The following is a 56596-nucleotide window of genomic DNA, read 5'->3' as shown; positions in this document are numbered from 1 at the left end:
GATCTACCTATACTCCCCGAAAGTGGGTTGAAAGAGTGGGATCAATCGATTGAAACTGCACAAAAAAAGCAGGACCCTTTATTCGGTTCCTGCTTCTTCTTTTTGAATAAGTTTCTGTCTGGACGGCCTAATGTGGATAATAGAGTGCCAGATACCGTATAGGTCAGCACTCTTACTCCGTAAACACCCTTCTTCTTTATACAAAGCGAATCATTTATGAATTTACCTGTACATCCGTGTTTTTTCCTCTGCTATTTAATGAAACTTTTAATCTAATAGCAGAAATACAGAAATAAACAATCGATAATATCAATACATAGAACCATACCTGTGCAACGAAATCGATTTTCCACACGCCTGTTAGAGATAGGAGTGCTGGAATGGTGAGAGTGACCCATGATTGTACAAAGGCCACTTTTCCAATATAAGCATCCATTTTCTTATTAAGAGCCATAGATAAAAAGAATAAAAACCATAAATAAGCCCACATTACCCATGTTAAGGCATTGATCATATCATGAAAATGTATGACAGATACAACTGCATATACGATCGCTATGATGGACACCCAGAGAGAGTACCATCCCAATCCGTTGCCTTCAAGACCTTTTAGCGTAGTAACACCTACATATAAATAGGTAAAACCAAATAAAAAGATACAAGCCAGATTAAAAATGGTCCAATGGTTTTGATCAGAAACAACAATTAAATAAAATGGTATAATGACTTGAAGAGCCCCTATAAATAAATTGAAGACTCCCACGCTTTTTTCATTCGCTTTTCCAAACAACATTAAACTGTTTAAAAATAATGTAGCTCCTGAAAGAAGTAAACCGACATCACCCATAAAAATTGCCGTGAAAAACTCATCTAGTTTCTCACAGCCATATCCTCCTCACTTTTTTATTTTAAAAAAAGCAGTTCCTTTCCACTATTAATAACCGGAAAAGGAAATACCTTTTCTGATAAAACTTACAATGCTAGCTGATCATATATGTAAAAATTTTAAGATAAATCGCGCTACTACATTTCCTTACTTCTTGTTAAGCCCTTTTACTGCTCCCTTAATCATCCTTAGTGAATGACACATACAAATGAATATTCTTTTGCTTCCTCAGCCAATTTATGAGTTTCAGCCTTTGTAACATCAAACTTTAATGTCAAAAATGTTTGTTACCTTCATGATTTCTTTCTCTTTTGTAGAAGTTTTTGTTCTTTTGAAAAAATGTGCGTTCTCCCTTTTTTCTTTACTAAAAATGGAAACGCTTTTCGTTCGTATAAAAATAACATTTGCCTTTCTACCGAAGAAATGATAGCTAAAGCTTTACACGACTACTATACCAATCCAAAGAACAAATGTAAATATAATGTTGAACAAATGTAAAAACACTTTTTTCCACTTATCCAAAAAAGACATAAAAACAACAGAATTAGCTGAGTATTATTTTCTATGTCAAATATAATTGTGCCACACTCCATATATGTTGAGTGAACAGTACATAGAGGAGTGGCATTAGTTCTATGAATAAATGATTCATTACTTGAACGTTACTCGAGTTTGCCATAAAAAATAGTATGTGTAAGTTCTAATAAACGACATATGGAAATTTTGTTTGAAACCAGTTTTCCAAAAATGCGTATAAAGATATGTAATATGAAAAGATGAGGTGTTTACATAATGTCTAGCAATGATTTGGGAGTAATTATTTTCTTAGGGATTATGGGATTAATTTCCCTATTTTTAGCATTAAAGTATAATAAAAGTTTTCATTCGAATTTTGCTGAGCAAAATTTTGGTGTAGGTGACCAAAATGGAGATCTTTTTATTCTAAATGTACTAAGACTTCTCTTACCTTATTGGGTTTATAGAGTCATTTTAACTTTAACAGGAATTAGTTTATTGTTTGGAGATTTTATCCTTATTATGAAGTTGAAAAGTTAAATCCGACAACATGGGGTCTGACCCCCACTACGTTAAAACATTAAAGTGATGAGGGACAGACACCTTAATAAAGCCTCTACGGCTGGAATATCAGCGGGTGCCCATTCAAGAGAGTGTAATGCTTGAAGCGGCATCCATTTTAATTCCGCATGCTCTTTCACTTTCGTCTCTCCTTCAACGATTTTGGCTTTGTATGTAAGCAAATTCACAATCACACTCGGATATTCATGATGTATTTCTTCAATTTTTTCATACACTCTAATCATTTTAACAAACAATTGAATGATGTAAAAAAGGAGCCAAAACAAAAGCCTGTCAACACACCCGAATGTTTTTATAAAGATTCGCTAAAAATCGGGTAGTGGACAGACACATATCTTTAGGGGTTACATAGTAGGTATTAAGAAGGCAAGGGGACAAAGTTCTGGATTCAATTGTTATAAAACTCATCCGTATTCCGCATCTATAATAAGTGCTTGAGCTCATTGATACATAGACATTTTTTAGTGAATAAATAGGAAAATGTCGTTCTATATTTCCCTCGTTACACACTTTCTAATTGATGTAACATATTATTCTTTTTTAGTCTTTTTTCAAAATACATGTTTTTATCCGCCTCAGTAAATAGGTCCTCCATTTTTCCTATAGAATGATGACTGAAAGCGTAACCTATTGACATTTTTATTTTAATATCTGTGCTATTTTCATTATACCTTATAATATCTTTTGAAATATGATCTACCATACTTTCTACATATTCACTGTCGGTATCTGTTACAAGAATAGCAAATTCATCTCCACCAATTCTGGAAACGATGGTATTCTCTGAGGAATATCGGCTTAATATTTTGGCGAACTCTTTTATTAAAGCATCCCCTTTTTTATGTCCGTGATTATCATTTACATATTTAAGTTCATCTAAATCACACAAAATAATAGCTACAGGTACATTTACATGTTGATCGTATATTTCCATATTTTGCTCAAAGAATTGTCGATTGTGAATATCAGTTAAAGCATCATGAGTAATACGATATTCTAAATCCTTTTGTAGATTTACCTTGTCATTGATATTTCTAATAATCCCCTGAACTGCAACAAGCTCTCCATTTTTAAATATCGGGGTAGTATATTCTTCAAACCATATATAGTTTCCTTGCTCATCCCTCCAGCGTTGAACAATTGGTTGATCGTAATCAATATTCCCATTAATTTTTTTTGCTAATATTTCATAATCATCTGGATGAATGAGTTCAAAGTGAGTATATGGATTTTGATAACTTCTCTCTACTAATCCAGAACCTAAAACTTTTTCTATAGAAGGGCTAAGATATATATACTTTGGCTCAGGCTTAATTTGGTAATAATAAATAATATCTTTGGCGCTTTCTACTAATTTAAAAATTCTTTTTTCACTATCCTCAAATCTTTTAGTATCGCTTTTCGATTTTTTCCTAAAATAATTATGCAAACATGAAAATAGAATTCCTACCAGTAACCCATACAAGAACTGAATAATCATCATTTGCTTTTCCCCTCTTGAGCAACCAAAAATATTTACTTTTCCGAAATATTTTATTATATCTCTTTCAATTCATTGCTTTCCTCTTATGATTACCTGAATAATAAGAATTAACATTGTCCGCTGTTCATTATTTTAATACCTACTGTGACAAGAAGTCGCGGAAGCTCCCTGTCTTTTTTAAATCAAACCTTTATTCGATTTTTGCAAAAGTTTTTTATACTCTACACTTAAACTTTTTCACAAAACAATTTCTTTTGCGACTTTCTTCCATTATTATCCTTATAATTTGAATATTACAGCAGAAGAATGTGACACACAAGTGTTTATGATAAGCAGGAAACAAAAAACACAAGGAATTTTTTTGGGTAGTTCAGTTTTCATTCGTGTCAGGGAGCAAATTATTTAACCGAGGGAGTAGTTATTTTCTTTAGAAATTATGATGGCTATGAAGTATTGGAGTATATTCTGAATGAGGAGATAAGTTGAGTTTTTCAAATATATTCAATTACCAAACATCAAGAAACTGTTTGGGTAAGGCAATTGGATTTAGACCGACTCGTATTATATATCTTTTTAATGCCCATCTTTTTATGAAGTGACCCCTGTCAAGTAGACAGGAATAAAAAAGCACATTTATGCAGCCTGAGTCCTATATTCATAAGGACTCAGGTTGTTTAATTTCTTTTGGAAACGTTGGTGGTTATAAAAACGAATATATTTGTGTACGGCATCCTTCACCTCTTCGGCTGTGCGAAAAGAGTACAGATGGAAACACTCTGCCTTGAAATGGCTGAAGAAGTTTTCCATGCAGGCATTGTCCAAACAGTTTCCTTTTCTGGACATACTAGCCTTTATATTGTATCTTTTTAGTAGGTTGTTGTATTGACGGGATGTATATTGGAACCCTTGATCACTATGTAGGAGGAGTCCATTTACATTCCGTTTTTTTATGGCCTTTTTTAGCGTGTCGATCACCAGTTTGATGTCATTTCTTTGGCTGATATGGTAGGCCACGATTTCATTATTGTATAGGTCTTTAATGGCGGACAAATAGAGCTTTTGCCCATTAAATATTAAATAGGTAATATCTGTAACCCCTTTCTCGTTTGGTTTTGACGCGTGGAAATCTCTGTTTAGATGATTATCCGAAATCACATAAGGCTCTTTCTTTCCGTAATAAGGCCGTTTCTTCCGAATCACCGCACGGATGCCCATCTCCCTCATCAGCCTTTGTACTCGTTTATGGTTGATACTCAGTTTGTATTTCCGTTTAAGCCAGACTTTGACTCTCCGATACCCATAGATGCCTTTCAGTTCTTCATGACACTCCTCGATTTTTTCCTTTAGATGCTCGTCTTCCAATTGCTTCTGAGAAGGGCGTTCCTGTCGTTTTACCCACTTGTAGTATCCACTTCGAGACACTCCTGCTATCTCACATAATTGTTGAATCGAACCATGACACCCAGCCATTTCTTGAATGATGGCGAATTTCTTGTGAGCTGGTACTGCTTCCATTCCCCCTTTCACATCTTTAAGAGCTTTTTTAGCATCTCTACTTCCACCTCAAGACGCTTGATTTTCGTTTCAGGATCTTCTGGATAACCCCGGTTAGGGCAATACAATCCGCCGTACCCATGTTTTCCGAAGAGTGTGGGTACCGATTTCTGAGATGCCGATTTTCTTTGCTGCACGGTTTAGTATCTTGTACTCTTTTAATCGGGAAAGGAGAGCGCAGCAATTTAAACAAATATTCTTCATCATCCATGTTGGCTGTGTAAGAAAGAATGTGTTGCTGCAGCTCCTGGTTAATTTTAAATTCGCTTATATTTACCTGTTTTTTGTTCATAAATCATCAAATGGCTTTTGCATTTGACATCTTTGACTTTAAGCTTTAAAACGTCGCTGACCCTCAACCCAGTGTTAATTCCAAATACGAAGATAACGACCTTGTCTTTGCTCGAGAAACTGGAAAACCGATTTTTCCTCGTACGTCAACAGATATTTCTAATCGTGTTATAAAAGCTGCTGGGGTAAAGAAAATCCGCTTCCACGACTTAAGACATACCCCATACCACATTAATGCCACATTAGCAGGCGCGGACTTAAAAAAGTACAGGCTCGTTTAGGACATGTCTCTATCAAAACGATCGGTGAGGTGTATGCTTGCGTAACAAGAAAGATGGTGAAAAAAAACGCACGGCTATTTGGGGATTTTATACGAAAAAACGGCTAGGCAACACAAATGTGGTCAAATGTCGCCTAGCCTTCTTTAAAATCCTTTTATTTCAAGGTTAGTTTCGCTACACACTCCACATGAGCAGTATGCGGAAACATATCCACAGGCTGAATGTAATCAACTTTATAAAATTTTGATAGTACGTCAACGTCTCTTGCTAGGCTAGATGGATTGCAAGAGACATACACGATTTTTTGCGGTTTTACCTTAAGAATGGTTTTTAGCAGTTGTTCGTCACAGCCTGTCCGCGGAGGGTCAACTACGACGATATCCGGTTTCCATCCTTCTTTTACCCATTTTGGAAGCAATACTTCCGCTTTGCCCACTTCATATAACGTATTTGTAAAACCATGTTTCACCGCGTTTTTCTTTGCATCTTCAATCGCTTCAGGAATAATATCCATACCACGTACTTCCCCGGCTTCTTTTGCCAGCCAAAGTCCAATGGTTCCCACACCACAATAAGCGTCCACTACTTTTTCGCTGCCTGTTAATGCAGCTGCTTTTTTAACTTCATCATATAATTTTACCGTTTGCACAGGGTTCAACTGGAAGAACGCCCGGGCTGACAATTCAAAAGAAAGGTCTCCTAATACTTCTTGAATATACTCTTCTCCTTCAAGCAAAAACGTTTCTTCACCGAAAATAAGAGATGTTTTCCGGCCGTTTACATTTTGTACAATCGACTTTACTTCAGGAAGACGGCGCTTAATTTCAGCCACTAGCAGTTCTTTGCGGGGAATTTCTTTCTCAGCCGTAATTAATACAAGCTGGACATCTCCCGTGTGAAAACCTACCCTTGCAACAATGGTTCTTACAAGTCCCGTCCGTTTTCGCTCATCATAAATCGGAATTTGCAAGTCTTGCAAAATCATTTTTACGATTTTCGTTACTTTATTTGTTGCTTGATGCTGAATAGAACACTCAGAAATATCGATTAATTGATGAGAATTAAGCCCATAAAGCCCCGCAATGACTTTTCCTTTTTGCTTTCCGACTTGAAACTGGCTTTTGTTGCGGTAATTCCACGGGGTGTCCATACCGATGGTTGGTTTTATATGCAACTGGCCAACTGGAATGTGACAATGACGTTCAAACGCCTGGATAACAATGTCGCGCTTTTCGTTCAATTGCGCTTCATAATCTAGATGCTGAAGCTGACATCCACCGCATTGCTCGTAAACAGGACAAAGTGGTTGAACGCGGTAAGGGGATTTCTTACGAATTTTTTTGATTTTCGCTTCCGCGTATCTCGGTTCAATTTTTGTTGCCTCAACGACAACTTCCTCGCCTGGAAGCGCCCCTGGTACAAAAACGACCTGTTTTTTGAAATATCCTACCCCTTCTCCATTGATGCCAAGCCGCTTAATGGTAAGAGGAAACTGTTGTCCCTTTTTGATTTTGATTGCTGTTTTTTCCATTTTCCTAACTCCTATTCAATACTTCTCCATAAATATAAGGAAGCATAGCTTAAATACGGCTCCCAATTTTTGCTTAACTCTTCCATTTGCTCATAGGAAGGTTTTTGCTCGAGATGAAGAAGCTGCTTGATCGCATTTTGAATACCAATATCGGCTTTCGGAAAAAGATTCGAGCGGCCAAGGCCGAATAAAAGAAAATTTTGGACTGTCCATGGCCCAATACCGCGAATTGGAAGCAATGCTTTCATCACCTCTTCATCCGACACTTCTCTCAACTTCTCTAAATTCAGCTTTCCCTCTGCAATGAGCCTTGATGTATCAATGATATATTCCGCTTTGCGCCCGCTAAACTGTAATTGCCGCAAATCTTCATAACTTAATGCAGCAATATCTTCCGGACGCGGGTAAAACCATATACCATCCATTTCTTTTCCGAACGTTTTTACAAATCGTTCGGTGAGGTGATAAGCGAATTTCATATTTAATTGCTGATGAATGAGACATTTCATTAGACAAAAATAAAGGTCAAAATCTAAAATAAGCGGCGTACCTTCATGCTGAATAAAAATTTCTTTTAGCTCTGTATTTAAAAAGTGGTTATGTATGGCTGCCAATGGCGTTTCCCATTGAAAAAGATGAAAAATGCGTTCAAGTATTTCTTCTTTTAACTCTTGATATTTTGCCGTCACAAGAAAATGCGGTCTTTCTTTTGTTCCGATACTTTGTACAGAAACAGCTACAGGAATCTCGTGAATATAAAGTGGGACGATAATTTCTTGTTTTTTTAAATGGATGTTGGACAATGGATCACGCGCCAAACGCTCCAAAACTCGGGAAAAATCATAAGGAGCCTGTACTTCAACTCGTTCTTGCCACATCGACGTTCATTCCTTTTTCTTTTCATTATAGCATAACAGAAACTTGAGCAATTCCATGAGTGTTGATGATCCATTATTTATAACTACTTTCTCAGTGATTCGAGCTTTTCTGCCGTGATACCCGAACGAGAACGCCTGCGGACAAATCCATTTGTCCGCAAAGCGTTCTCCGTTCGGGTTAGGCATGCAGGCCCATGCCCAGTCAGCTAAGCGAAACGCTTAGCTGACTTCGGCAGAAAAGCTACTTAAATAAATCCGCTTTATCTGGATTTTGTTGGTTAATCAACACACTTGTGCGCAAGTCCGCTTCATTCGTCTAAAAAACCCTTTGAACAACATGCTCAAAGGGTAAACAGCCATGGGTGAAGCATCGTTTTTTCTAACATCAAATCATCAAGACTCTTAAATGTATAACCTTGTTTTCGCAAATCGTCAATCACTTTTGCTAAAGCTTCAGCGTTATCTTTCGAAACGGTATGAAGTAAAAGAATCGCTCCCGGGTGAATTTGCTTCATAATATTATTGTAAGCGTATTGCCACCCTTTTTGTTGATCGGTGTTCCAATCGACAAAGGCAAGCGACCAAAAAACGTGGTAATATCCCAGTTCTCTTGCGACGGCAATCGTGCGTTCACTAAAAATGCCGCGCGGTGGGCGCAGATAATTCATCGTTTTTTGCCCTGTCAGCTCTGCTGTTTTTTTGCGAACTGATTCCAATTCTTCGCGCAGTTTCTCATCGCTTACTTGTGTTAAGTCCGGATGATGCCAAGAGTGATTTCCGACAATATGACCTTCTTTTACCATTCGCTTGACCAAATCCGGGGCAGATTTTAGGTAATGCCCTGTTACAAAAAACGTAGCCGGGACGTTTTTTTCTTTTAGAACATCAAGTATTTTCGCAGTATAACCATTTTCATAGCCGTTATCAAATGTTAAATAAATTTCTTTTTTGTTAGGATTTCCTAAATAAAAGGCATCATATTTTGCAAGCAGGTTGTCTAATTCTTTTCCAGCAGATGGTGGCTTATGATTCTCACTTTTTTTAAATCCCCAATGAATTGCTTGATTGGAGACAGCACCTGCATCATAAGGAATCGCAAAAATAATAATAAGCAAGGACAATATTACAATCAACTTCTTCATCGCCTGATCCTCCTTAGAAGTATCGCTAAAAATAGGTTTTTCTTCTGTGCAAACTTTAGTCAATCCATTTTTTTACACAAAAAACCGCTAGCCTTAAATGCTAGCGGTCTTCAGCCTATTTTTATTTAAACACCGGTTCTTTAAATTGCGCTAATTTTTCCAATGATGATTTTTCCACATCTTCATGTAAGCTATTTCCGTGCGAGTCCATTGTGACAACAGCGGTAAAGTTTTCTACTCTTAAATGCCACATCGCTTCTGGAATACCGAACTCTAAGAAGTCGACACCTTCGACAGACTTAATACAGTCAGCATAATATTGCGCTGCTCCACCGATGGCATTTAAATAGACACCACCATGCTCTTTCAACGCCGCGAGCGTTTTTGCACCCATACCGCCTTTACCGATGACAGCACGAATACCAAACTTTTTCATAATTTCTCCTTGATAAGGTTCCTCGCGAATGCTTGTTGTCGGTCCTGCTGCTTTTACATGCCATTTGCCGTCTTCATCTTTCAACATTACCGGTCCGCAGTGGTAAATAATTTGTCCATTTAAATCAACTGGAGAATCATGGTCCATTAAATGTTTATGGATGGCATCGCGGCCTGTATAAATCATGCCGTTAATGCGGACAACATCACCGACTTTAAGCTGACGAATTTGTTCTTCCGTAATTGGTGCTTCTAGAACAAATTCGCGAGTCTCTCCGATGTTTACAGAAGCCTTTTCTTCTGTCTTTTCTAACTCTTTCGCAAAATCAACATCTTCGCCTTCTTGATATAACCATTCAATAATGTCGCCTGTTGTCGGATCAACTTTAACACCTAAACGACGAAACGCCCAGCAGTTATAAGCCACGGAAACGAAGAAGCTTGCCGGGATGCGGTGCATCACACCGATTTTACAGCCAAGAAGCGTCGTTTCACCGCCAAAGCCCATCGTACCGATACCAAGCTTGTTTGCATTTTCCATAATATATTCTTCCAATTGACGAAGCTCTTCATTTGGATTGACATCGTCAACGGAACGGAATAACTGTTCCTTTGCTAAATCATAGCCAGAAGAACGATCGCCGCCGATACCAACACCGATAAAGCCAGCACTGCATCCTTGTCCTTGCGCTTGATAAACGGCATGCAAAATACATTTGCGAATGCCATCTAAATCGCGTCCAGCTCGTCCCAATCCTTCCAATTCGCAAGGAAGGCTGTATTGAATGTTTTTATTTTCACAGCCACCGCCTTTTAAAATAAGACGCACATCAATATAATCGTTCTCCCACTGTTCAAATTTAATAACAGGGACACCGTCACCAAGATTATCGCCGCTGTTTTCTCCTGTTAATGAATCAACAGAGTTTGGGCGAAGCTTTCCATCTTTTGTCGCTTGAGCGATTGCGTTTCGAATCGCTTCTTTCATTTTTATTTGGTTAACACCGACAGGAACTTTAATTTTAAATGTCGGAAGTCCTGTGTCTTGGCAAATTGGTGATACATTTTCATCTGCCATTTTAATGTTTCCAGCGATTGTTGTTAATGCCATTGCTGCGCGTGTTCCAGCATTCTCTTTCGCCTTTGCACGAGCGATGGCGCGGCGAACATCTTTCGGTAATTTTGTAGACGTTTCCACTATTAGCTTGTACATACTTTCTTGAAACTTCTCCACAGTTTAACGCCCCTTCCCCTTTGTTCAAAATATGTACTAATATTTAGAATACTGTCTTTGTTTATTATACTCCTTTTTCTCTGAGTATGAAAAGCAATTCAAAATGAACCCCCATAACAAAAAACTCATTTAAAAAGAAAAAGCCTGCTTGTCATAGCGGCTTTTACCAATTTTCTTAAATGATTCATATTTCACTCCTAAACTTGAATGAGACGCCCAATAATCCGCTAAATCCGCTGATTTAGAACCGATGGAGTTAATAACTCTCCAACATATTCATCCTGTCTTTTAAATATTTTAGTTGTAGGTCTTTTTCATATACGGCATTGCCCAAAAATATCCTTTCTTGCCATCTTCATTTATCGGCAAGGAATTTGACAACTTTCTACATTGTTTTACATAATTAACGTTAGTTTATCAATTCATGAAAGAAGAGGAGAATACGATGAATAGCCTTACACTCCAACCAATTACTCCAAACTACGATCCGTGGGAAGCGTATTTAGATATTGAGCAGTATGGTAAATTGCAATTAACGAATATTGAATTCACAACAACTACTTTATGTAATATGCGTTGTGAGCATTGCGCAGTTGGGTATACATTGCAAACAAAGGACCCAGAGGCATTGCCGCTAGATTTGCTTATTCAACGTCTTGAAGAAATACCGCACCTTCGTTCATTAAGCATTACTGGCGGCGAACCGATGCTTTCACTTAAATCGGTAAACGAATATGTTGTTCCTCTTTTAAAATATGCTCATGAGCGAGGCGTGCGCACACAAATCAATTCAAATTTAACACTTGAACTTGAACGCTATGAAAAAATCGTTCCTTATTTAGATGTGTTGCATATTTCTCATAACTGGGGTACGATGGAAGATTTCGTTGAAGGCGGATTTGCCATGATGGAACGCAAGCCGACGATTGCCCAGAGAGAAAAGTATTTTGAACGGATGATTGAAAATGCTAAAGCGCTTGCGAAAATGGGGGTTATCGTATCGGCGGAAACAATGCTGAATAAACGTACATTACCGCATTTAGAAAAGATTCACCGCCAAATTGTCGATGAGATGCATTGCAAACGCCACGAAGTGCACCCAATGTATCCGAGCGACTTTGCTAGCGCTCTTGAAACGTTAAGTCTTGATGAATTACGTGAAGCGATTCATCATTTGCTCGACATCCGTGATGAAAATGTATGGATGCTTTTTGGCACGCTTCCTTTTTATCCATGTAGCGATAAAGAAGAAGATTTAGCGCTGTTGAAACGATTGTATTCAAGCAAAAATGTTACTGTTCGCAACGATCCAGACGGACGTTCACGCTTAAATGTCAATATCTTTACAGGGGATATTATCGTTACAGATTTTGGCGATGAACCAACCCTTGGCAATATTCAGCATAACACTCTTCTGGAAGCATATGAAAAATGGATGAATTCATCTCTTGCCAAACAATTAAACTGCCATTGTCCAGCTGTTCAATGCTTAGGTCCAAACGTGCTTGTCAAAAACAGTTATTATCGTGATGTTGATTTTACAGTAAGAAAAGCGAATATTACAAAATAAGGGTCTGACCCCCACTACGTTAACGCGGTGAAGCGATGGGGGTCAGACCCCCTTTTATCTTGGAGAGCCGCTGATGACATAGGAAAATGATACGCGGTCTTGAACTGGAATCCATGCCCCAATTCCTTGAGTTGTAATATTTTTCACAACAATGCGTTTTTTGTTTCCTTTTAAGACCACATATACTTCCCCGTATGTTACTTTTCCTTTTTCATTGACAGCAGGAGCATAAGCATATAGATAGCCAAGTTTTTGCACAGGGACATTGTAAGCGCGGTCTTTTTTCGTTCCTATGCCAATAACCGTACCAAACGCTAGCGGCAAATTTGTCTTCTTCATTGCTGTTAATAACATCATCTTTTTCACAGCTTCTTCGTTCGGAATTTTTGCGGTTAAGCCACCACGAATATGTTTTTGCGTCTCTTGCCGATAAGAAATTTTTTGTGGAGCATTTCCGCTGCGATTATCATAAAAATTCGTATTAATTTTTTGATACTCCCAATTGATTGCCGTTTCTGTTGATTGGTAATTAAGCGGCCATTGTCCTAAGTAAATATTGGCTCGATAGCCAATCGCAAGCGGTGTCGTTGTAGCAGAAGACTCGTTTAATAAACGAATTAATTCAGGGTTGTCAATTTTTACGTTGGCTGACTTAATTAATTCCTTCGCAAATTTACTCGGCTGTAAGTATGGTAAATCTTGCGTTGGATTTGGGTACGTATTCTCTTTTGATATATCCATTACTGAATTTGGAATGGTATATTTTTGTACAGGCTCTGCAGCTATAACAGATGATTGGAAAAAAAAGAAACTAATAAAACAAATAAAACTCCATTTTTTCATCGCTCTCACTCCTTTCAAAATGCTGTTTACACCGTTATTTTTTTCAAAGATAAGCAGTTTATCCATCAAATAATGAAAAAGCCACTAGAAAATTTCTAGTGGCTTTTGCTGATTTGTTTGAATAAATACTCAAATTTAGGAAAGAAAAATTGAATGAACGGACCAATAAGAAGCGTAATCACAATGGTGCCTACCCCTATTGGACCATTAAATACCAGCGCTAAAATAAGTGCCAACACTTCTCCTAGCGTTTTTGCCGTCATCAATGTAATTTTCAAATTCTCCTTTAGAACCATCATAAATTGATCAATTGGATTGAGGGGAAATTTTGCCTGTAAATAAATAGATACCCCTATAGAAATAATGATTAAACCAAGCAAAAATAACAACAACCGCAACAACAAACTAGATGGTTCCCAATTGGACAAAATGAATTTCAGCCAAAAATCAATAAAAACACCGATGATGATAATGGTAGCAATAGCCAATATTTCTGGGAATCTTCTCAAGAGAATCGCATTAATGATAATTAATATAGTGCCAACAATCATGACCCATGTTCCAACCGTAAAGCCGATTGTTTCTGCTAAACCGACATTTAACGCATCCCATGCTCCTGCGCCTAAATCAGCTTTAATTGTTAATACAACACCAAATGAAATAATAAACAAACCAACGATGTAAAATAAAAAACGATAAACCATTTTATCCCCCTAAAAAATATTCATAATATTTAATAATTTCTAATAATAATATATAATAACAATTAAGTTATTTTAATTATGTTTTGTTTTTCCTCCTATTGATATATGTTTTGTCCAAACAGAAAATGAGGCTGCCCCTGAAGCAAAGTGTCAGGCCCCGCAACCATCATGTATAGTGCATAACACTGGATAAGAACACTATATATGATGGATTGTGCGTGAGGTGAGACACTCAACTCATGGGTCAGCCCCCTTTTTTATAAAACGCTTATAATAAATAAAAACCTATTCCCATAATAATGTAAGCTGCTAACATCGTTGCCCCTTCAAACCAGTTTGTGTCTCCATCATTTGAAAGAACAATGGTAAGGAGAACAGCTGTTGCCATCGCAATTAATTCAGGCAAAGAAAAAACTAACGGCATTTGCACAGGGAAAAGCAACGAAACAAGCACAAGGACAGGTGCTACAAACATCGCAATTTGCAATGTCGAGCCAATCGCAATTTCAACAGCAACATTCATTTTATTTTTATAGGCCATGATAATTGCTGAAGCATGTTCTGCGGCATTACCGACAATTGCAACAATGATAACCCCGATAAACAGTTCGCTCCAGCCAAATGACTCAGCGACCGCCTCAAATGTATGTACCAAATTTTCAGATACATAAGCAACCGCAGCAGTGGCAAGCGCCAAAATCGCAATGGACTTCCCTTTTGACCACTCTGGTTCCTCATGTTCTTCTACTTCATCTGATTTATGCTGATAAACTCCACGATGTGTAACAAGCTTAAAATATAACGCTGCTAAGTAAAGGGTAATCATAATAACAGAAATGCCGACGCTGAGCGATAATGTTTTCGTTTCAGACATGGTCACTGAGAAAACTTCCGGTATGACAAATGCGACTAAGATGGCAAATGTTAATAAACCGGCGTTGTGGCGAGCATCATATACATTGAATTCTTGACGTTTATATTTCAGACCACCGACAAAAAAGGACAACCCTGCGACTAACAGTAAATTCCCTAGCACTGAACCTGTTAATGAAGCTAACACAACTTCGACTAATCCCGCTTTTAAGGCAAAAATCGAAATAATCAATTCAACCGCGTTTCCAAACGTTGCATTTAGCAAACCTCCAATTCGCGGTCCCGCTACAATCGCTAAGCTCTCGGTCGCTCTTCCCATATAACTTGCTAACGCAATAATCGTTAAGCAATAAATCACAAACATAAGAATGGAAGGCCAGTGCAAAACACTACCGGCAATGGACAGCGGCACACCGGCGAACACCATTAAAGCAAACAGCTTATTAAGCATACATTCCCAGCCTTTCATATGTAATGTTATTTTCTTACTCTATCATGAACATTTTCTCTCTTTTTATGTCTAATATCAATATAAAATAGACAAATATTCCCTCAAGGACAGAAGAACGAAGGGGAGTTAAATGAGTTCAAATGATTCTGTCACTTCAATACTTCCTTCTACAGAACGGACCATCGAACAATTTTTCCGCGTGACTTCAAGCGATTTAGCAACTTTTTCTCGATCTAGATTTTTTCCTTTAATGATAAAATGGAGATGAATTTTCTCGATACGGTTAGCCTCTTTTTCGTTTCTTGTAACATCTGCCTTTACCGTTATATCTTCGATTTCTAAACGTTTTTTCTCTAAAATTTTGCGCAACACTCCACCACTGCAGACGGCAACGGCTGACACAAGCAATTGATACGGCCGGAAACCGTATGTTTCATCTCCTGCAACATGCAATTCTCCATATTCCAATTGCGTTTTAAAGCCCACTTCCTTCATTTTAAATTCCATTTTGTATCACCTCATTTTTCTTGTCATTAACAAAAAATATATTGTACTATTTTATTCAGTATGACTTTTTTCAGATGGGGTTATTTTTATGAAAATGAACAACATGCGCTTTTGGATTTTAGTAAGTATCGTTGCCATCTCCGGTTTATCGCAAGGTTTGCTGTTACCGCTTATTTCAATTATCCTTGAGAAAAACGGGTTTTCTTCGTCACTAAATGGAATTCATGCGACTGCTTTATACATTGGCGTGCTGCTTATTTCTCCGTTTATGGAAAAACCGCTTAGAAAATATGGATACAAACCCATTATTATGTTCGGTGGCTTTATTGTACTACTCTCATTAGCTTCATTTCCACTTTGGCACTCGTTTATGTTCTGGTTTTTCTTGCGGCTTTTGATTGGCATTGGCGATCATATGCTGCATTTTGCAACACAAACGTGGATTACAGACTTTTCACCACCTCATCGGCGTGGCCGTAATCTGTCGTTGTATGGTTTATTTTTCGGCATCGGTTTCGCGATTGGGCCACTGTTGACGCCGCTTGTTGAAGTGCACCAGTCACTTCCGTTTATCGTTTCATCTTTTCTCAGCTTACTTGGTTGGCTGACATTATTTTTGTTAAAAAATGAATATCCAAATACCACTGATGAACACGAAAGTTTTTTTGCTACGTTCAAACGATTTGCGCAAGCCTGGAAATACGCTTGGGTTGCTCTTTTATTACCGTTTGCCTATGGCTTTTTAGAAGCAGCCGTCAACGGAAGCTTCCCGATTTTCGCCCTTCGTGAGAATATTCCTGTACAACAGGTTTCTGTTATTTTGCCTGCCTTTGCCATCGGCGGCATTGTCTTTCAGCTGCCTCTTGGTTTATTAAGCGACCGTTGGGGACGAAAAATCGTTCTTCTGTTTGCGCTATTAATCGGTTGTATTAGCTTTATAACAGCCAGCATGCTTTCTCAATCGTTTATCGGTCTTTTTGTTTGCTTTTTTGTTGCCGGCATGTTTGTTGGTTCTTTATTTTCATTAGGCATGTCATACACAGCTGACCTTCTCCCTAAACATTTGCTTCCTGCTGGAAATTTACTGTGCGGAATTCTTTATAGTGTCGGAAGCATTGCTGGCCCCTTCATCAGCGGTTGGGTCATTCAATATTGGCAAGGGGAAAGCTTTTTTATTGTCATGAGTTTTATGCTCTTAACGATTGCAACATCCTTGTTCATATGTACAAAGCCTGAGATCGCTTTAAAGTGATGAACAGGCTTTTTATTTTTTACCTAATTTTCAGAAAATACATTGACCGTTTTTTTGAACTGTTATATAATACTAATAAATAAAAAATACTGTTTTAAAACAGATTAAAGGAGCGATGATGGATGAGCAGAGCGGAACGGAAAAATATGATTGATTTTATCGAGAAAATGAAAGGAATTAACAAAAACGAACTTCTTTATATGACAGACGCAGAAATTGAACACATTTACAACCAAACATATTACCATTATGAAGAAATCGTTGAATAATAAATGGTTGTCAATCTTATAATCATAAAGATAGGACTTGGAGAGTTTCCCAAGTCCTATTTCTTTCTTTTTAGTTTTAGTGATAACCGTTTTGTCCGTTAGCACTTCCGCTTGTTTTATGTTTCGGTTTATTCTTTCCTTTTTGTTTAGTCCCGCCATCTTTTTTTGTTTGCTTAGTCATGTAGAATCCCCCTCATGATTGAATGAAGGCAACCGCCTTACAGCATTTAATATCTCTTGTTTCTTTTTATTCATGAGAGGAAGTTTGTGGGTTTAACGTTCGTACATTTTTCCCTCGCGGCGACAATCAAAAATCGCGTTCATTTCCCCACCTAACACAATAATCATCCCTGATAAATAAAACCAAACCATCAATACAATAATGCCGCCAAGACTTCCATACATCACTGTGTAATTAGCCAGATTCTCCACATAATAAGAAAAAGCAAGTGAAACAACCATCCAACCAATCGTTGCAAACAACGCGCCACTTGTTACATGCCTTATACGCAAATGCTTATTGGGAGCAAAATAATATAAAGCGGTAAAAACAAGAAACAAAATAACGGAACTGACTACCCATCTGAATGTATTCCAAACGGCCAAAAACTCATTGGAAAAGCCAAATGCCGAAAACAAAAAACTGCCAATCGCTCGTCCGAAAACTGGAAGTACAATCGCAACAACAATGACGGACATCATCGCAAACGTTAATAAAACCGACATTCCTCTTGCCACAATAAAGGAACGATCTTCCTTCACATTATAAGCACGGTTAAAAGCACGGACAATCGCATTAATTCCATTGGAGGCCGACCAAATCGTTGCGATAATACCAAATGACAATAGTTTTCCATTTTGATGCTCCATCATGGTATGTACGTTTGTTTCAATTAAGTGAAACACCTCTTTGGGCGCATATTCACGCATAAGCAACAATACATCTTCATGCGGAATGGGTAAATAGGCAAGCAACGTAAATAAGAAAATTAAAAATGGAAAAAGGGACAGAAGAAAAAAATACGCCAATTCTGCCGATAAACGAGAAATCTCATCTTTTTGAAAACGATTCACCAGTTCCCGAACAAAAGAGAGATCGATTGTCATACTTCTCCCTCCAATTACAGTTGAGAATCATCATCCTTTCGCCGCATAAATGTTTCTTTAACAAATCCGATCACTTCAGGCGTTTTTTCGTTTATTTCTTTTATTTTTTCCGCGATGAAAGAAATATCCTCAGACAACTGCTCCAGCGATTGTCGGCATTTGTGTACGTGTTGGTTAACATTTTCAGCCATATTGACTAGATCTTTTAAGAAATACTCCAACTTGTTTTTAGCACGTAACATTTTTCTTGTTTCTTGATCAAGAAGAGACATAGCCGCTCCAATGGCTGCGCCAATCATTATTCCTTTCCATAACTTATTACTTTTCCCAGCCATTTATTCCCCCTCTTTTCACTATGTTGTTTATAAATGATGCTCTTTTTTAATCGTTTCCAGCAAGTTTTTACACCCTTTTTGAATCAGCTCATACACTTCGTCAAAATTACCTGTATAGTAAGGGTCAGGCACATCCGCAACATCACTATCCGGCACAAAATCAAGAAGCCGACCGATAAAGCCGACTTTATTGTATCCGGCCAAACGCCGTAAATTTCCTAAATTCTCAACATCCATAGCAATAATATAATCAAACGATTCCAAGTCCTCTTTAACAACTTTCCGAGCACGAATCCCCTCAAAACTAATATTATTTTTCATTAAAATTTGTTGTGTTCCATAATGCGGCGGCTTGCCAATATGCCAATCCCCTGTACCTGCTGAATCAATTATAATTTTATCTTCGAGCCCTTCCTTCTTCACTAAATCGCGAAAAATCGCTTCCGCCATTGGTGAACGACAAATATTCCCTAAGCAAACGAACAACACTTTCACCATTTTCCTGACAACTCCTTCCTCTACTTACTAACACATTATAAACAAAATTCGATAATGGAAAAAGTTAAGAAAAATATACGTCATATATGCTACAATGTGAATAATTACATACGAAAGGAATGAATACATTGGATTTAACAAAAAAATCAATGGAAAATGTTGAATACATGATCGAAAAAATAAAAGAAAAACTCAAAGTATTAAACTTCGATGCCATCAAACCGTCTCATTTTGATGAAAATTTGTATGATGACTTAAAGGACATTTACGATATGGTCATGAAAAAAACATCGTTCAGCCCGAGTGAAATGCAAGCAATTGCCGAAGAATTAGGAAATTTGCGCAAAAAATAAAGTTCAACTTCATCAGCGGGGGTTTTCTTCATCCCCCACTGATGTTAGTTGAACTTATCGGGTTCTTAGCGTCCGTTATCTCCCACCTGTAGAGGTGGGAGTCTTACGGACGATTAGAACGGGATAAAAATAGGCTGACCTCTAAGTGTCTGTCCCCACGCACCATCCACAGATATATAGTATGGTTATGGGGACTGACACTTTGCTTTAAGGTCAGCCTCATTCTTTATTCTTATCATGAATAACGCTAATAATAAGCAAATTCGGTTTCTCTGTCAGTGAAATTTCCTCATTCGTTGATAAGTAGCGAATGTATGGCCGCTGCATATGGTTCATAATTTTCGTTACGATGGCTTCCCTGCCATCGCTCATTTTCACTTTTGTACCCGGCGGATAAGAAGGAATTGTATTAATGAAAAGGTGGACTAATTCCTGCGCAAAATCAATATTGCTTTTTGCCATCAATGCTTCCATCGCTTCGTGCGGCGGAACACCTTCTTCAGAAATGAGATTTTCAAACCGGTTCGCAATTCCGCAAATTTGCGCATATTGGTGAATCTCTTTATGCCGAATTTTTCTCGGAGCCCCTTCCCCGTTAAATGTTTCGTGATGCTGGTATGCAACGTGAGCAGACAACAGACTGATTTCCCTGTTTCTCCGCAAATATTCGAAACCTTTTAGCGCATGGTGTTCGTCCCCTTTCACTGCCTTTCCAATATCATGTAATAATGCTCCCATTGCTAAGTCGCGCATTTGTAAACTATTGAGTCGTAGTTTTTTTCCTATCTGCAACGACAAAAGCGCGACATTCACGGCATGAGCATAAGGCCGAAGCTCAACAGACAAAGAAGTGGACGGAATAATGATAAGTATTTTGCGTCTGCTTACTTCATCTACTAATCTCACAACAAGTTTTTGCATCTCTCGAATATTTAGCGGCTTGTTTGCTTTTACGTCTTCAAACGCTTTTTGGACAATTTCGGTAGCGTCCATCCATGATGGCATATCCATTAATTCTTCCATCGTAATTCCTTCTGAAATTAAATCGTCAACAAACAAATATTTAATATCCATTTGTCGCAAACGTTCTAAATATTTTGGATGAATCGTCCGGCCTGCCGCTAACAAAACGCGGCGATGACGATCATAAATGGGTCTTGCCAGTTGCATCGTTTTATCGTTGTACTCATCGATCATGATTAACCTCATCTATAGATGCTCCTTTGCTTTGTATACTTCTAGATACTTAACTACATCGAATTTTTAAGGATAACTTTTACACTCTTTAAAGCAATTATATAAAGTAGAAAAATATATAAAATCCTTTGTTTTCCTAGTTTTAAACGAGAACATTTTAACATTTTTTTCTGCTTCACATATGATGAAAAACATAAAATGATGTAGGGAAGGAGAAACGCATGGCATACGAAATTACAAGGGACTATATCAGCTTTGGAAATGCTCGTTCTGGTGAAAAGCTGAAAGAGGTAAAATTTATTGTTAGCCATTCAACGGGAAATCCTGGCTCTACTGCCTACGCAAACCGCAACTATTTTAATAATCATCAGCCTTACGCGTCCGCACATACGTTTATTGATGATCGTTACATTCTTGAGATTATTCCTTTAGATGAAAAAGCTTGGCATGTCTTATATAGCAAACCAACTGATAATCGAATGTTTGGGGCAGATGCAAATGATGCTGCTATCGGAGTTGAACTTTGTTACGGAGGGAATATTAACTTTACGGAAGCATATAATCGTTACGTTTGGTATCATGCTTACCTCTGTCAAAAGTTTAATCTCGACCCTTCAAAACATATCGTTTCTCACAGGACACTCGATCCAGAACGACGGACGGACCCACTTGATGCTTTTCGCTTGTACGGTATTACATGGGATGGTTTTATTTCTGATGTAAGTAGAATGCTTGAGTCTTCACAATCTCTGAAAAATCGAGCTTCTCAAGTGCCAAGCACCTTCTTGCGTCTACCTTTAAAAATAGGAGACAGAGGACCTTTCGTCAAAGAAGTACAAGAAGATTTAATTCGCGCCGGGTTTCCACTTCCGAAATATGGAGCGGACGGAATTTTTGGGGAAGAAACGGAAAGAGCGGTCATGGCATTTCAAAAACAATATGGATTGCACATCGACGGATTAGTAGGAAGAGAAACATTAACGAAACTAACAGAAGTAGTGAAAAGTAAACTGTACAATGAAGAATTTCCACTTCCAAACAAAGTTTTAAAAAGAGGAGACACAGGAGAAGATGTGAAAATGGTGCAGCGCGCTTTAAAACACCTAAACTTCGACCCGAAAGATATTGATGGCATTTACGGTAAAAAGACAGAAAATGCTGTTAGAAGGTTTCAATCGATGTATGCTGCTTTAAAAGACGATGGGATTTACGGTCCGAATACGCGTAAATTTATGAAAATGGAACTTCAGCAAAAATAGGAGGCTGACCGAAAAGCAAAGTGTCAGACCCCACAACTATAATATATATCGTGGATTTTGCGTGAGGTCAGACGCTTGAGTCAGCCTCTTTCTTTATGTTTCATTTGAAAAAGCTTGTGCCATATACAATTTCTCCAATTCGTTTTGGAATAATAAGTCCTAATTCCTCGGCAATCGGAATAAAATCTGTCGGAGAGACAGACCCTAGCTCTTTATTGTCCCAACGAATTAATGCTTCAACGCCAACTAAACGATTTGTACCCAATTCAATTTTTCAAACGTTCTGTTACTTTTTCCAATAATATGTCTCCAAACATGTGGCCTTGTGTATCATTAATCACTTTAAAGCGATCTAAATCAATAAATAAAATCGCTATCCGCTGCTTGACATGGTTTTCAACTAAACTAGCTAAATACTTTTTTAAGTAGTAGCGTTTCCATTCATCAAATATAAAAAATTCGAAACAAGCAAAAATAAGCTCCAGTAATAGCACAGCAAAAATGAGTTGATTTAATTGTTTTATTTTCAATAGTCACCACTACAAATCTCCAAAAATCAACAAAATTTTCTAAGTTCAGTATAACACTAAAGATGGTTATAAAAGTTTAAATATATGTAAAATGTAACTTAATATTTCCAATAAAAATTATTCCTATCGAAAAACTAGGATTGACATTTGTTAGAATTATGGTAAAATTTTAGACAATTATACTTATCAAGAGCGGCGGAGGGACTTGGCCCTGTGAACCCCGGCAACCTGCTTGTAAGGAGTAAGGTGCTAAATCCAGCAAAATGTGAACCATTTTGGGAGATAAGGTAAAATACGTTACCTCTTCAGTCTTTCCGAAATGGAAAGTTTTTATTTGAATTCATAAAAGGGGGGACTGTTGTGGGAAACGGCGAACAGCAGCTTGAAGGAGTCTTTACAAAAATTAAAGAAATGCTCGATTCTATGAAATTTGGCTCGATTACACTTGTTGTTCAAGATGGAAAAGTGATTCAGTTGGAGAAAAACGAGAAATTAAGATTAAAATAAGCACGCTGACTAGACAAACTAGAGGCGGAGGCTGACCCAAAAGCAAAGTGTCAGGCCCCACAACACAATATATAGGACATCATATTGATAATGAACTATATATTGTGAAATGCACGTGAGGTCGGACGCTTATGGATTAGCCCCTGCCTTTTTCTTTGTTCGAAAACAAGGAGGGGGAAAACATTTGCTTACTTATGCCAACTGGGAGCAAGAAAAACCGTCTTTTTCAAATAATAACGAAACAAAAGGTGCCCTTGATGTGCTGAAATGGGCATATGATCATTATAAAAATGATATCGTCTATGCCTGTAGTTTCGGGGTGGAAGGAATTGTTTTAATCGACTTAATTTCTAAAGTAAAGCCGGATGCAGAAATTATCTTTCTCGATACCGATCTGCATTTTCAGGAAACATATGAAACCATTGAAAAAGTAAAAGAAAGGTATCCTTCGCTGCGTATCATCATGAAATCTCCGGCTCTCTCACTTCAGGAACAAGCAGCGCTTTTTGGCGATGAATTATGGAAAATACATCCGAATAAATGTTGTGAACTACGTAAAATTATCCCGCTTCGTGAAGTGCTGACCGGCATATCAGCCTGGATTTCCGGTCTGCGCCGGGAACAATCACCAACGCGGGCAAATACAGAATATATCAATCAAGATCATAAATTTCAATCCATTAAAATTTGCCCGCTGATTTATTGGACATGGCAAGATATTTGGCGATATGTTCATCAGCATAACCTGCCATACAACAAACTTCACGATATGGGATATCCAAGTATCGGTTGCGAACCATGCACTGCTCCTGCTTATGACTTGAATAATTTACGTTCTGGGCGATGGTCAGGACATGCGAAAACGGAATGCGGCCTTCATGAATCATAAAAGGAGTGGCGTTCATGCTAGTGACAACCGCTTTTATCATTTCCCTATTTTTTGCGATGAACATTGGCGGAAGCGGTGCAGCAGCAACAATGGGCGTCGCTTATGGATCCGGTGCGATTAAAAAGAAGCCTATCGCCTTATTACTCTGTGCGATTGGTATCTTCTTAGGCAGCCTTGCTGGTGGCGAAGTCGTAAAAACCATCAGCTCAGGAATTATCCCTTCATCGATTTTAACAGTAAAAATGGTCATCATTATTTTAGCTGCAGCAGCTATTTCTCTATTTGCTGCGAATATCATGGGAATTCCGCTTTCAACAAGCGAAATAACCGTGGGGGCTGTTGTCGGTGTAGGCGTCGCCTATCAAACTTTATATATTCAAAAACTACTTTTCATCGTATCCATTTGGATTATCATTCCAATCATTGCATTTACATGTACTTATTTTATTGGCAAATGGTTTTTGCTTATGAAAGAAAAATACCCTTACATCGAACAAGGAGTATGGCAAAAAACATTTATGATTGCTCTTATTGTCGCTGGATTTTTTGAAGCCTTCTCCGCCGGAATGAATAACGTAGCTAACGCTGTCGGCCCTCTTGTCGGCGCCGGGCTCATTTCCGTGACAAAAGGAACGATCATTGGTGGCCTGTTTGTCGCCTTCGGAGCATTATTGTTAGGACATCGAGTGCTTGAAACAAACGGAAAAAAGATTACACGATTTTCTCCGTTTGAAGGATGTGCCATTTCGGGCACTGGAGCACTTCTTGTCATTCTCTCGTCGATTTTCGGTCTTCCTGTACCATTAACACAAATTACCACTTCAGCCATTATCGGTATTGGCACAGCGAAAAGCGGCTTTTACGTTTGGCAAAAACGAATTGTCATTCAGCTTTTAAAAGTTTGGCTTGTCTCACCTGTTTTTTCTCTTGTCATTTCTTACAGTCTAGTGAAATGGCTGCTAGATAGCGATATTTATACCGTCATTGCCATTATTAGCGTCTGTCTGGCTACAATCGGTACCTTAAGCCTCAAAAAAACAATTACGGAAGATAAACGCTCTTTGCATGAAAACGGCGGCGGTATTTAGCTATAAAACACAGTTAAACAATATGAATTACATACTTATACAAGGAGGTTTTATTGATGAGCTTAAGCATACCTCATGGCGGAAGTTTAATAAACCGTTGGAACCCTGATTATCCAATCTCGCAAATTGAAAAAGAAATTGAATTAAGCAAAGCAGAACTAAGCGACCTCGAACTCATTGGAATTGGAGGATACAGCCCGCTAACCGGCTTCTTAGGAAAAGAAGACTACGAATCTGTTGTCGAAACAATGCGCCTAGAAAATGGTACTGTTTGGAGCATTCCAATTACACTAGCAGTGACTAAAGAAAAAGCGTCACAGTTAGCGATTGGTGAAACAGTCAAACTTGTTCATGCTGGGGAAGTTTACGGAGTTCTTGACATTCAAGAAATATACGAACCAGATAAAACCAAGGAAGCTCTCCTCGTCTACCAAACAGATGACTTAAGTCACCCTGGTGTCAAAAAGCTATTTACCAAGCCAAATCTATATGTCGGCGGGCCAATTACTCTAGTAAAACGCACTGATAAAGGTCGTTTCGCTCCATTTTACTTTGACCCAGCTGAAACGAGAAAACTTTTTGCCGAACGAGGATGGAATAGCGTTGTCGGCTTCCAAACAAGAAATCCCGTCCACCGCGCTCATGAATATATTCAAAAATGTGCACTTGAAATTGTTGATGGCTTATTTTTAAACCCTTTAGTCGGCGAAACAAAAGAAGACGACATTCCAGCAGACATTCGTATGGAAAGCTATCAAGTATTGTTAGAAAACTATTATCCAAAAGACCGCGTTTTTCTCGGAGTGTTTCAAGCAGCGATGCGCTATGCCGGTCCGCGTGAAGCCATTTTCCATGCAATTGTACGCAAAAACTTTGGCTGCACTCATTTTATTGTTGGCCGTGACCATGCCGGTGTCGGCAACTATTACGGAACGTACGATGCGCAAAAAATTTTCTTGAATTTTACACAAGAAGAACTTGGAATTACCCCTCTTTTCTTTGAACATAGCTTTTACTGCACGAAATGTGAAGGAATGGCGTCGACAAAAACGTGCCCGCATGACCAGAAATATCATGTCGTACTATCTGGCACAAAGGTGCGGGAAATGCTGCGAAACGGCGAGGTTCCACCGAGCACGTTCAGCCGCCCTGAAGTCGTGCAAGTCTTAATTAAAGGTATGAAACAAAAAGCACTCTCCATTTCAAGCAATTAAGGAGGAAGAAGGATTGAGTAAAAATCTTACATGGCACCACACTACGATTACCAAAGAACAGCGCCGCCAACAAAATGGTCATCATAGCTGCATTTTATGGTTTACCGGCCTTTCCGGTTCAGGTAAATCAACCATTGCTAATGCTGTTTCCAAAAGGCTATTTGAACTAGGGATCCAAAATTATGTCTTAGATGGCGACAATATTCGGCACGGTTTAAACAAAGACTTAGGCTTTTCCGCTGAAGATCGTACCGAAAACATTCGCCGTATCGGAGAAGTTGCCAAATTATTTGTTGATAGCGGGCAATTCGTATTAACAGCGTTTATTTCCCCTTTTACTCAAGATCGCCAGCTTGTTCGCCAACTCGTAGAAAATGATGAGTTTATCGAAATTTACGTTAAATGCCCGCTTGACGAATGTGAAAAACGCGATCCAAAAGGACTTTACAAAAAAGCGAGAAACGGGGAAATTCGCGACTTTACCGGCATCGATTCACCATATGAAGAACCGGTGTCGCCAGAGCTGATAATTGAAACACATCTTTACTCGGTTGAAGAATGTGTCAATCAAGTCATTGCGTACTTGCATTCTCGAAATTTTATTAAGGAGGAAATCGTAAATGGCGTATGAAAAAACATGGGCGAACAATCCAAACTTAAACAAAACAGAATTAAAAAAGCTAAAAAAAGATGGGTTGAAAATTTTCGAAGATATTCCTTACTATGCAAAACACGGTTTTGCTTCGATTCCTCAAGAGGAATGGGATTTGTTTAAATGGGCAGGGCTTTATTTACAAAAACCAAAAGAAGCTGGCTACTTCATGATGCGTGTTTGTATCCCTTCCGGCATTTTAAATAATGAACAGTTGGAAACATTAGCAGGAATTGCACGCGATTATGGTCGTAATGTTTTTGACATTACTACTCGTCAGGCGGTGCAGTTTCATTGGCTTCGCATCGAACAGCTTCCTGATATTTTTGAACGATTGACGCGTGTCGGTTTATCTACAGCTGGAGCCTGTGGTGACATCACCCGCAATATTGTCGGCAACCCGCTTGCAGGAATCGATCCTCATGAGCTGGTCGACACAACGAAAATCGTTCGAGAAGTATACGAGTTTTTCCAACGTAATGAAGATTTCTCAAACTTGCCGCGCAAATATAAAATGTCCATTAGTGGAAACGTCTATAACACAGTAAACGCGGAAATTCATTGTATCTCCTTCACTCCAGCGAAAAAAATCATCGATGGTAAAGAAACGCTCGGTTTTCATGTAAAAGTTGGCGGTGGATTATCCTCCGCGCCATATCTCGCGCAAACTTTAGATGTATTCGTCAAACCAGAGCAAGTAAAAGATGTCGCCATTGCCGTGACAACGATTTTCCGCGATTATGGTTATCGCGAAAAACGACATCGTGCTCGCTTAAAGTTTCTGGTTGCCGACTGGGGAATCGAAAAATTTAAAGAAAAGCTACTAGAGTTAACTGGCCCACTGCCATCAAAAGGTGAAGACGTACAAAAGGGCTGGAATGCCGGTTACTTTTACGGCGTTCATCCACAGAAGCAAAAAGGGCTGAATTATATCGGCTTTAACGTTCCGGTCGGGCGCTTGCATGCCGATGAAGTGTTTGAGATTGCTAGAGTTGCCAAACAATATGGCAACGGTGAAGTCCGCTTATGTAATTCACAAAATTTAATTATTCCAAACATTCCTAACGAACATGTTGACGCTGTCTTGCAAGAAAAAGTATTTGAGCGAATTACCATCAAACCAAAATCATTTATCGGTTATTCGGTCTCTTGTACAGGTATCGAATATTGCAACTTGGCGCTTGTAGAAACAAAAGAACGGATGCGTCGCATTGCCGAATATCTCGATGACCATCTAGAAATTGATGTGCCAGTCCGAATCCATATGGTCGGCTGTCCGAATTCATGCGGTCAGCGGCAAATTGCCGATATCGGTCTGCAAGGCATTAAGATGAAGACGAAAGATAAAGGTATGGTTGAAGCATTTGAAATTTACGTAGGTGGTACGTTACGCAACGGCGGAAAATTTAATGATAAATTAAAAGGAAAAGTCGACGCACAGCAACTGCCAGAAGTGTTAGCACAACTTTTGACTTATTTCAAAGAAACGAAACTACCGGGCGAAACGTTTTTCGACTATGTTAACCGTGTTGGATTAGAGCCACTCCAAACGGCATTAGACAGTATTTTAAATAAACAAAACGAAACCGTTGTATAAGGGGGACACTCGTGAATCTGTATCGCTTTGAAGTGACAGCGCATGACGACATCATTTATGTCGTCATCGCTGCTAAAGATGATGAACAAGCATTTCGACTTGTGGAAGTTGAACTTGAAAAACATTTTTTGAAAATTCCTGATATCATTGATATTTCCCTTCATGAGAAAAAACCTATTCGCCATGGCGGCGGTTTTGTCATTTACGTCGAACCTCGCTCTGGATCATAAAATAAAGAAAGGGCTGAAAGAAGATGGGCAAAGTGTATTTAGTTGGAGCTGGTCCTGGCGATCCGGAATTGATTACTGTTAAAGGATTAAAATGCATACAAGAAGCGGATGTTATTTTATACGATCGCCTCATTAATAACGAACTGTTGAAATATGCAAAGCAAGAAGCCGAGCTCATTTTCTGCGGCAAACTGCCAGGGTACCATACGATGCAACAGGAGACCATTAATCATTTTTTAATTCGCCATGCGAAAAAAGGAAAAACCGTTGTTCGCTTAAAAGGCGGCGATCCGTTCGTATTCGGCAGAGGAGGCGAAGAAGCAGAAGCCCTCGCCAAGCATAATATTGAATTTGAAATTGTTCCCGGCATTACATCAGGCATCGCTGCTGCCGCTTACGCCGGCATCCCTGTTACCCATCGCGATTTCAGCTCAAGCGTGGCCTTTATTACTGGCCATAAGCAAAAAGGAAGCAATGAGGATGTAAAATGGGAAAACCTTGCTAAAGGAATCGATACACTGGCAATTTATATGGGAATCAGCAATCTTCCATACATTCGTGAACAATTGCTGAAACATGGTAAAGCACCAACAACTCCGGCAGCAGTTATACAGTGGGGAACATTAACGGAACAAAAGACCGTCACCGCTACGCTTGAAACGATTGTTGAAGTTGTCAAGCGACACCGAATCGAAAATCCAAGCATGATTATTATCGGAGAAGTAGTCGCGTTACGTCAGAAAATCCAATGGTTTGAACAAATCGCCCTAACACAACAACCATTTGTCAACGAAGCATTTTAACGAGGTGAACAATGCAGGCAATTCTTTATGTTTGTCATGGCAGCCGCATCATAAAAGCTTGTCAGGAAGCCGCTGCTTTTATAGATCGCTGCAAAACAAATATTGATATCCCTATTCAAGAAATAAGCTTTATTGAACTGGCCGAACCGGATATTGCGAAAGGAATCGACACATGTGTAAACAAAGGAGCAACCAGTATCGCCGTAATCCCTGTTTTGCTTTTAGCAGCGGGACATGTAAAACACGATATTCCTGAAGAAGTCGCAAAAGCCAAACAGCGCTACCCTCATATTGATATTGTCATAGGCGACCCATTCGGAGTACATGAAAAAATGGTGCAAATTTTAATAGAACGAATTGCTGAACAATCCGTTCCGTTTGCTGACGATGCAACAGTGCTTCTTGTCGGACGCGGCAGCAGTGATCCAGATATAAAAAGGGATTTACAAAAAATCGCCTACCTTCTTCAAGAAAAAATGCGCCTTTCACGCGTGGAGATCTGTTTTCTTGCGGCCGCCCATCCTTCATTGGAAGAAGGACTGCATCGCGCCCTCCACTCTGAGTACAAGAAAATTTTTGTCGTTCCGTACTTGCTGTTTACTGGTGTGTTAATGGAAAAATTAAAAAAAAAGCTAAAAAATCTTTCTACATCTGACAAGCAATTTATTTTATGCAACTATTTAGGCTACCATCCCCTTCTTCAAGAAGTGCTGTACGAGCGTGTGAATAAATTAGTATCCCAACAATACAAAAACGGGCTGACCCATAAATGTCTGCCCTCACGCACATTCCACAATATCTAGTATTATATATGTACTATATATTGTGTTGCGGGGTCTGACATTTGCTTTTAGGTCAGCCTATTTTTTTCCATTATTCCTCAATTAATATCACTTCTAATGAAAACGTGTCCTTAGCATCCTCTGTTGTCACAATCGTGTATGACTTATTCGAACCTAAACGTACGTTTGGCACTGTTAACACGACATTGTCTGTTCCAGCAATACGCACCTCTAAGCTGAATTTTTGGTTAGTAGAAACTTTCACATAATCAGAAACTTCTTTATAACGCACATTTTTAAATAATACATTGCCGCCTTTCACCGCAATATCCACAGCTGGCGCATTAGGTGATAAATGCACAAGGCGCACTTTTGTTTCTCCATATGATACATATGGATTATCAAAAAATGGAAGTAACTGCAAATTGTTCGCATTACCAATCCCAGCAATCGTATAGCGCAAACTTGGCAAAATATAGACCATTTCACTCAATACTGGGGAAGTGGTCCGCCCTGATGGATAAATGTCAATGCGATATTGTCCTGTTGGAACCTTTAAATATTGGCTTATTTGCTTATATTTTAGCTCCTGCAATACTTTTTGCCCATTTACATACACATCGACTGCCGGCGCATTAGACGAAGCATGGAATATGCGAACCATTGCCAGATTTGCCGTTTCTTCCTGCTGGCGAACCTGCTCAGCAGCGGCTAGTTTTTTCATATATTCATAATGCTTTTGATAATGCATCATATATTTATTTGGATCTGTATACTTGTAATAACAGGCTAATAAATCATACATCACTGCTTTTTGGGCATACTCCTCTATGTCTTCATGATAATGGTGCATGGGTTTCCCTCCGTATAATACAAGTAAGCTTCACATATTCAACGTATGCCAAAAAGCCTGGACTGTTGTATGATTTTTCTCAAAGAAATGCAAGGAGGAAAACTGATATGAGGCGGTTGCACGTCATCGTTCACGGTCGCGTTCAAGGGGTTGGCTTTCGTTACTATGCACACTACGAAGCACTAAAACATCAACTAACCGGCTGGGTAAAAAATAATGATAACGGAACAGTGGAATTAGAAGTACAAGGGGAAGAAGAAGCGGTCCTATCATTTATCGAAAAAATAAGCGAAGGCCCTCCTTTTGCCAAAGTGACAAAACTGGAAACGACAGATATCGAGCCCATCTCGAACGAAAAAACATATCGAATGATCTATTAAATGGAGAACTACATGGATACGATTACATATACTCTTTTTGGTCTCATTTTATACGGAGCCATTGACAAACGCGAGATGTCAAAGAAGATGCGACTTATTATTCGGAAAAGCAGAGCAGAAATATACATTACATTCAAACGAAAATGCTGATTTAGACACGCTGTTTAAAAAATGGCCTGAAGCCAAAACGTTGTACGAATGGGCACCATTTGTTGTCATTGTCGATGACAATAAAAAACTTAGTATCTACGACCCGCGCTTTTACCGAAACGGACAATCCTTCTTATTCAAATATGAAAAATAAGCCCGACTTTCTCCTAAAAGAAAGCCGGGCTTATCACATTTTATGCGACATAGGCGAAATAAGCAATAAACGTTACAAATAATCCGTACATAATAGGATGAACTTCTTTCGCCTTATTTAATGCAATCATTGTAATTGGATATAAAATAAATCCGAGTGCAATTCCGGTTGCTACACTAAACGTGAGCGGCATCATAATAATGGTCACAAACGAAGGAATGACAATATCAAATTTACGCCAATTAATTTTGCTAATTTCTGTTGCCATCATCGCCCCCACAATAATTAACGCTGGCGCTGTTACTTCCGGAGTAACGATGGATAGCACTGGTGCAAAAAAGAGTGCTAAGGTAAAACAGCCGGCAATAACAACAGACGTAAAGCCTGTTCGGCCCCCTGCTGCAATCCCTGCTGATGATTCAATGAATGATGCTGTCGTTGATGTTCCTAGAATGGCACCAATGACAGAAGCTGAAGAATCTGCCAATAACGCTCGTCCAGCGTTAGGAATCTCGTTTCCTTTCATAATTCCTGCTTGACTTGCTACGGCAATTAATGTTCCAGCCGTATCAAAAAAAGCAACAAACAAAAATGTGAAGATGACCGTTAATAAATCAGGTGAAAACACATCAGATACATGATTGAAAGCAGCGCCGAATGTCGGCTTCAAACTTGGAATACTGCCGACAATGCCAGTTGGCCTATCAATGATGCCAAACAAAATACCGACAACAGTGGAGATAACCATCCCGTAAAAAATGCCGCCGCGAACACCGCGAATAAGAAAAATGACTGTCACAATAAATCCAAAAATCGCTAGCAGCGTTGGAGCTGACTTTAAATTGCCGATGGAGACAAATGTCGCCTCATTTGCATGAATAATTCCCGCATTTTTTAAACCGATAAACGCCACAAAAAACCCGATTCCACCAGCAATCGCATATTTTAAATCTTGCGGTATGATATTAATAATTTTTTCGCGAATTTTTAATAAGCTGAGAACAATGAAAAGCACGCCCGAGACAAGGACGCCCGTCAACGCCGTTTGCCATGGAATGCCCATGCCGATGACAACAGAATATGTAAAAAATGAATTTAACCCCATGCTTGGAGCAATGCCGATTGGGTAGTTTGCTAGAAGACCAATGAGCAGTGAACCGATGATGGCTGAAACAGCTGTTGCTGTAAATACTGCTCCTTTGTCCATCCCGGATTGGCTAAGAACAAGCGGATTAACAACTAAAATATAGGCCATCGATAAAAACGTTGTAATCCCTGCTAATGTCTCTTGCTTAAATGACGTGTTTCGTTCGTTAAATTGAAAAAAAGCCTTCATCGTTTATGTCCTCCATTGAAATATTCAAAATAAAAAAGCTTCAGCAAAGTTCCACCGACCTGCTGAAGCTTGTTAAACAAAGGAAAAAACGCATAGATATATACGCATGTATACACCTATACCCTCGTTCCCTTGTAGTCAAGCTATTTACGGTAGCTCGGTAGAAACGTTCAAGCCATATTCTTGAACTTATACAAGGTTACATAGTCTTATATCATTTTCATATTCATAGATTGTAATAACCGGATGGACGAACGTCAATGTTTCCAAAGAAAATTCGACTAATGAAAAAATTCCAATTTTGCAGACTATGCAAAACGTGGGCGATGAACAAAACGTTTGCTAGATTGTAAGCAAGTTTCAATGATCTGTCTGTTCGCATATTGATTTTTCAGAAGGGCTTCTCTACAAATCGGGTCAAACAAATTCACTGAAGCTTGCGGATATTCACCACATATGTCAAGTCCGATTACTTTCTTGGAATCTAATATATATTTTACATACTGTAAGAGATCTGCTAGTCTCATCGTCCCCTGCTCCCAGTTGGTCAATGCATCGTCACGGCAAAGGACATCTTTATCAATGCTAATATACACAGCGTTCGTTTGAATATTGGATAAAATAAGTTTCGGAGAGTGTTCATTTGAAAAGATTGTGAGTTTTGAAGAATAACGAGGATGAATTTGCGCAGATGATGGGCCAATCATAACCACCCGCTCTAAAAAAGGAATATGTTCTAAAGCGTAAGATACCCAACACCCACAAGAAATGAGAGACTCTTCCTCATTTCCTAAGTCAGTATGATGGTCAAATAATACCAATGTAAACGGCTCATCTATTTCTTGGAGAAGCAAATAAGACACATAATGGTAGTTACCGCTACCAATTAATGTAATACCTTTGTTTTTATGTTCATTTAACCGTTGTTGAATCTCAGCTAAAGATTCTGGATGACAATACAAGTTCGTCTGTGAAAGATCAGTAAAATCAAGCCATTCATGCGGAAAATGAAAGAGTTGTTTTTGCGAAAAATATGTTCCATCAAAGTTTAAAAACGTCACACCTTCGCCGTAAAAAGCCATCATAACCACCCTCTTTACATTGATTTAGGTGCAAGTTTTTAAACAAAGAGGATGCACTTTTTCGCTCACTTCTATCTTTCATTATAAGAAAATGAACTTAGTACGCAAAGCGTTATGCCAAAACGAAATGTTTTCTTCAAAACAATCATTTGAGGTACAATAGACAAAAAACAGATTTTCGGGAGGAGTTTTGCTTTGCAGCCAATTAACGTTGAAGAAGTACAACACGCTTTAAATCGCTTTGCGAATCAAGATGTCTATCTTCATCTTGAAACAACTAACGGTGCTTATGCTTCCCACCATAATGAAGGATTTTTCTCAGCAGGAGCTTATATCCGTAACGGACGTATTCGTTTTAGCCGTGGAAAAATTGTCGGAGAAGGCCCTTATCGTGTCGGTTTAAAGCTCGATTTAGGCTGGGTATATGCAGAAGGATTAACAGATTGGATCTTAAATGAAAAAGGACAGCTGCTTTTAGCAGGCCACGATTATGAAGGAAAACTCGCTGTTGCCTTGCAGTTGAGCCGTGAGCCGTTTTAATTCATGAAGAAAGGACGTTGAATATGGAAAGACATATATTAGTCGTTTTTCCTCACCCCGACGATGAAGCGTTTGGCGTTTCAGGAACACTCATCTTGCATGCAGAAAACGGAACACCGATTACGTACGCCTGCCTCACTTTAGGAGAAATGGGACGAAACATGGGCAAACCTCCGTTTGCCAATCGAGAAACATTGCCGCTCATTCGTAAAAATGAATTGGAAGAAGCATGCAAAGTAATTGGCATTAAAGATTTGCGCTTGTTAGGGTTCCGCGACAAAACGATTGAATTTGAAGATGAGGAAATGCTTGCAGATCGCATTGGGGCGATTATTGCGGAGACGAATCCTTCGCTTATTATTACGTTTTATCCAGGTTACAGCGTTCATCCCGACCATGACGCATGCGGAGCCGCTGTCATTCGCGCCGTCGAACGCCTTCCGCTTGAAAAGCGTCCGACCGTGCACTGCGTTGCCTTTTCTAAAAACTGCGAACAAGAAATCGGCCAACCGGACATTATCCGCGACGTAAGTGCCGTGATTGACAAAAAGCTCGCCTCTATTAAAGCGCACCGTTCACAAACAGAAGGACTCATGCAAGGCGCGGCGAAACGTGGCGGAGATGCATTTACATGGCTAAAAACCGAGTATTTTTGGACGTATAAATGGGAAAAGGCTAACTAAAATACTTAAGCAGATCCGCTTCCTTGATGATGGATCTGCTTTTTCATTGAATCTATCAAGTTCATGAATCGCTTTCATACTAATTCATTTTTCAATACCGTAACGGTCTGTCCTAATAGCGTTTATTTGTTAAAAACAAGAAACTCCCGCCCACATTCCATTTCCAGTCGGGAGATTTCTTTATAAGAAATAGCTGAATTTTATGAATCTCCTAAAACCTGCTTTAATAACTTAGAAAAAGCTTCTTCCCAATTCCCGATTTTCCGCTTACGGCACTATAACCGTAATGTTTGCCCTCGCTTCCTGCAATCCCTTCACCTTGCGTTCTGCCACTTTCCCGCCACCGATTACAACGACACACCTTCCATATAAATCTACCATAATTGGATAAAAGTTTTTCATATCCTTCTCCTTTTTCTATCTGTTATCAAAATGGTTTACGCCTTAAATTGCACATAAAAAGCCACTCCACCGTTTTCGTTTTCCGCCCACACCTTTGCCTTATGAAGCTCAGCAATTCGTTGAACGATGGCTAATCCTAACCCAAACTTGCCTTTTTGACCAGTTTGAAACTTGTTAAACACTTGATTCAGTAAATATTCTTCAATCGGCGGTCCGTCATTCCAAATTCGCACAATGGCATTATTTTCGCTATGTTTGACAGTGAATAGTCCAATTTAGTTAAATACAACAAATCCTTAATCCGTTCTGTATAAGCCTCACTTCCTGTTAAAAACGAAGTCACTTTTTTCCATGCGCTGTTAATATTGGTGTCGCTTCTACAAATTTCTCGACTTTCTCCGGAACTTGAGCGTTTTCCTTCGCCCCCGTTTCCGCGGCAAATGCCGCCGTTGGGATCGTAATCATCGTTGCAAGTGCCACTGGAATCCATTTTTTCTTCATTGATACACACACTCCTTTTACTATAAGCTTTTGCTGCTTACGATGTCATCATACAAAGAGAGTGCGGAAAAATTATCAAAGAAATGTGGGAAATTGTGAAAAAACGATAACATATTGCGAGGCTTTCTAAGCACGATACCAAAATGGAGTTATTCTCTTAAAATAATCATGATCTTCGAGAATCAAGTACAGCCTATCTAGCATTTTATCGAAGGTATGCGGTGCAACTTTTAATGTCCAGACGACTGTCGAAAAAATATCCATTGCCGTATATAAAGAATATAAACGCCAAAACTCCTCAGAGATGTTTCCTACACCAAAATATCCATGAATTTGCCCAATGGAAAACGGAATACTGACTCCTCTGCTAAACAAAGCGATTTTTCGAAATTCAAAATATGGATCTCCCCAGTCATAGCGTTGAAAATCAATAGCTCCGACATACTGTTTATCTTTTACAATGAGATTGCTTGGATGAAAATCATCGTGCTGAAACACGTTCGGGCGATGTTCCATATATTGATAATTCTCCTCTAGAAAATCAATGATTTGCTCATCGTTCTTGATGGAAATGCCACATTGCTTATAAACATCAACATATCGTTGACACTTCTCAAGTTGTCGTAAATGCCAACTTACCATATGCAGCGGAGCAGAGTACATATGCATTTTTCTCAATTCTTTTCCAGCTTCTAAACCAATTCGGTACTGCTCCTCTTCCGTGTATACAGGAAGTAACTGTTCCGCATCTTCTCCTTCTAGGAAATGAAGCACCATATAACATACATTCACATCTTCCATAACGCCTAACTCTAACGGTTCGGAATACTTAACATTATATAGCTTTAAATTTTGCAGAACGCTGAATTCCTCTTTCTTTGCTTCGTATTTTTCAATGCCTGCTATACGCAAAAGTAACTGCTTTCCATTTTGAAGCGAAACAATAAATTTTCGTTCATCAGAAAATCCTTTGTGAAGCTCTTTTATGTCCGTGAACCCACTTAATGATGGAATTTGTTCAATTACACTCTCCATAAATCTCCCCCATTTTTCATGCTAATAAAAAGAACTTACTGCCCAAACAGTAAGTTTTCTTATCATACACTCTTTTTTCCATTTTTTAAATATAATCATCTGAATTTTTTATTTATTCTTTCTTGATAATCTCTCAACGCTACTGAATTACTTGATTTTCTTTTTTTCATGAGCATATGAAGACGTAGCAGCTTTTCATTTAGCTTTTTCTGTAACTTTTCTTTTTCACTCTCATCCTCGCAACAGCGAATTAAATCTTCTATACTCATCAACTCTTTTTTCAAATCAGCTTCTTCGGACACATAGCCGGCGTTTTTCAACATTAAATAGCCGATGCGCAGGTCTTCCGGAATATGCGACAAATCCTCTAATTCCATCGGCTTGCCAAACCCAGGCAAATTCGCAAATTCTCCATTTTTAATCGACTCGCGAATTTTCTCTTCGGCGATCCGCCAAATGATATCCATCTTCCCCCGTCCTCTCTACGTCTTATTTTTTTACAATAAACAAATGGAAACGGGAATGCAACCTTTTTTGCATCGTTCCATCATTATTCGTTGTGCTACACGTTTATAGGTTTGTAGCATTAAAGAAGTTGTCCCTAAAGCAAAGCCTCCTTAATCACCATATTATAAATATCTTTCTCCACTTGTTTATAAACATTTTTGTAAAAATATGATTGTTGCCTCCTAAAAAAGCCACTAATCGACTTTTATCCACATTTTTATTCCATTTATTATCTTTTTGTAATCGTTTTGTAACATTATTTAATACATATGTAACAAAATTTCGACACTTTTTTTGTTATACTTAAGCTATCAATCCATGAAACGACAATAAATGAAGCGGAGGTTACAAAGTTGAAAAAGTCATTTGTCGCTGCATTGTTATCATTTTTACTTTTCTTCCATTTTGTAAATCCTTCCAAAACAGAAGCTGCGACTGTCTCTCATCGAGTTGTGACAGAAGCAAAAAAATTAATCGGCACTCCTTATAAATGGGGAGGCACAACACCAAAAGGATTTGATTGCTCCGGTTTCGTTTACTATACACATAAAAAAATCGGAAAAACTCTTCCACGCACAGCTGCGCAAATGTATCAAAAAGGTAAGACGGTACATAAGTCAAAAATGCTTCCAGGCGACTTAGTCTTTTTTAGTACATACAAAAAAGGCGCATCACACGTTGCGATTTATATCGGCAACAACAAAATCATTCACGCTACTAGTAAAGGTGTAAAAGTGGACAGTTTAAATAGCTCTTACTGGAAACCAAAGTTCATTGGCGTAAAACGAGTATAATCATTTATAACAATGCAGCGGCTTTGTAGCTTCCGAACGGTTATATACATAAAGAGCAGGAAACATCATTCGGTATGTTCCTGCTTTTTTTATTCATAAAAATGGCAAAAAAAGCGCCCGCCTGTTTAGGCGGGCTTTACATATATTCATAGGGGATCGGGGGAATACTTGGAAAACTTTACGTTACCATTCTGTCCTTAACTTCCAATTTTTATACACACCCCCGAAAAAATTTTTTCTTTAAGTTGAAACAGGCTTTACTTTTTCACTTTGAAACATGAATCATCTCACCACTGTCTCTTTTCGTCCCCTCTCATTTTATGACCAGATTATATAGGCTTATCTTTAAATTTTGTAAACCTCTTGTAATACTATTTAATTCAACTGTAACAAAATTTCGACTTTGTAACACTATTTAATTCAACTGTAACAAAATTTCGACACTATTTTTGTTATACTTAACCTGTCAGCAAACAAGAAACTATGCGGAGGTTATACAAATGAAAAAAGCAATGGTAACAGCATTGCTATCGTTAGCCCTAATTGTCAATTGCAGCATAGTGACACCTACCAAAACAGAAGCTGCTTCTGTTTCCCGATTAATTATCGAAGCAAAAAGGCTCATCGGCACTCCTTACAAGTGGGGTGGTACAACACCTAGAGGATTTGATTGCTCCGGTTTTGTTTACTATACACATAAAAAAATCGGAAAAACTCTTCCACGCACAGCTGCGCAAATGTATCAAAAAGGTAAACCAGTATATAAATCGAATTTGCGTGTTGGCGATTTGCTCTTCTTTAGTACCTATAAAAAAGGAGCTTCTCACGTTGCCATTTATGTTGGAAACAATCAATTTATCCATGCCACATCATCAAAAGGCGTAAAAATTGATAAAATGAGCAATTCATATTGGAAAGGAAAATTTATTGGTGCAAAACGTTTGTAATTCATTAAATTTCTTAACCAATCGGCTGACCCGAAAGCAACGTGTCAGACCCCACAACACAATATATAGGACATAACCTTGGATAAATGAACTATATATTGTGAAAGGTACGTGAGGTCAGACACTGATGGGTCAGCCCCTTCATTTTATAATAAAGTACAATAATGGTTGCCGCTTTTAGCCAATGGATTAATTTGATCGCCATCCACTTTTCTGCAATTCTTGCTGTAAAAGGACAGGCAAATAATTAAGGGTAAATACGTCATCAGGATAATCAAAGTCCAATTCTTCACCGTTATAAAGAAGCTCTTGAATAAGTTCATTCAACGCCTCCATGTAATAATCATAGAAAAATTCATAGCTGAATGGCTCGTCTGGAATGTAAGAATCAGCGCAAACACGCGGATTTCCATAATTTAAATACGTACGGCAAGGAATCGGGCGCACCTCGTACACCTTACATGTGTTGGTCCTTAAATCAAGAAACGGACACGGTACTTGTTTAGCAATATATTTTTCTTTAAAACGAGCATCTTTCGTAAAATCAAGCGTACATACCTTTGATAATATCGTTTGATTTCGCTGAAAGTACACATGCAAATGGTTAACAATATCCTCACGCTCTTTAGCTGGTAAACCATCAATATAGGCTTTGATCAATTTCGCTTCTAGCTTTGTGGTAATAATCGGAAAATAACAACAATGCGCACAGCCTTTTGCACACGTTGGGCGAATGTTAACATTTTGTTCAATTTTATCAATTTCTGAATCAACGAGTTTTAAAAACTCTCGAAAAGCTTTAAGTATAAATTGTAAAGGTGTTTTTTCATCATATTGTTCTAATAGATCGTCCACTTTTTCAGCAAACGGTCCATCATCAGGAAGATGCTTTTCGTTAATTTGTTCACATATTTTCACGATGTCGTCATATGTTAAATACTCTTTCAATTCGCTTCACTCCTAGCTGCAAAGTGCAAATCTGCCATCTATTTTAACACAACAATGATCCACAGGATTTAGAATAAATTTCCATAAGACTTACCCTCATAAATCAATAACAAAATCAGAAGAGGTATGGGGAGGTCTAGACTAAATAAGGTTGGTGAAAGAAAATGGTGTTCACGAATCCAGAAATCGGAATTGACTTAGGAACAATGAACGTTTTAGTATACAGTAAAAACAAAGGAATCATTGTCAATGAACCATCTGTTGTGGCGATTAATACGGAGACAAATGATGTACTAGCCGTGGGCTCTGAGGCGAAAATGATGATTGGAAAAACGCCGGGAAAAGTCGAGACAATTCGTCCATTAAAAAATGGAGTCATTGCTGATTTTGACAAAACAACGGCTTTACTGAAACAAATCATGAAATTGGCAAGTAAAAGATTAGGTTTTTCTCTCAAAAAACCTAATGTAGTGATTAGTACTCCATATCATTCTACTTCCGTGGAACGCCGTTCGATTCATGAAGCGGTAAAAAGCTGCGGTGCTAAGAACGTCTATTTGATTGAAGAACCAGTGGCTGCCGCGATCGGTGCGGATTTACCTGTCGATGAGCCGGTAGCAAATGTGATTGTCAATATTGGTGGAGGAAAAACGGAAACAGCGATTATTTCGCTCGGCGGTGTGGTGGCCTGTCATTCGATTCGTATTGGCGGCGACCAGCTTGATGAAGATATTATTCAATATGTGCGTAAAAAATATAACTTACTTATTGGTGAACGCACGGCCGAACGAGTCAAAATCGAAATCGGTTATGCACCGATCAATCATACAGAAAAAACAATGGATGTTCATGGCCGTGATCTAGTTACGGGTTTTCTAAAAGCGATCACATTAACCTCAACAGAAGTACAAGAAGCGATAGCGGAATCACTTCAGCAAATTCTTGGTGCAGTGCGTGCAGCTTTAGAAGATTGCCCAGCAGAATTAAGTGGTGACATCATTGAACGCGGCATTATTCTCACTGGCGGAGGCGCTCTTCTAAACGGAATGCAAGAGTGGCTAAGCAAAGAAGTATTCGTTCCTGTCCACCTAGCACCAAACCCACTGGAATCGGTTGCGATCGGCACAGGGCGTTCATTAAGCGTTATTCATAAACTCATGAAAACAGCCCTGTAAAACGAAGAAACTTACAAAAAATAGGGAGCAACTACTGTTGTAAGTGCTCCCTGTTTTTTATCTTAAACAGGCAAAAGATTTCTACTTTGAAACGAAGCTAAAGTGGGAGTAGTTCCAGTGACAAACTAAGAAGTTTTTCTAATATGTTCCGGCATTTGCCATTGCTGATTAACTGTGAAACCACTTGCTTCAGCCGCTTCCAAGAGGAGTTCAACAATATGAACAGCGCGAACGTGAGCAGACAAACCTTCCCTTTCAATGCCAAGCTTCATTTGCAATAAACAACCTGGGTTCGCAGTGACAATCGTTGTTGCTTTTGTTTCCTTTACTTGTTCCATTTTATAGTCGAGAATTTGCATCGACATCTCCGGCTCGACAATATTATAAATTCCTGCAGAACCGCAACAGCGGTCAGCATCTTTCATTTCGCGAAATTCGACACCTTCAATCGATTGAAGCAAAATCCTCGGAGCTGCCGATGTTTTCATCACATTCCGTAAATGGCATGAATCTTGATATGTCACGACTTGGGACGGGAGCTTCAACCCTTTTTTATGGAAGTTCAGTTCTACTAAAATGACAGAAATATCTTTTATTTTTTCTGTAAATGCTTTAGCACGCTCGCCCCAGGCTGGGTCATCCTTTAATAAATGATCATACTCCATCAAGAAAGCGCCGCAACCTCCAGCATTCGTAATAATATAATCAACATTTAATCCTTCAAATGCTTCAATGTTGCGTTTGGCTAATTCTTTTGCCTGACTTTTCTCTCCGCTATGACCATGCAGTGCCCCGCAGCATGTTTGCGCAGGAGGAATCACGATTTCGCATCCTGCCAGCTGCAGTAATTTCATCGTGGCATCATTCGTTTCCATAAACATCGTATCCATTAAACAACCGGAAAAAAAGGCAACACGCCGCTTTGTTTCTCCCTGTGCCGGCAAATGTTCTGGACGGTGTTTCATTTCCTTCAAAGTCGGGACTTTCGGCAATACCTTTTCCATTTCTTTCAGTTGAGCAGGCAATAAATTTAGCAACCCAGTATTACGAACAATTCGCTGCAAGCCGGAACGTTGATAAAAGCTGATAAGACCTGTTATTGTGCGCATGCGATGAGAATGCGGAAACAATCCTCCAAATACTGCCTTGCGAAGCATACGAACCGGCAATGAATATTTTTTGTTTTGTTGAATGATGTCACGCGCCTCTTCGAGTAAATGTCCGTAGTTAACTCCAGATGGACAAACAGGTTCACAGGCGCGGCATCCTAAACACATATTCAGCGTTCGTTCCACATCTTCATCCGGTTCAATGAGACCATCAACCACTGCCTTCATCAAAGCGATACGCCCCCGCGGCGAATGCGTTTCTTGAAAACCAGATTCGATATATGTCGGACACGCTGGAAGACAAAAACCGCAGCGCATACAGTTCATGAGTTCGTCTTCATTCATTCGTTCTTTAAATTGCTGCTGCATTACTTTCCGCTCTTTTGCTGTTGTCATCTTGTTATCACCACTCGTTTTCGCGTACTTTTTGCAAACACCTTTCCAGGGTTCATAATATTATTAGGATCAAGCGCATTTTTAATTGCTTTCATCGCTGCAATTCCTTCCCGACCAAGCTTCCATTCCAAATAAGGAGCTTTCATTATCCCTACTCCATGCTCACCCGTAATCGTGCCACCAAGTTCAATTGCCTTCGCAAAAATTTCCTCAAACGCTTTTTCGACGCGTTCAATTTCCTCACGGTCGCGCGCATCAGTCGGGCAAGTCGGGTGAAGATTCCCATCACCGGCATGACCGAAAGTGCAAATTTTTACATTATACTTTTCGGCAACCTCGTTAATTGCTTTCACCATTTTCGCAATCTCTGAGCGCGGCACCGTTGCATCCTCTAAAATCGTTGTTGGTTTCAAACGTGCTAATGCCGAAAGTGCCGAACGTCTCGCTGTGCGTAATGCATCTGCTTCAGCTTCGGATTGAGCCACTTTCACCGAAACGGCTTGTTCTTTCTTACAAATCTCTTCCATTTTCTTTATATCTCGTTCCACCACTTCACTCGGCCCATCCTGTTCAATAAGAAGAACAGCCTTTACATCTGTCGGAAGGCCAATTTGTGCATAGGCTTCAACCACTTCAAGCGTTGGCTGATCAAGGAATTCAAGCGTCGTCGGAATAATTTTGTTAGCGATAATTTGGGACACAGAACGCGCGGCTGCTTCTAAATCTTGATAAAGAGCGAGCATCGTTTTCTTCGTCTCCGGCATTGGAATCAGTTTTAACGTTGCTTCTGTAATAATTCCAAGCGTACCTTCAGAACCGACAAATAAACGAGTTAAGTCATATCCCGCCACATCTTTGGCTAATTTTCCACCTGTGCGAATGATATCACCATTTGCCAAAACAACTTCCAATGCCATCACATAGTCGCGGGTCACGCCATATTTTAATCCGCGCAAACCGCCGGAGTTTTCATTAATGCTCCCACCAATGGTAGAAATCTTCATCGAGCTAGGGTCAGGTGGATAAAAAAGCCCCTTTGCTTCAACCGCTTTAATCAAGTCCAACGTAATGACTCCAGGCTGAACCGTTACCGTCAAATTCTCTTCATCAATTTCTAAAATGTTGTTCATATGTTTGAAAATAAGTACTAGGCCGCCTTCCGTCGGACACGTTCCCGCGCAAAGATTAGTGCCTGAACCCCTTGGAACAATGGGAATGCGATGTTCATTGCAAATTTTCACAATCTCTGAAACTTCTTTTGTATTTCTCGGCGCAATGACCGCATCAGGAAGGGACTGAAACTGCGGTGTTGCATCGTATGAGTAAACAAGTCTTCCCGCTTTAGAGTCATCATAGTTTTCTAACCCAACAATGCTAATCAACCTTTGCTTTACTTCATTCGAAATCAACGGTTCTCATCCTTTCTATCACCTGTTATCATACATACTTCTATATGAACTCCCATTTGCAAAAAGGAAAAGGGACTGAGTCACTAAGGCAGAACAGCTACCATTATGACGGTCCCTTCCTAGATATTTATGGAATCATCCATGATAAAACGTTAGATTGCAGGAATGTGAGAATACCAATCAAAAAGATTAGAAAAACACTATGTTTAATTGTAAAACGGAACAAATCAGATTCTTTTCCTGCTAAACCTACCGCAGCACAGGCAACAGCAATCGACTGAGGCGAAATCATTTTCCCAACTACTCCCCCAGACGAGTTCGAAGCAAGTGCAAGCACCGGATCCATTCCGATGGATGTTGCCGTAACTTTTTGGAGATTCCCAAATAACAAGTTAGAAGATGTATCTGATCCTGTAATAAACACTCCTAACCACCCGAGAAATGGTGAGAAGAACGGGAATAACACACCTGTTTTTGCTAATGCCATTCCAAGCGTCGTACTCATCCCTGAAGCATTTGCTACATAGGCGAATCCGACTACAGCTCCAATCGTGATGATTGGAAACTTTAATTCTTTTAATGTTTCAACAAATGTTGCCGTCCAATCTCTCCAAGAAATTTTTACAATAAATTTTGTCACAACGGCTGCCAGCAAAATCGCTGTACCCGCAGCACCTAACAATTCTAGTTTATAGACAGCTGCGATCGGTTGACCGCTTGCATTTATAATTTTGTTGTTCAATCCAGGTACTTCAGGCATAAATGTCAATTGATGACCAAGTGCATTGATTAACTTTAATAAACCGTTTGTTCCCTCATAATGACCCGTTAAAGCTGCTTTAATTGCCGGAATCCCCCAAACCGAAATAAATGTCGTTAATACTAAGAATGGTGACCATGCTTTAAACACTTCACCTTTTGTATGCGTAGCTTGCTTTGCTAAAGCAGTTGCCGCTATTTCAGGATAGGCATCAGACTGAAAACGGAAAATAGACTTAGGCTTCCAAAATTTCAAGAAAATTGCCAATGCTGCCAATGAAACTAACGCGGATAAAATATCAGGTAATTCAGGTCCTAAAAAGTTTGAGCTCAAATATTGCGTTAACGCAAAGGAAAGACCTGATACTAAAATAGCCGGCAATACTTCCATCGTCTTTTTCAATCCAGCCATAATAACCACTAGATAAAATGGAATGAATATAGATAAAAACGGTAATTGACGACCTACCATTTTTGATATTTCCATCGCCGGAACTCCTGTCGGCCCTTCCATCGCGGTAATCGGAATTCCGATTGCACCGAATGCCACCGGAGCCGTATTAGCAATTAAACAAATTCCCGCTGCATATAAAGGATGAAAACCTAATCCAACAAGCAAAGCTGCCGAAATCGCTACAGGAGCACCGAATCCTGCTGCCCCCTCCAAAAAAGCACCAAATGAGAACGCTACCAATAATGCTTGTAAACGTCGGTCTTCAGTAATCGATAAGACCGAGTTGCGAATGATATCAAATTGCCCGGTTTTCACCGTTAGCTTATATAAAAACACAGATGTAATAATAATCCAGCCAATTGGCAATATCCCGTAAACAGCACCTTGACTTACTGACATCACTGCCATTCCAACCGGCATTTTATAAACGACTACAACGATAGCCAGCGCAACAAGCAATGTAGTAAGCCCAGCCATATATCCTTTCATTCGCTTGATTGCGAGCGCCCAGAAGAAGTATAAAATCGGAATAAGTGCTACTAAAGCAGATAAAGCAAGATGATCTCCAACAGGTGTAAAATTTTGCGTCCACGTCATTGTATGAGCCCCTCCCATCACCCTAAAATTGAGAAATACAGAAGACCTCTCAAATTAAAACGTAACTAAAGTCCCCCTCCTCAAGAAACCGTTTTCATTCATACACAAAATGATCCTCTTCACAATAATAAGGTCATCTGATGACCGAGTGATAAAATGACCCTGATGCCTCAAATTATATGATTGATTTGAAAAAAAAACAATACTAAAAATTAAATTTTCCGAACATTTTGTATTATCCTCCTTTCTTTGCAAAAATGATAGCCATTACGAAACATTTTCACTGCTGTTTCGTTCTATGTATAATAAGTATGATTAAACGGTTTGAGTTTTTCCTATTGAGGTGAACACATTGGAATATAAACAAATTAAACCTAAAAAAATATATGAAGAAGTTGCAGAAGCTATTTTTGATATGATTAAAACAGGCGTGCTAAAACCTGGCGATAAATTAGACTCCGTTCAACAGCTAGCCGAAAATTTTAATGTTGGACGTGCAGCGATTCGCGAAGCATTAAGTGCGCTTCGAGCGATGGGACTAATTGAAATGAAACAAGGTGAAGGCACATACGTCCGCGAGTTTGATCCAACGATGTTTTCCTTTCCGATTTCACTTGCTGTGCTTATGAATAAAGAAGACATTGCTCATTTATTGGAAGTCCGCCAATTGCTAGAAGTAGGAGCAGCTGGTATTGCTGCTCAGAAAAGAACAGAAAAAGATTTACAATCAATCGAACATGCCCTCAACCAAATGCGGGAAGGACTTGGAGACGAAGAAATTGGAGAAAAAGCGGACTTTCTATTTCATATGGCTGTTGCTAGCGCATCCCAAAATCCCATTTTAGTTAGTTTAATGAACAATGTATCAGGAATGATGGTCGAAACGATGCGCGAAACACGGAGAATTTGGCTATTTTCCAAACAAACGACAAGCGAGCAGCTGCTTGAAGAGCATATTCGAATTTTCGAAGCGATTAAAGAACAAAACGCCGAGCTGGCGCAAGAGCGAATGCGTGAACACTTAGGGAACGTAGAAAAAGTATTAGCAAAATACATTCAATAAAATGCAAAGCACTCTCAATCTTTTGATCATTTGAGAGTGTTTTTTTATACAAAATTTTATTAAAGTTGAAAAAATATGGTATAATATCGCATAAGTCATCTGATGACCTGTTGACTGATTAATTTCTTAACGGTAAAGTGAAAAAAGAAAACGTTTTCTTCCATAAGGAGGGGAAGTTTCAATGAAAGTCACATTATTTGTTACATGTTTAGTCGATTTATTTCATACGAATGTCGGAAAAGCAACAGTGGAATTGCTCGAACGGTTAGGGTGTGAAATTGAATTTCCAGAAGCGCAAACGTGCTGTGGACAGCCAGCTTACAACAGCGGTTACGTAAAAGACGCAAAAGAAGCGATGAAACATATGATTCGCACGTTTGAAAACGCGGAATATATCGTCACCCCTTCCGGCTCTTGTGCAACGATGTTTAAAGAGTATCCGCATATTTTTAAAGGTGATCCACAATGGGAGCCAAGAGCAAAAGCATTAGCAGATAAAACATATGAATTGACCCAATTTATCGTCGATGTGTTAAAAATCGAAAATGTCGGAGCGAAATTAAAAGGACGGGCAACCTATCATACATCATGTCATATGACGCGTTTGCTCGGAGTAAAAGATGCGCCTATGAGACTATTAAAAAATGTCGAAGGTTTAGAATTTGTTCCACTGCCAAACGCGCACAACTGCTGCGGTTTCGGTGGTACATTCTCGGTCAAAATGGGGCCGATTTCCGAGCAAATGGTTGACGAAAAAGTTCATCATATTGAAGAGGTCGGTGCTGAATATTTAATTGGTGCAGACTGCGGCTGTTTAATGAACATCGGTGGACGCATGGAACGCCAAGGAAAACCAATTAAAGTGATGCATATCGCTGAAGTATTAAACATCCGTTAATGAAGAAAGGGGGGATTGTCAATGGCAATGAAAATCGGCACAGGTGAATTTAAAGAGCGTATAGAGAAAGGAATTCATAATTCGTTTATGCGCGGCGCAGTAGCCGGGGCTCAAGAACGCTTGAGAACAAGGAGATTAGAAGCAGCAAAAGAACTTGGAAATTGGGAAGAATGGCGGGCATTAGGCGAAGAAATTCGCAAACATACATTAGAGAATCTTGATTATTATTTATGGCAATTAAGCGAAAATGTCGCCAAACGCGGTGGACATGTTTTCTTTGCACAAACAGCAGAAGAAGCAAACGAATACATTCGTGATGTAGTCGTGAAAAAGAACGCTAAAAAAATTGTAAAATCGAAATCCATGGTTACGGAAGAAATTCATTTAAATCCTGTTTTAGAAGCCGCTGGATGCGAGGTAATCGAAACCGACCTTGGCGAATACATTTTACAAATCGATGATCACGATCCTCCGTCACATATTGTTGCTCCAGCGCTTCATAAAAACAAGGAACAAATTCGTGACGTTTTTAAAGCAAAACTAGATTACAAAAAGACAGAAAAGCCAGAAGAATTAGCCTTGCATGCACGCCATACATTGCGGCAAGCCTATTTAACAGCAGATGTCGGCATTACCGGGTGCAACTTTGCCATCGCTGAATCCGGCTCTATCACTCTCGTAACAAACGAAGGAAACGCCGATTTAGTAACAGCATTACCAAAAACGCAAATTACCGTAATGGGGATGGAGCGCATCGTTCCAACATTCGAAGAAATGGAAGTTCTCGTTAGTTTATTAACTCGCAGTGCTGTTGGGCAAAAATTAACAAGCTATATTACTGTACTTACGGGGCCACGCAATCAAGGAGAGGTGGACGGACCTGAAGAATTTCATTTAGTCATTGTCGACAATGGGCGGGCAAACATTCTAGGCACGGAATTCCAATCTGTATTGCAATGTATTCGCTGTGCTGCGTGTGTCAACGTTTGTCCAGTATATCGTCATATTGGCGGGCATTCTTACGGTTCAATTTATTCCGGACCAATCGGTGCTGTTCTTTCTCCATTACTAGGAGGATACGATGATTATAAGGAATTGCCGTATGCATCAACATTATGCGCAGCCTGTACGGAAGCATGCCCTGTAAAAATTCCGCTTCATGATTTGCTGCATAAACATCGCCAAGCGATTGTAGAACGGGAGGGAAAAGCACCCATTTCCGAAAGATTGGCGATGAAAGCGTTCGGTTTAGGTGCCGCTTCGTCAGCAATTTACAAATTAGGGTCAAAAATGGCACCAAGTGCGATGAATCCATTTACGGTGAATAACCGCATCTCAAACGGTCCTGGGCCATTAAAAGCGTGGACGGAAATTCGCGAATTCCCAGCACCGGGAAAAGAGAGATTTCGCGATTGGTTTCACAATCGCCAGAAAGGAGATCATCAATCATGACAGCAGGCATCATTCATCATCGCGACAAATTTTTACAAACCATCGCCAAAAAGCTGGGACGCGAACAGCGCACAACAGGCGTTACACGTCCTCGTTGGAAACATCTTCCGCAATGGTCTGTATTTAAAGGATACAGCCAAGAGGATTTAGTAGAAGCATTTAAATCTCAATGTTCTCGCATTCATACAGATGTAGTAGAAACGACAACAGACCAGCTCGCTGCAACATTAAAACAAGTCGTTGCGGGCTATGGCGGCGGTCCTGTCGTCACCTGGGATGATCCGCGTTTTGCTGAATACGGATTATCCCCGCTCTTGCACGAAGAATGGCCAAGTGAAAAGATCGATGTCCATGTATGGAATGCTTCAATCGGACAAAAAAACATTGAATTTGCAGAAAAAGCGAATGTCGGCATTACGTTTAGCGATATAACACTTGCTGAATCCGGCACAGTTGTCCTCTTCAGCAGCGGCGGAAAAGGACGCACGGTCAGCTTTCTGCCGCAAACATATGTGGCAATTGTTCCAAAAAGCACTATTGTTCCACGCATGACACAAGCAGCTGTTTTCATCCATAAACAAATCGAAAAAGGGGAGCAAATCCCGTCCTGCATCAACTTTATTACAGGGCCAAGCAACTCGGCAGATATTGAAATGAACTTAGTCGTTGGTGTACACGGACCGATAAAAGCAACATACATTATTGTAAAAGACCGTTAAATAAGAAAACAGAGGCAGCCCTCTCCAAATAAGGCCGCCTCTCATTTTTTCTCCCTGCTTTAATATCCTTTTAACACATCGACTTTATTAACAATTGGTTTATTTTCTTCGATATGTTTAAGAGTGGTTAAAAAACTTTGTACCGCTTCCTCAGGCGACGTTAATGCAGATATATGCGGAGTTATGATCACATTCGGATGTTGCCATAATGGAGAGTCGGTGGATAAAGGCTCTTTCGTAAATACATCTAATACAGCAAGACGCACGTACCGCTTTTCTAAAGCGTTCAACAGCGCTTCATCATCGACTGTTGCTCCTCTTCCAACGTTAATAAATCCTGCATTTTGCAGGCGGTAAAAAAACTCATCATCAAAAAACTTATATGTTTCTTTTGTCAAAGGAAGTGTGTTAATCACCCAATCCGCTTTCACCATCACATCAGCTGCTCGAGATACGGGAACCACTTCCGAAAAATACGGCTTCGCTGCTCCGCTTCGTGAAACGCCGATTGGCTTTACGCCAAGCGAAAACAAGTTTTTTGCTACCTCTTGTCCAACTGCTCCTGTCCCATATACAACAATGTTTTGCTCTTGTATGGACTTTGGGACTACCTGCTTCCATTGTCTTTTTGACTGATACCATGCATAAACATCATGACCTTGCAAATCCCGCAATATATAGCTTAAACAATACTCGCTAATCTTTTGTCCAAACGAACAAACCGTCCGGGTCAGCAGAACATCTTCTTTCCACTCTCTATTAAACAAAAAACGATCTACGCCTGCTCCTAATGAATGCACCCACTTCATGTTGCCAAATTGAAAATTCTCTGTTGGACAAAACCCGACATAGGCATCAGCCCATAACAAATCATCAAGAGAAACCTCATTTTCTGATACAAAACGAAAATCTTTATCGATCTTTTCTTTTAATAAAATTTGCGCCATTTCTTGATAAATCCGCCCTGTGATTAATATGTTTTGTATTTCCACCCTTTTCACCTCCATCCGTTTTAGTGCTTATTAATGATTTTTAGTGCTTCACGCTTACTTAATGGTGCCAAATGTTCACTTTCTACAAATCTTATTACGCTTTCTGGATTTGTTTTCGAGTATTCCCGCAGTGCCCATCCAATCGCTTTTTGAATAAAAAATTCTTTTGAGTCCTTGCACATTCGAATATAATGATAAAGCAATTGTTCATCTGTTTCTTTTTTATATTTTAATTGAAACAAGATAGCGGTGCGTTGCAGCCAAAAATAATCAGACTGAATCCATTTTCTAGTATAAGATTCAATCCATTTCGGATGTTTTTTCAATATGGTTCCGATGATGTTTGCGGAAAGAGGATCAACGGTATCCCACCATGACTTTGTGACAATCAATGTTTCCGCTAACGTTAAATGTTCATCGGATAATTTCTTTACATCTTTCTCAAGCAAAGTAAGTGCAATATATTGAAACTCCCTTTCCGGCAGTTCCCAGAGCGCTAAAACCATTTGCGGCAAGTCTTCCAAATGTGGTTTTCCGTGCTCTTTTAAAAACTCCCTTAACAATGCATTGCGCTGTGGTGCCTTAATGCCAAGAAACTCAAATTGGTCGCGCATATATTTTTTCATCGGTTTCGCATTTTCTTCATTTCGATGTTGGTTCATCCATTGTACTAATTGTCTTACATACATATCGACCATTACTATTCCCCCTAATGATTCCGACATACTTCCATCAAAATTTCTTCTATCTTACCTTTTCACTTTACTCTTCTCCAATAGAAAAAGCCCCATCCTTCTTTCGATGGAGCATTGTTATAAGGTTTAAGCTGTAATTTGTTTTTCTGTTTCCATCTTTTTATTTTTTACATATCCAGCAGCTAATACGAGAATCGTCAAACCAGCAATCACCACGTACATCGCTGGGCCGTGAGAAATGTGCAAAAAGTTCGCCAAGTGCTTATCTTTCATAATCATTTCCCCGGCTGTCCAAGCAAGGATGGCAGAGCCGACATAGGCAATCCATGCGTACTTCTCCATCACCCTTACAATAGCCTTGGAACCAAAAATCATAATTGGAATACTAATGGCTACCCCAAAAGCAATCATTCCGATATGTCCATCTGATGCCCCGGCAACGGCTACAACGTTGTCTAAGCTCATGACTGCATCTGCTAAAACAACTGTCCAAATCGCTTTCAAAAGACGGTCGTGTGACTGAATATTCGCCTCTTCCTCGCTCTCGACAAGAACTTTATAGGCAATCCATAGCAACAACAAGCCACCAATAAGATTGACAAACGGAATTTTCAATAAAAACACAATAATTGCCGCAAATAAAATCCGCAAGACGACCGCGCCTGCCGTGCCCCAAAATATCGCTTTATTTTGCTGATGCTTTGGCAGTCGTCTTGTTGCCATCGCGATCACAACCGCATTATCTCCGGACAAAATAATATCAATCGCAATAATTTTTAACAGGGCAACGAGTGCCTCAGAAGAAAAGGCAAAACCTAGTGTTGTATGCAGAATATCCATGTTTATTCTCCTTCTCTGTGAATTGCTACGATCATTCGTGTCAACAAGTCATATTTATCTTATCTCAAATTACTCCTATCAGCAATAATACAACTTTTGAACGAATCATAGAAATATATGTTATACCTATCATTCTTTTCTAGCTTTCCTCTTTATCTTTCAATATTCTTTAAAAGTTTACTGCTTTTTGATAGTATGCCTCCATTTCCTCTTTAGGCACAAGACTCCCACCCGTGGCCCAGCATATATGGGTGGCATTTTTCATCGTAAGTCCATGCCGCTCCATATACGGCTTCCCTTCGGCAACCAACTGCGCAGGTCCATAAACACCTGCAAGGGCAGACGGCTCTAAAGAGATTCCTTCTACATCTTTCATCCGTTTTAATAATATAAATAAATAATGATCATTAATCGTATAAATGCCGCTTACTAGTTTTTCCATTGTTTTTCCAACAAATTTAGATGGCCGACCAACTGCAAGACCGTCTGCTTCGGTTTTGTTATCTATCCCGAAATCTTGAACAGACACTCTGTCATGCAGCCGTGTCATCATTCCTAGTAACATACAAGGAGAATGAGTCGGTTCAGCAAAGAAGCAGTGGACATCATCTTGAAATAATAATTTAAGTCCAAACGCAATGCCGCCTGGCGCACCTCCGACTCCACATGGCAGATAGACGAATAACGGATGGTCTTTATCAACAACAATCTTTTTTTCTTCTAATTGTTTCTTTAAACGAAAAGCAGCAACAGCGTACCCCATAAATAAATGCGGAGAGTTTTCATCATCAATAAAATAGTTATTTGGGTCTTTCTCTGCTTCTTTCCGTCCCATTTCTACCGCATAGCTGTAATCGGAATTGTGCTCAATCACATTTACTCCGTTACTTCTTAGCAACTCTTTTTTCCATTGTCTTGCATCTGCCGACATATGTACGTTGACACGAAAGCCGAGTTTAGCGCTGATGATGCCAATGCTTAATCCGAGATTTCCTGTAGACCCAACTGTAATGGAGTATTGTGAAAAAAATGTGCGAAACTTATCGCTGGCAAAAACGGAGTAATCATCTTCAATTGACACCAATCCATGTTCTAGCGCAAGCTCTTCAGCGTGTTTCAGAACTTCATAAATTCCGCCTCTTGCTTTAATCGAACCAGCGATGGGCAGATGACTATCACATTTTAATAATAGCTTTCCTTGAATCGATTGTTTAAACATGGCAGCTAATTCTTCCTGCATATTTTCAATTCCAATAAGCGGCGATTCAATGATTCCTTTTAAATTTTTTGTTTCTGGAAAAACCGTTGCGATAAACGGAGCAAAACGTTTCAATCTCTGTTCTGCTTCAAGCATATCACCTTCATCAAATGGCAACTTTTCCACCATGTTAGTAAATTTCGTATAGTTTGGATTCAGCCAAAACACTTCTTCCGTCGATATCATTTTTTCTAAAAGCGGATACATACGCAGCCACTCTGTTAATCTCTTTCCATGAATAAGCTGATTCATTATGAACACTCCCAGTCAAATGGATTTTTGCTTCTATCATTAACAGCTGCAACAATCTAAAAAATCATGAGACCTTTTTATATATCATACAACGAAAATAAAACAATCCTGCTTCATTCTGAAAAAATCACGATTTCTGATTTACATATTTTTGAAAAAGTGATATCATAATGATATAAAATTAATATTAAGGAGAGACGATACATGAAAGAAACAAAAGCGTGGTATATCAATGGATTCGTCGGAATTTTATTCATCATTCTTCTTTTAGGAGGAGCTGCCTTTACGCTTTTGACACAGCAAATGATTGGTCTTACTGCCTTACTTGTCGCTATCGCCCTTCTCTTAGCAACTGGAATTACGATTGTTCAGCCAAACCAGGCAAAAGTCATTACCTTTTTTGGCCGCTATCTAGGCAGTATTCGCGACAGCGGTTTATTCCTAACCGTTCCATTGACAATTCGACAAACCGTTTCCCTTCGTGTCCGCAACTTCAACAGCAGCAAATTAAAAGTCAATGACGTTGAAGGAAATCCCATTGAAATTGCCGCAGTCATTGTATTTAAAGTAATTGATTCCGCAAAAGCGATTTTTGATGTGGATAATTATGAAGAATTTGTTGAAATTCAAAGTGAAACAGCGATTCGCCATGTCGCCACAAAATACCCTTATGATACATTTGAAGATGATCAAATTACATTAAGAGGCAATGCTGATGTCGTTTCCGATGTACTGACAAGAGAACTTCAGGAGCGACTGACTGTTGCCGGAGTTGAAGTGATAGAGGCACGCCTGACTCACTTGGCATACTCTACAGAAATCGCAAGCGCGATGTTGCAGCGCCAGCAAGCAGCAGCGATTTTGGCAGCGCGCAAGAAAATTGTTGAAGGTGCTGTTTCCATGGCAAAAATGGCGATTGAACAACTTGACAATGAAGGCATCCTAGAGTTAGATGAAGAGAGAAAAGTAAATATGGTAAACAACCTTATGGTAGCAATTATTTCCGAACGAGGCGCACAACCGGTCATTAATACCGGAAGCTTATATTAATGGTTGTGGAGTGATATGGCAAAAAAGAAAAGTTTTCCGTTACGAATTGATCCTGCTCTTTATGAAATTATTGAACGTTGGGCGCAAGAAGAATTTCGCAGCGTAAATGCGCATATCGAATTTTTGTTGCGCGATGCAGCAAGACGAGAAGGACGTTTGAAAAAAGAAAAGAAAAAAACAGATGAATAATTCTCTGAGCCCCCTGCTCTCTTTGAAACAGAGCAGGGGGTTTATTCGTAATAACACGCAAAGGGAAGGATTTTTCCAAACTATAATAGAATAAAATACAAGAGGTGAAACGGTTGCAGAAAAATATCGTTCTCTTAGACCTTATTTGTTTTGTTATTTTTCCGTTAGTTGTTTGGAACGTTGGCAAAGATTATATCGGCGCTTACTATGCTATGCTTTTTTCTTCCGTCCCCGGCATTATTTATAGCCTTTATCGCTTTTACGAACTAAAACGCATTAATATTACCGGTCTTTTCATCATCGGAAACTTAACCATTGGCACACTGATTGATGTTTTAGCAGGTTCTGCCTTGCAAATGCTTTGGAACAATGTTTTTTACGATTATGCACTTGCTACTTTCTTTTTGCTTACAATCGTTATTAAACAACCGATGGCCTTATATTTTGGATTAGATTTCGTTGAACTGCAAGGACAGGACCGCACCTTCAGCAAAAAATTATTTTTTCAGAAAAAGATTTTTGTCATTTTCCAACTTATCACATTAGGATTTGCGCTGAGAAACAGCATTTTAGCAGTAATCAAAACATGGCTTATTATCGAATACGGCACTGATGCGTTTACAAAAGGGCTACTTTTCCGGCAGGCGTTTAGCT

General features: G+C 39.2%; 61 protein-coding genes, 4 pseudogenes and 2 riboswitches (1 of these 67 running past the window's edge). Of the genes and pseudogenes, 31 read left to right on the top strand and 34 right to left on the bottom strand.

Annotated features, from left to right (window positions below; genetic code table 11):
- Nucleotides 1-214 precede the first annotated feature (214 nt).
- Nucleotides 215-847 (bottom strand): AmiS/UreI family transporter, encoded by a 633-nt coding sequence (locus HNQ85_RS13915; RefSeq protein WP_181538325.1) that lies wholly within the window; start codon nucleotides 845-847, stop codon nucleotides 215-217.
- 831 nt (nucleotides 848-1678) lie between these two features.
- On the opposite strand from HNQ85_RS13915, the gene HNQ85_RS13910 reads away from it, so the two are divergent.
- Nucleotides 1679-1942 carry a hypothetical protein gene (locus HNQ85_RS13910; protein ID WP_181538324.1) on the top strand — a complete coding sequence of 88 codons (264 nt, stop codon included), beginning with the start codon at nucleotides 1679-1681 and terminating at the stop codon, nucleotides 1940-1942.
- A gap of 32 nt (nucleotides 1943-1974) precedes the next feature.
- On the opposite strand, the pseudogene HNQ85_RS13905 reads toward HNQ85_RS13910, so the two are convergent.
- The 3 genes and pseudogenes from HNQ85_RS13905 to HNQ85_RS13895 all read right to left on the bottom strand — a co-directional run.
- Nucleotides 1975-2187, bottom strand: a pseudogene (locus HNQ85_RS13905) (hypothetical protein); the annotation flags it as partial.
- Between the two features lie 299 nt (nucleotides 2188-2486).
- Nucleotides 2487-3467: a sensor domain-containing diguanylate cyclase gene (locus HNQ85_RS13900; RefSeq protein WP_181538323.1), complete on the bottom strand. Its 981-nt coding sequence runs from the start codon at nucleotides 3465-3467 to the stop codon at nucleotides 2487-2489.
- A 633-nt stretch (nucleotides 3468-4100) separates the two neighbouring features.
- Nucleotides 4101-5003 (bottom strand): annotated as a pseudogene (locus HNQ85_RS13895) (IS3 family transposase); the annotation flags it as partial.
- A gap of 440 nt (nucleotides 5004-5443) precedes the next feature.
- Here HNQ85_RS13895 and HNQ85_RS18095 point away from each other — a divergent pair.
- Complete coding sequence (locus tag HNQ85_RS18095) at nucleotides 5444-5593, top strand: site-specific integrase (protein ID WP_409994139.1); 150 nt, start codon at nucleotides 5444-5446, stop codon at nucleotides 5591-5593.
- Between the two features lie 154 nt (nucleotides 5594-5747).
- Here HNQ85_RS18095 and rlmD read toward each other — a convergent pair whose 3' ends face one another.
- The 4 genes from rlmD to HNQ85_RS13875 form a co-directional block, all read right to left on the bottom strand.
- On the bottom strand, nucleotides 5748-7124 hold the full coding sequence (gene rlmD / locus HNQ85_RS13890; RefSeq protein ID WP_181538321.1) for a 23S rRNA (uracil(1939)-C(5))-methyltransferase RlmD: 1377 nt from the start codon (nucleotides 7122-7124) through the stop codon (nucleotides 5748-5750).
- 11 nt (nucleotides 7125-7135) lie between these two features.
- The gene (locus tag HNQ85_RS13885; RefSeq protein ID WP_181538320.1) at nucleotides 7136-8002 is read right to left on the bottom strand and encodes a DNA-3-methyladenine glycosylase family protein; all 867 of its coding nucleotides are present in this window, start codon (nucleotides 8000-8002) and stop codon (nucleotides 7136-7138) included.
- 341 nt (nucleotides 8003-8343) lie between these two features.
- Nucleotides 8344-9144, bottom strand: a complete 801-nt coding sequence (gene pdaA / locus HNQ85_RS13880) for a delta-lactam-biosynthetic de-N-acetylase (RefSeq protein WP_246326878.1) — start codon at nucleotides 9142-9144, stop codon at nucleotides 8344-8346.
- A 121-nt stretch (nucleotides 9145-9265) separates the two neighbouring features.
- Nucleotides 9266-10813, bottom strand: coding sequence for a FumA C-terminus/TtdB family hydratase beta subunit (locus HNQ85_RS13875; protein WP_181538319.1), 1548 nt, complete (start codon nucleotides 10811-10813; stop codon nucleotides 9266-9268).
- Nucleotides 10814-11258: 445 nt separating this feature from the next.
- On the opposite strand from HNQ85_RS13875, the gene yfkAB reads away from it, so the two are divergent.
- A complete protein-coding gene (gene yfkAB / locus HNQ85_RS13870; protein WP_181538318.1) occupies nucleotides 11259-12383 on the top strand; it encodes a radical SAM/CxCxxxxC motif protein YfkAB in 1125 nt (374 codons plus the stop codon).
- A gap of 54 nt (nucleotides 12384-12437) precedes the next feature.
- On the opposite strand, the gene HNQ85_RS13865 is transcribed toward yfkAB, so the two are convergent.
- From HNQ85_RS13865 to HNQ85_RS13850, 4 genes are all read right to left on the bottom strand, one after another.
- Entirely contained in the window at nucleotides 12438-13226 is a 789-nt protein-coding gene (locus tag HNQ85_RS13865; protein WP_181538317.1) for a YfkD famly protein, read from the bottom strand.
- A 95-nt stretch (nucleotides 13227-13321) separates the two neighbouring features.
- On the bottom strand, nucleotides 13322-13930 hold the full coding sequence (locus HNQ85_RS13860; protein WP_181538316.1) for a YczE/YyaS/YitT family protein: 609 nt from the start codon (nucleotides 13928-13930) through the stop codon (nucleotides 13322-13324).
- Nucleotides 13931-14198: 268 nt separating this feature from the next.
- A complete protein-coding gene (gene cax / locus HNQ85_RS13855) occupies nucleotides 14199-15254 on the bottom strand; it encodes a calcium/proton exchanger (RefSeq protein WP_181538315.1) in 1056 nt (351 codons plus the stop codon).
- Nucleotides 15255-15380: 126 nt separating this feature from the next.
- The gene (locus tag HNQ85_RS13850) at nucleotides 15381-15761 is read right to left on the bottom strand and encodes an OsmC family protein (protein WP_181538314.1); all 381 of its coding nucleotides are present in this window, start codon (nucleotides 15759-15761) and stop codon (nucleotides 15381-15383) included.
- A gap of 88 nt (nucleotides 15762-15849) precedes the next feature.
- On the opposite strand from HNQ85_RS13850, the gene HNQ85_RS13845 reads away from it, so the two are divergent.
- On the top strand, nucleotides 15850-17013 hold the full coding sequence (locus HNQ85_RS13845) for an MFS transporter (protein WP_246326877.1): 1164 nt from the start codon (nucleotides 15850-15852) through the stop codon (nucleotides 17011-17013).
- A 122-nt stretch (nucleotides 17014-17135) separates the two neighbouring features.
- Nucleotides 17136-17282 (top strand): BH0509 family protein, encoded by a 147-nt coding sequence (locus tag HNQ85_RS13840; RefSeq protein WP_181538313.1) that lies wholly within the window; start codon nucleotides 17136-17138, stop codon nucleotides 17280-17282.
- Nucleotides 17283-17555: 273 nt separating this feature from the next.
- Here the strand turns inward: HNQ85_RS13840 and HNQ85_RS13835 are convergent, their stop codons facing one another.
- From HNQ85_RS13835 to HNQ85_RS13825, 3 genes are read right to left on the bottom strand one after another with little or no spacing between them, the layout of a single operon-like run.
- Nucleotides 17556-18389, bottom strand: a complete 834-nt coding sequence (locus HNQ85_RS13835) for a YihY/virulence factor BrkB family protein (RefSeq protein ID WP_181538312.1) — start codon at nucleotides 18387-18389, stop codon at nucleotides 17556-17558.
- Between the two features lie 14 nt (nucleotides 18390-18403).
- The gene (locus tag HNQ85_RS13830; RefSeq protein WP_181538311.1) at nucleotides 18404-18724 is read right to left on the bottom strand and encodes a YtxH domain-containing protein; all 321 of its coding nucleotides are present in this window, start codon (nucleotides 18722-18724) and stop codon (nucleotides 18404-18406) included.
- Between the two features lie 27 nt (nucleotides 18725-18751).
- Nucleotides 18752-19222 (bottom strand): low molecular weight protein-tyrosine-phosphatase, encoded by a 471-nt coding sequence (locus HNQ85_RS13825; protein WP_181538310.1) that lies wholly within the window; start codon nucleotides 19220-19222, stop codon nucleotides 18752-18754.
- Between the two features lie 128 nt (nucleotides 19223-19350).
- Between HNQ85_RS13825 and HNQ85_RS13820 the strand changes: the two genes are divergently transcribed.
- Nucleotides 19351-19575 (top strand): DUF1128 domain-containing protein, encoded by a 225-nt coding sequence (locus tag HNQ85_RS13820; protein ID WP_181538309.1) that lies wholly within the window; start codon nucleotides 19351-19353, stop codon nucleotides 19573-19575.
- A gap of 219 nt (nucleotides 19576-19794) precedes the next feature.
- Here HNQ85_RS13820 and HNQ85_RS13815 read toward each other — a convergent pair whose 3' ends face one another.
- Nucleotides 19795-20784, bottom strand: coding sequence for an HD-GYP domain-containing protein (locus tag HNQ85_RS13815; RefSeq protein WP_181538308.1), 990 nt, complete (start codon nucleotides 20782-20784; stop codon nucleotides 19795-19797).
- A 209-nt stretch (nucleotides 20785-20993) separates the two neighbouring features.
- Between HNQ85_RS13815 and HNQ85_RS17685 the strand changes: the two are divergent.
- Nucleotides 20994-21512, top strand: a pseudogene (locus HNQ85_RS17685) (peptidoglycan recognition protein family protein); the annotation flags it as partial.
- On the top strand, nucleotides 21501-22031 hold the full coding sequence (locus tag HNQ85_RS17680; RefSeq protein ID WP_246326885.1) for a peptidoglycan-binding domain-containing protein: 531 nt from the start codon (nucleotides 21501-21503) through the stop codon (nucleotides 22029-22031). The pseudogene HNQ85_RS17685 and the gene HNQ85_RS17680, both read left to right, overlap by 12 nt.
- Nucleotides 22032-22131: 100 nt before the next feature.
- Here HNQ85_RS17680 and HNQ85_RS17880 read toward each other — a convergent pair whose 3' ends face one another.
- Nucleotides 22132-22296, bottom strand: coding sequence for an EAL domain-containing protein (locus tag HNQ85_RS17880; protein WP_220129238.1), 165 nt, complete (start codon nucleotides 22294-22296; stop codon nucleotides 22132-22134).
- A gap of 1 nt (nucleotide 22297) precedes the next feature.
- Nucleotides 22298-22561, bottom strand: coding sequence for a diguanylate cyclase domain-containing protein (locus HNQ85_RS17875; protein ID WP_181538306.1), 264 nt, complete (start codon nucleotides 22559-22561; stop codon nucleotides 22298-22300).
- Between the two features lie 180 nt (nucleotides 22562-22741).
- Nucleotides 22742-22850, top strand: a riboswitch (SAM riboswitch).
- A 71-nt stretch (nucleotides 22851-22921) separates the two neighbouring features.
- On the opposite strand from HNQ85_RS17875, the gene HNQ85_RS13795 reads away from it, so the two are divergent.
- From HNQ85_RS13795 to HNQ85_RS13755, 9 genes are all read left to right on the top strand, one after another.
- Nucleotides 22922-23068 carry a DUF2292 domain-containing protein gene (locus HNQ85_RS13795; RefSeq protein ID WP_181538305.1) on the top strand — a complete coding sequence of 49 codons (147 nt, stop codon included), beginning with the start codon at nucleotides 22922-22924 and terminating at the stop codon, nucleotides 23066-23068.
- Nucleotides 23069-23252: 184 nt separating this feature from the next.
- Nucleotides 23253-23957, top strand: coding sequence for a phosphoadenylyl-sulfate reductase (locus HNQ85_RS13790; RefSeq protein WP_181538304.1), 705 nt, complete (start codon nucleotides 23253-23255; stop codon nucleotides 23955-23957).
- Between the two features lie 14 nt (nucleotides 23958-23971).
- Nucleotides 23972-25045, top strand: coding sequence for an inorganic phosphate transporter (locus tag HNQ85_RS13785; protein WP_181538303.1), 1074 nt, complete (start codon nucleotides 23972-23974; stop codon nucleotides 25043-25045).
- A 56-nt stretch (nucleotides 25046-25101) separates the two neighbouring features.
- Nucleotides 25102-26259, top strand: coding sequence for a sulfate adenylyltransferase (gene sat, locus HNQ85_RS13780; RefSeq protein ID WP_181538302.1), 1158 nt, complete (start codon nucleotides 25102-25104; stop codon nucleotides 26257-26259).
- 13 nt (nucleotides 26260-26272) lie between these two features.
- Nucleotides 26273-26890: an adenylyl-sulfate kinase gene (cysC, locus tag HNQ85_RS13775; protein WP_181538301.1), complete on the top strand. Its 618-nt coding sequence runs from the start codon at nucleotides 26273-26275 to the stop codon at nucleotides 26888-26890.
- Entirely contained in the window at nucleotides 26880-28508 is a 1629-nt protein-coding gene (locus HNQ85_RS13770; protein WP_181538300.1) for a nitrite/sulfite reductase, read from the top strand. Before cysC ends, HNQ85_RS13770 begins: the two co-directional genes overlap by 11 nt.
- An 11-nt stretch (nucleotides 28509-28519) precedes the next feature.
- Nucleotides 28520-28738 (top strand): DUF3906 family protein, encoded by a 219-nt coding sequence (locus tag HNQ85_RS13765; RefSeq protein WP_181538299.1) that lies wholly within the window; start codon nucleotides 28520-28522, stop codon nucleotides 28736-28738.
- 23 nt (nucleotides 28739-28761) lie between these two features.
- A complete protein-coding gene (gene cobA, locus HNQ85_RS13760; RefSeq protein WP_181538298.1) occupies nucleotides 28762-29541 on the top strand; it encodes a uroporphyrinogen-III C-methyltransferase in 780 nt (259 codons plus the stop codon).
- A gap of 11 nt (nucleotides 29542-29552) precedes the next feature.
- Nucleotides 29553-30344 carry a sirohydrochlorin chelatase gene (locus HNQ85_RS13755; RefSeq protein WP_181538297.1) on the top strand — a complete coding sequence of 264 codons (792 nt, stop codon included), beginning with the start codon at nucleotides 29553-29555 and terminating at the stop codon, nucleotides 30342-30344.
- A gap of 70 nt (nucleotides 30345-30414) precedes the next feature.
- Here HNQ85_RS13755 and HNQ85_RS13750 read toward each other — a convergent pair whose 3' ends face one another.
- The gene (locus tag HNQ85_RS13750) at nucleotides 30415-31176 is read right to left on the bottom strand and encodes a DUF4397 domain-containing protein (protein ID WP_181538296.1); all 762 of its coding nucleotides are present in this window, start codon (nucleotides 31174-31176) and stop codon (nucleotides 30415-30417) included.
- Nucleotides 31177-31283: 107 nt separating this feature from the next.
- Here HNQ85_RS13750 and HNQ85_RS13745 point away from each other — a divergent pair, with 107 nt between their 5' ends.
- A complete protein-coding gene (locus HNQ85_RS13745; RefSeq protein WP_181538295.1) occupies nucleotides 31284-31556 on the top strand; it encodes an acylphosphatase in 273 nt (90 codons plus the stop codon).
- A 97-nt stretch (nucleotides 31557-31653) separates the two neighbouring features.
- A pseudogene (locus HNQ85_RS13740) lies at nucleotides 31654-31860 on the top strand (metal-dependent hydrolase); the annotation flags it as partial.
- 40 nt (nucleotides 31861-31900) lie between these two features.
- Here the strand turns inward: HNQ85_RS13740 and HNQ85_RS13735 are convergent.
- Both HNQ85_RS13735 and HNQ85_RS13730 read right to left on the bottom strand, forming a co-directional pair.
- Nucleotides 31901-33196 carry an NCS2 family permease gene (locus HNQ85_RS13735; RefSeq protein WP_181538294.1) on the bottom strand — a complete coding sequence of 432 codons (1296 nt, stop codon included), beginning with the start codon at nucleotides 33194-33196 and terminating at the stop codon, nucleotides 31901-31903.
- Nucleotides 33197-33311: 115 nt separating this feature from the next.
- Nucleotides 33312-33413: riboswitch (purine riboswitch) on the bottom strand.
- Between the two features lie 91 nt (nucleotides 33414-33504).
- Entirely contained in the window at nucleotides 33505-34278 is a 774-nt protein-coding gene (locus tag HNQ85_RS13730) for an arginase family protein (RefSeq protein ID WP_181538401.1), read from the bottom strand.
- Nucleotides 34279-34473: 195 nt separating this feature from the next.
- On the opposite strand from HNQ85_RS13730, the gene HNQ85_RS13725 reads away from it, so the two are divergent.
- Both HNQ85_RS13725 and bshB2 read left to right on the top strand, forming a co-directional pair.
- Nucleotides 34474-34818: a YojF family protein gene (locus tag HNQ85_RS13725; protein ID WP_181538293.1), complete on the top strand. Its 345-nt coding sequence runs from the start codon at nucleotides 34474-34476 to the stop codon at nucleotides 34816-34818.
- Between the two features lie 23 nt (nucleotides 34819-34841).
- Nucleotides 34842-35501, top strand: a complete 660-nt coding sequence (gene bshB2 / locus HNQ85_RS13720; RefSeq protein WP_409994137.1) for a bacillithiol biosynthesis deacetylase BshB2 — start codon at nucleotides 34842-34844, stop codon at nucleotides 35499-35501.
- Between the two features lie 267 nt (nucleotides 35502-35768).
- On the opposite strand, the gene HNQ85_RS13715 is transcribed toward bshB2, so the two are convergent.
- The 5 genes from HNQ85_RS13715 to HNQ85_RS13695 all read right to left on the bottom strand — a co-directional run bounded on the left by HNQ85_RS13715 (nucleotide 35769) and on the right by HNQ85_RS13695 (nucleotide 37906).
- A complete protein-coding gene (locus HNQ85_RS13715) occupies nucleotides 35769-35903 on the bottom strand; it encodes an NAD(P)-dependent oxidoreductase (protein ID WP_181538291.1) in 135 nt (44 codons plus the stop codon).
- Between the two features lie 35 nt (nucleotides 35904-35938).
- Nucleotides 35939-36178 carry a sensor histidine kinase gene (locus HNQ85_RS13710; RefSeq protein WP_343046531.1) on the bottom strand — a complete coding sequence of 80 codons (240 nt, stop codon included), beginning with the start codon at nucleotides 36176-36178 and terminating at the stop codon, nucleotides 35939-35941.
- Between the two features lie 64 nt (nucleotides 36179-36242).
- A complete protein-coding gene (locus HNQ85_RS13705) occupies nucleotides 36243-36404 on the bottom strand; it encodes a hypothetical protein (protein ID WP_181538289.1) in 162 nt (53 codons plus the stop codon).
- A 126-nt stretch (nucleotides 36405-36530) separates the two neighbouring features.
- Nucleotides 36531-37439: an aminoglycoside phosphotransferase family protein gene (locus tag HNQ85_RS13700; RefSeq protein ID WP_181538288.1), complete on the bottom strand. Its 909-nt coding sequence runs from the start codon at nucleotides 37437-37439 to the stop codon at nucleotides 36531-36533.
- Nucleotides 37440-37534: 95 nt separating this feature from the next.
- Nucleotides 37535-37906, bottom strand: coding sequence for a DnaJ family domain-containing protein (locus HNQ85_RS13695; RefSeq protein WP_181538287.1), 372 nt, complete (start codon nucleotides 37904-37906; stop codon nucleotides 37535-37537).
- A gap of 393 nt (nucleotides 37907-38299) precedes the next feature.
- On the opposite strand from HNQ85_RS13695, the gene HNQ85_RS13690 reads away from it, so the two are divergent.
- Nucleotides 38300-38740 (top strand): C40 family peptidase, encoded by a 441-nt coding sequence (locus HNQ85_RS13690; RefSeq protein ID WP_181538286.1) that lies wholly within the window; start codon nucleotides 38300-38302, stop codon nucleotides 38738-38740.
- A 500-nt stretch (nucleotides 38741-39240) separates the two neighbouring features.
- Complete coding sequence (locus HNQ85_RS13685) at nucleotides 39241-39687, top strand: C40 family peptidase (protein ID WP_181538285.1); 447 nt, start codon at nucleotides 39241-39243, stop codon at nucleotides 39685-39687.
- 189 nt (nucleotides 39688-39876) lie between these two features.
- On the opposite strand, the gene HNQ85_RS13680 is transcribed toward HNQ85_RS13685, so the two are convergent.
- Complete coding sequence (locus HNQ85_RS13680; protein WP_181538284.1) at nucleotides 39877-40635, bottom strand: YkgJ family cysteine cluster protein; 759 nt, start codon at nucleotides 40633-40635, stop codon at nucleotides 39877-39879.
- A gap of 167 nt (nucleotides 40636-40802) precedes the next feature.
- Between HNQ85_RS13680 and mreBH the strand changes: the two genes are divergently transcribed.
- Entirely contained in the window at nucleotides 40803-41810 is a 1008-nt protein-coding gene (gene mreBH, locus HNQ85_RS13675) for a rod-share determining protein MreBH (protein ID WP_343046530.1), read from the top strand.
- 125 nt (nucleotides 41811-41935) lie between these two features.
- Here the strand turns inward: mreBH and HNQ85_RS13670 are convergent, their stop codons facing one another.
- From HNQ85_RS13670 to HNQ85_RS13660, 3 genes are all read right to left on the bottom strand, one after another.
- Nucleotides 41936-43315, bottom strand: a complete 1380-nt coding sequence (locus tag HNQ85_RS13670; protein WP_181538282.1) for a (Fe-S)-binding protein — start codon at nucleotides 43313-43315, stop codon at nucleotides 41936-41938.
- Nucleotides 43312-44724, bottom strand: coding sequence for a glycolate oxidase subunit GlcD (glcD, locus tag HNQ85_RS13665; protein ID WP_181538281.1), 1413 nt, complete (start codon nucleotides 44722-44724; stop codon nucleotides 43312-43314). Before glcD ends, HNQ85_RS13670 begins: the two co-directional genes overlap by 4 nt.
- A gap of 127 nt (nucleotides 44725-44851) precedes the next feature.
- Nucleotides 44852-46534: an L-lactate permease gene (locus HNQ85_RS13660; protein WP_181538280.1), complete on the bottom strand. Its 1683-nt coding sequence runs from the start codon at nucleotides 46532-46534 to the stop codon at nucleotides 44852-44854.
- Nucleotides 46535-46886: 352 nt separating this feature from the next.
- Here HNQ85_RS13660 and HNQ85_RS13655 point away from each other — a divergent pair, with 352 nt between their 5' ends.
- From HNQ85_RS13655 to HNQ85_RS13640, 4 genes are all read left to right on the top strand, one after another.
- Complete coding sequence (locus HNQ85_RS13655) at nucleotides 46887-47597, top strand: FadR/GntR family transcriptional regulator (protein WP_181538279.1); 711 nt, start codon at nucleotides 46887-46889, stop codon at nucleotides 47595-47597.
- 181 nt (nucleotides 47598-47778) lie between these two features.
- Complete coding sequence (locus tag HNQ85_RS13650) at nucleotides 47779-48495, top strand: (Fe-S)-binding protein (protein ID WP_181538278.1); 717 nt, start codon at nucleotides 47779-47781, stop codon at nucleotides 48493-48495.
- 21 nt (nucleotides 48496-48516) lie between these two features.
- Nucleotides 48517-49947 (top strand): LutB/LldF family L-lactate oxidation iron-sulfur protein, encoded by a 1431-nt coding sequence (locus tag HNQ85_RS13645; RefSeq protein WP_181538277.1) that lies wholly within the window; start codon nucleotides 48517-48519, stop codon nucleotides 49945-49947.
- Nucleotides 49944-50666 carry a LutC/YkgG family protein gene (locus HNQ85_RS13640; RefSeq protein WP_181538276.1) on the top strand — a complete coding sequence of 241 codons (723 nt, stop codon included), beginning with the start codon at nucleotides 49944-49946 and terminating at the stop codon, nucleotides 50664-50666. The genes HNQ85_RS13645 and HNQ85_RS13640 overlap by 4 nt, the downstream gene beginning before the upstream one ends.
- Nucleotides 50667-50725: 59 nt before the next feature.
- On the opposite strand, the gene HNQ85_RS13635 is transcribed toward HNQ85_RS13640, so the two are convergent.
- From HNQ85_RS13635 to HNQ85_RS13620, 4 genes are all read right to left on the bottom strand, one after another.
- Complete coding sequence (locus HNQ85_RS13635; RefSeq protein WP_181538275.1) at nucleotides 50726-51658, bottom strand: NAD(P)-dependent oxidoreductase; 933 nt, start codon at nucleotides 51656-51658, stop codon at nucleotides 50726-50728.
- 20 nt (nucleotides 51659-51678) lie between these two features.
- Complete coding sequence (locus HNQ85_RS13630; protein ID WP_181538274.1) at nucleotides 51679-52356, bottom strand: DNA alkylation repair protein; 678 nt, start codon at nucleotides 52354-52356, stop codon at nucleotides 51679-51681.
- Nucleotides 52357-52479: 123 nt separating this feature from the next.
- Nucleotides 52480-53193 (bottom strand): TerC family protein, encoded by a 714-nt coding sequence (locus HNQ85_RS13625; protein ID WP_181538273.1) that lies wholly within the window; start codon nucleotides 53191-53193, stop codon nucleotides 52480-52482.
- Nucleotides 53194-53362: 169 nt separating this feature from the next.
- Nucleotides 53363-54703 carry a D-serine ammonia-lyase gene (locus tag HNQ85_RS13620; protein WP_181538272.1) on the bottom strand — a complete coding sequence of 447 codons (1341 nt, stop codon included), beginning with the start codon at nucleotides 54701-54703 and terminating at the stop codon, nucleotides 53363-53365.
- A 204-nt stretch (nucleotides 54704-54907) separates the two neighbouring features.
- Between HNQ85_RS13620 and HNQ85_RS13615 the strand changes: the two genes are divergently transcribed.
- From HNQ85_RS13615 to HNQ85_RS13605, 3 genes are all read left to right on the top strand, one after another.
- Complete coding sequence (locus HNQ85_RS13615) at nucleotides 54908-55753, top strand: SPFH domain-containing protein (RefSeq protein ID WP_181538271.1); 846 nt, start codon at nucleotides 54908-54910, stop codon at nucleotides 55751-55753.
- A 15-nt stretch (nucleotides 55754-55768) separates the two neighbouring features.
- Entirely contained in the window at nucleotides 55769-55942 is a 174-nt protein-coding gene (locus HNQ85_RS13610) for a type II toxin-antitoxin system antitoxin (protein WP_020961368.1), read from the top strand.
- 113 nt (nucleotides 55943-56055) lie between these two features.
- Nucleotides 56056-56596: the 5' portion of a VC0807 family protein gene (locus HNQ85_RS13605; RefSeq protein WP_181538270.1), read on the top strand. It continues 110 nt past the right edge of the window; only the first 541 of its 651 coding nucleotides appear in the window; the start codon lies at nucleotides 56056-56058; the stop codon falls past the right edge of the window.

This window comes from [Anoxybacillus] calidus (assembly GCF_013760845.1).
Lineage (GTDB): Bacteria > Bacillota > Bacilli > Bacillales > Anoxybacillaceae > Paranoxybacillus > Paranoxybacillus calidus.
The sequence above is the reverse complement of the archived record's forward strand: the minus strand, read 5'-3'. Positions and strand labels throughout refer to the sequence as shown.

What these genes read in the sequence shown, in the direction of transcription:
- HNQ85_RS13885 (WP_181538320.1), bottom strand. Translation starts at nt 8,002, where the DNA reads ATGTGGCAAGAACGAGTTGAAGTACAGGCTCCTTATGATTTTTCCCGA.
- HNQ85_RS13670 (WP_181538282.1), bottom strand. Translation starts at nt 43,315, where the DNA reads ATGACAACAGCAAAAGAGCGGAAAGTAATGCAGCAGCAATTTAAAGAA.
- HNQ85_RS13745 (WP_181538295.1), top strand. Translation starts at nt 31,284, where the DNA reads ATGAGGCGGTTGCACGTCATCGTTCACGGTCGCGTTCAAGGGGTTGGC.
- pdaA (WP_246326878.1), bottom strand. Translation starts at nt 9,144, where the DNA reads ATGAAGAAGTTGATTGTAATATTGTCCTTGCTTATTATTATTTTTGCG.
- HNQ85_RS13845 (WP_246326877.1), top strand. Translation starts at nt 15,850, where the DNA reads ATGAAAATGAACAACATGCGCTTTTGGATTTTAGTAAGTATCGTTGCC.
- HNQ85_RS13610 (WP_020961368.1), top strand. Translation starts at nt 55,769, where the DNA reads ATGGCAAAAAAGAAAAGTTTTCCGTTACGAATTGATCCTGCTCTTTAT.
- HNQ85_RS17680 (WP_246326885.1), top strand. Translation starts at nt 21,501, where the DNA reads ATGCTTGAGTCTTCACAATCTCTGAAAAATCGAGCTTCTCAAGTGCCA.
- HNQ85_RS13735 (WP_181538294.1), bottom strand. Translation starts at nt 33,196, where the DNA reads ATGAAGGCTTTTTTTCAATTTAACGAACGAAACACGTCATTTAAGCAA.
- HNQ85_RS13840 (WP_181538313.1), top strand. Translation starts at nt 17,136, where the DNA reads ATGAGCAGAGCGGAACGGAAAAATATGATTGATTTTATCGAGAAAATG.
- HNQ85_RS13660 (WP_181538280.1), bottom strand. Translation starts at nt 46,534, where the DNA reads ATGACGTGGACGCAAAATTTTACACCTGTTGGAGATCATCTTGCTTTA.
- HNQ85_RS13830 (WP_181538311.1), bottom strand. Translation starts at nt 18,724, where the DNA reads ATGGCTGGGAAAAGTAATAAGTTATGGAAAGGAATAATGATTGGCGCA.
- sat (WP_181538302.1), top strand. Translation starts at nt 25,102, where the DNA reads ATGAGCTTAAGCATACCTCATGGCGGAAGTTTAATAAACCGTTGGAAC.
- HNQ85_RS13695 (WP_181538287.1), bottom strand. Translation starts at nt 37,906, where the DNA reads ATGGATATCATTTGGCGGATCGCCGAAGAGAAAATTCGCGAGTCGATT.
- HNQ85_RS13900 (WP_181538323.1), bottom strand. Translation starts at nt 3,467, where the DNA reads ATGATGATTATTCAGTTCTTGTATGGGTTACTGGTAGGAATTCTATTT.
- HNQ85_RS13910 (WP_181538324.1), top strand. Translation starts at nt 1,679, where the DNA reads ATGTCTAGCAATGATTTGGGAGTAATTATTTTCTTAGGGATTATGGGA.
- HNQ85_RS13750 (WP_181538296.1), bottom strand. Translation starts at nt 31,176, where the DNA reads ATGCACCATTATCATGAAGACATAGAGGAGTATGCCCAAAAAGCAGTG.
- HNQ85_RS13815 (WP_181538308.1), bottom strand. Translation starts at nt 20,784, where the DNA reads ATGAGGTTAATCATGATCGATGAGTACAACGATAAAACGATGCAACTG.
- HNQ85_RS13715 (WP_181538291.1), bottom strand. Translation starts at nt 35,903, where the DNA reads ATGAAAAACTTTTATCCAATTATGGTAGATTTATATGGAAGGTGTGTC.
- HNQ85_RS13770 (WP_181538300.1), top strand. Translation starts at nt 26,880, where the DNA reads ATGGCGTATGAAAAAACATGGGCGAACAATCCAAACTTAAACAAAACA.
- bshB2 (WP_409994137.1), top strand. Translation starts at nt 34,842, where the DNA reads ATGGAAAGACATATATTAGTCGTTTTTCCTCACCCCGACGATGAAGCG.
- HNQ85_RS13825 (WP_181538310.1), bottom strand. Translation starts at nt 19,222, where the DNA reads ATGGTGAAAGTGTTGTTCGTTTGCTTAGGGAATATTTGTCGTTCACCA.
- HNQ85_RS13850 (WP_181538314.1), bottom strand. Translation starts at nt 15,761, where the DNA reads ATGGAATTTAAAATGAAGGAAGTGGGCTTTAAAACGCAATTGGAATAT.
- rlmD (WP_181538321.1), bottom strand. Translation starts at nt 7,124, where the DNA reads ATGGAAAAAACAGCAATCAAAATCAAAAAGGGACAACAGTTTCCTCTT.
- HNQ85_RS13650 (WP_181538278.1), top strand. Translation starts at nt 47,779, where the DNA reads ATGAAAGTCACATTATTTGTTACATGTTTAGTCGATTTATTTCATACG.
- HNQ85_RS13625 (WP_181538273.1), bottom strand. Translation starts at nt 53,193, where the DNA reads ATGGATATTCTGCATACAACACTAGGTTTTGCCTTTTCTTCTGAGGCA.
- HNQ85_RS13640 (WP_181538276.1), top strand. Translation starts at nt 49,944, where the DNA reads ATGACAGCAGGCATCATTCATCATCGCGACAAATTTTTACAAACCATC.
- HNQ85_RS13700 (WP_181538288.1), bottom strand. Translation starts at nt 37,439, where the DNA reads ATGGAGAGTGTAATTGAACAAATTCCATCATTAAGTGGGTTCACGGAC.
- cobA (WP_181538298.1), top strand. Translation starts at nt 28,762, where the DNA reads ATGGGCAAAGTGTATTTAGTTGGAGCTGGTCCTGGCGATCCGGAATTG.
- HNQ85_RS13645 (WP_181538277.1), top strand. Translation starts at nt 48,517, where the DNA reads ATGGCAATGAAAATCGGCACAGGTGAATTTAAAGAGCGTATAGAGAAA.
- HNQ85_RS13865 (WP_181538317.1), bottom strand. Translation starts at nt 13,226, where the DNA reads ATGAAAAAATGGAGTTTTATTTGTTTTATTAGTTTCTTTTTTTTCCAA.
- HNQ85_RS13705 (WP_181538289.1), bottom strand. Translation starts at nt 36,404, where the DNA reads ATGAAGAAAAAATGGATTCCAGTGGCACTTGCAACGATGATTACGATC.
- HNQ85_RS13685 (WP_181538285.1), top strand. Translation starts at nt 39,241, where the DNA reads ATGAAAAAAGCAATGGTAACAGCATTGCTATCGTTAGCCCTAATTGTC.
- cax (WP_181538315.1), bottom strand. Translation starts at nt 15,254, where the DNA reads ATGCTTAATAAGCTGTTTGCTTTAATGGTGTTCGCCGGTGTGCCGCTG.
- HNQ85_RS13835 (WP_181538312.1), bottom strand. Translation starts at nt 18,389, where the DNA reads ATGACAATCGATCTCTCTTTTGTTCGGGAACTGGTGAATCGTTTTCAA.
- HNQ85_RS13630 (WP_181538274.1), bottom strand. Translation starts at nt 52,356, where the DNA reads ATGGTCGATATGTATGTAAGACAATTAGTACAATGGATGAACCAACAT.
- HNQ85_RS13860 (WP_181538316.1), bottom strand. Translation starts at nt 13,930, where the DNA reads ATGGTTTATCGTTTTTTATTTTACATCGTTGGTTTGTTTATTATTTCA.
- HNQ85_RS13730 (WP_181538401.1), bottom strand. Translation starts at nt 34,278, where the DNA reads ATGGCTTTTTACGGCGAAGGTGTGACGTTTTTAAACTTTGATGGAACA.
- HNQ85_RS13620 (WP_181538272.1), bottom strand. Translation starts at nt 54,703, where the DNA reads ATGAATCAGCTTATTCATGGAAAGAGATTAACAGAGTGGCTGCGTATG.
- yfkAB (WP_181538318.1), top strand. Translation starts at nt 11,259, where the DNA reads ATGAATAGCCTTACACTCCAACCAATTACTCCAAACTACGATCCGTGG.
- HNQ85_RS13785 (WP_181538303.1), top strand. Translation starts at nt 23,972, where the DNA reads ATGCTAGTGACAACCGCTTTTATCATTTCCCTATTTTTTGCGATGAAC.
- HNQ85_RS13915 (WP_181538325.1), bottom strand. Translation starts at nt 847, where the DNA reads ATGGGTGATGTCGGTTTACTTCTTTCAGGAGCTACATTATTTTTAAAC.
- HNQ85_RS13615 (WP_181538271.1), top strand. Translation starts at nt 54,908, where the DNA reads ATGAAAGAAACAAAAGCGTGGTATATCAATGGATTCGTCGGAATTTTA.
- HNQ85_RS13755 (WP_181538297.1), top strand. Translation starts at nt 29,553, where the DNA reads ATGCAGGCAATTCTTTATGTTTGTCATGGCAGCCGCATCATAAAAGCT.